The organism is Bradyrhizobium sp. SZCCHNR1093, assembly GCF_032381175.1.
In the GTDB taxonomy this organism is placed as follows: domain Bacteria; phylum Pseudomonadota; class Alphaproteobacteria; order Rhizobiales; family Xanthobacteraceae; genus Bradyrhizobium.
Genome location: NZ_JAUHJJ010000005.1, coordinates 169,959 through 226,906 on the forward strand (window position 1 = coordinate 169,959; position 56,948 = coordinate 226,906).

General features: G+C 66.6%; 50 protein-coding genes (2 of these 50 cut by a window edge). 9 read left to right on the forward strand and 41 right to left on the reverse strand.

Annotated features, from left to right (window positions below; translation table 11 throughout):
- The 20 genes from mmsA to QX070_RS18770 all read right to left on the reverse strand — a co-directional run.
- A protein-coding gene (mmsA, locus tag QX070_RS18675) for a multiple monosaccharide ABC transporter ATP-binding protein (protein WP_315738459.1) crosses the window boundary here: on the reverse strand, positions 1-1,212 show its 5' portion. Its footprint begins 339 nt before the window's first position; only the first 1,212 of its 1,551 coding nucleotides appear in the window; the start codon lies at positions 1,210-1,212; its stop codon lies off the left edge, out of view.
- A gap of 80 nt (positions 1,213-1,292) precedes the next feature.
- On the reverse strand, positions 1,293-2,363 hold the full coding sequence (gene chvE, locus QX070_RS18680; RefSeq protein WP_315738460.1) for a multiple monosaccharide ABC transporter substrate-binding protein: 1,071 nt from the start codon (positions 2,361-2,363) through the stop codon (positions 1,293-1,295).
- 108 nt (positions 2,364-2,471) lie between these two features.
- The gene (locus tag QX070_RS18685; RefSeq protein ID WP_315738461.1) at positions 2,472-3,356 is read right to left on the reverse strand and encodes an SMP-30/gluconolactonase/LRE family protein; all 885 of its coding nucleotides are present in this window, start codon (positions 3,354-3,356) and stop codon (positions 2,472-2,474) included.
- The gene (locus QX070_RS18690; RefSeq protein ID WP_315738462.1) at positions 3,353-4,435 is read right to left on the reverse strand and encodes an aldose epimerase family protein; all 1,083 of its coding nucleotides are present in this window, start codon (positions 4,433-4,435) and stop codon (positions 3,353-3,355) included. Before QX070_RS18690 ends, QX070_RS18685 begins: the two co-directional genes overlap by 4 nt.
- Before the next feature lie 4 nt (positions 4,436-4,439).
- Positions 4,440-5,366, reverse strand: a complete 927-nt coding sequence (locus QX070_RS18695; RefSeq protein WP_315738463.1) for a Gfo/Idh/MocA family oxidoreductase — start codon at positions 5,364-5,366, stop codon at positions 4,440-4,442.
- Positions 5,367-5,368: 2 nt separating this feature from the next.
- Positions 5,369-6,298 carry a dihydrodipicolinate synthase family protein gene (locus QX070_RS18700; RefSeq protein ID WP_315738464.1) on the reverse strand — a complete coding sequence of 310 codons (930 nt, stop codon included), beginning with the start codon at positions 6,296-6,298 and terminating at the stop codon, positions 5,369-5,371.
- 9 nt (positions 6,299-6,307) lie between these two features.
- Positions 6,308-8,044, reverse strand: a complete 1,737-nt coding sequence (locus QX070_RS18705; protein ID WP_315738465.1) for an IlvD/Edd family dehydratase — start codon at positions 8,042-8,044, stop codon at positions 6,308-6,310.
- Positions 8,041-8,781 carry a FadR/GntR family transcriptional regulator gene (locus QX070_RS18710; RefSeq protein WP_315738466.1) on the reverse strand — a complete coding sequence of 247 codons (741 nt, stop codon included), beginning with the start codon at positions 8,779-8,781 and terminating at the stop codon, positions 8,041-8,043. Before QX070_RS18710 ends, QX070_RS18705 begins: the two co-directional genes overlap by 4 nt.
- A complete protein-coding gene (yjfF, locus tag QX070_RS18715) occupies positions 8,778-9,758 on the reverse strand; it encodes a galactofuranose ABC transporter, permease protein YjfF (protein ID WP_315738467.1) in 981 nt (326 codons plus the stop codon). Before yjfF ends, QX070_RS18710 begins: the two co-directional genes overlap by 4 nt.
- On the reverse strand, positions 9,755-10,747 hold the full coding sequence (locus QX070_RS18720) for an ABC transporter permease (protein ID WP_315738468.1): 993 nt from the start codon (positions 10,745-10,747) through the stop codon (positions 9,755-9,757). The genes yjfF and QX070_RS18720 overlap by 4 nt, the downstream gene beginning before the upstream one ends.
- Positions 10,744-12,294 carry a sugar ABC transporter ATP-binding protein gene (locus QX070_RS18725; protein ID WP_315738469.1) on the reverse strand — a complete coding sequence of 517 codons (1,551 nt, stop codon included), beginning with the start codon at positions 12,292-12,294 and terminating at the stop codon, positions 10,744-10,746. Before QX070_RS18725 ends, QX070_RS18720 begins: the two co-directional genes overlap by 4 nt.
- 113 nt (positions 12,295-12,407) lie before the next feature.
- Positions 12,408-13,373 (reverse strand): galactofuranose ABC transporter, galactofuranose-binding protein YtfQ, encoded by a 966-nt coding sequence (gene ytfQ, locus QX070_RS18730; RefSeq protein WP_315738470.1) that lies wholly within the window; start codon positions 13,371-13,373, stop codon positions 12,408-12,410.
- Between the two features lie 240 nt (positions 13,374-13,613).
- Entirely contained in the window at positions 13,614-14,258 is a 645-nt protein-coding gene (gene eda / locus QX070_RS18735) for a bifunctional 4-hydroxy-2-oxoglutarate aldolase/2-dehydro-3-deoxy-phosphogluconate aldolase (protein WP_315738471.1), read from the reverse strand.
- Positions 14,255-15,151: a sugar kinase gene (locus tag QX070_RS18740; protein ID WP_409998871.1), complete on the reverse strand. Its 897-nt coding sequence runs from the start codon at positions 15,149-15,151 to the stop codon at positions 14,255-14,257. Before QX070_RS18740 ends, eda begins: the two co-directional genes overlap by 4 nt.
- A gap of 47 nt (positions 15,152-15,198) precedes the next feature.
- Complete coding sequence (locus QX070_RS18745) at positions 15,199-16,230, reverse strand: L-idonate 5-dehydrogenase (protein ID WP_315738473.1); 1,032 nt, start codon at positions 16,228-16,230, stop codon at positions 15,199-15,201.
- Positions 16,231-16,265: 35 nt separating this feature from the next.
- Positions 16,266-17,033 carry an SDR family oxidoreductase gene (locus QX070_RS18750; protein ID WP_315738474.1) on the reverse strand — a complete coding sequence of 256 codons (768 nt, stop codon included), beginning with the start codon at positions 17,031-17,033 and terminating at the stop codon, positions 16,266-16,268.
- A gap of 82 nt (positions 17,034-17,115) precedes the next feature.
- Positions 17,116-18,312 (reverse strand): mannonate dehydratase, encoded by a 1,197-nt coding sequence (gene uxuA, locus QX070_RS18755; RefSeq protein WP_315738475.1) that lies wholly within the window; start codon positions 18,310-18,312, stop codon positions 17,116-17,118.
- Positions 18,313-18,339: 27 nt separating this feature from the next.
- Positions 18,340-19,065 carry a GntR family transcriptional regulator gene (locus QX070_RS18760; RefSeq protein WP_315738476.1) on the reverse strand — a complete coding sequence of 242 codons (726 nt, stop codon included), beginning with the start codon at positions 19,063-19,065 and terminating at the stop codon, positions 18,340-18,342.
- 18 nt (positions 19,066-19,083) lie between these two features.
- Entirely contained in the window at positions 19,084-20,946 is a 1,863-nt protein-coding gene (locus QX070_RS18765) for a TRAP transporter large permease subunit (protein WP_315738477.1), read from the reverse strand.
- Positions 20,947-20,993: 47 nt separating this feature from the next.
- On the reverse strand, positions 20,994-22,010 hold the full coding sequence (locus QX070_RS18770; protein WP_315738478.1) for a TRAP transporter substrate-binding protein: 1,017 nt from the start codon (positions 22,008-22,010) through the stop codon (positions 20,994-20,996).
- Between the two features lie 173 nt (positions 22,011-22,183).
- Between QX070_RS18770 and QX070_RS18775 the strand changes: the two genes are divergently transcribed.
- Complete coding sequence (locus QX070_RS18775) at positions 22,184-23,194, forward strand: Zn-dependent oxidoreductase (protein ID WP_315738479.1); 1,011 nt, start codon at positions 22,184-22,186, stop codon at positions 23,192-23,194.
- Positions 23,195-23,216: 22 nt separating this feature from the next.
- Positions 23,217-24,698 (forward strand): mannitol dehydrogenase family protein, encoded by a 1,482-nt coding sequence (locus tag QX070_RS18780; protein WP_315738480.1) that lies wholly within the window; start codon positions 23,217-23,219, stop codon positions 24,696-24,698.
- A gap of 46 nt (positions 24,699-24,744) precedes the next feature.
- Here QX070_RS18780 and QX070_RS18785 read toward each other — a convergent pair whose 3' ends face one another.
- The 6 genes from QX070_RS18785 to QX070_RS18810 all read right to left on the reverse strand — a co-directional run bounded on the left by QX070_RS18785 (position 24,745) and on the right by QX070_RS18810 (position 33,050).
- The gene (locus QX070_RS18785; RefSeq protein WP_315738481.1) at positions 24,745-26,160 is read right to left on the reverse strand and encodes an FAD-binding oxidoreductase; all 1,416 of its coding nucleotides are present in this window, start codon (positions 26,158-26,160) and stop codon (positions 24,745-24,747) included.
- Between the two features lie 119 nt (positions 26,161-26,279).
- A complete protein-coding gene (gene nikE / locus QX070_RS18790; RefSeq protein ID WP_315738482.1) occupies positions 26,280-27,941 on the reverse strand; it encodes an ABC transporter ATP-binding protein in 1,662 nt (553 codons plus the stop codon).
- A 47-nt stretch (positions 27,942-27,988) separates the two neighbouring features.
- Positions 27,989-28,849 carry an ABC transporter permease gene (locus QX070_RS18795; protein WP_315738483.1) on the reverse strand — a complete coding sequence of 287 codons (861 nt, stop codon included), beginning with the start codon at positions 28,847-28,849 and terminating at the stop codon, positions 27,989-27,991.
- Positions 28,850-28,851: 2 nt separating this feature from the next.
- Positions 28,852-29,883, reverse strand: coding sequence for an ABC transporter permease (locus QX070_RS18800; protein ID WP_315738484.1), 1,032 nt, complete (start codon positions 29,881-29,883; stop codon positions 28,852-28,854).
- Positions 29,884-29,901: 18 nt separating this feature from the next.
- Positions 29,902-31,521 carry an ABC transporter substrate-binding protein gene (locus tag QX070_RS18805; protein ID WP_315738485.1) on the reverse strand — a complete coding sequence of 540 codons (1,620 nt, stop codon included), beginning with the start codon at positions 31,519-31,521 and terminating at the stop codon, positions 29,902-29,904.
- 113 nt (positions 31,522-31,634) lie between these two features.
- A complete protein-coding gene (locus QX070_RS18810) occupies positions 31,635-33,050 on the reverse strand; it encodes an NAD(P)/FAD-dependent oxidoreductase (RefSeq protein WP_315738486.1) in 1,416 nt (471 codons plus the stop codon).
- A gap of 210 nt (positions 33,051-33,260) precedes the next feature.
- Here QX070_RS18810 and QX070_RS18815 point away from each other — a divergent pair, with 210 nt between their 5' ends.
- Positions 33,261-34,157, forward strand: coding sequence for a LysR family transcriptional regulator (locus QX070_RS18815; RefSeq protein ID WP_315738487.1), 897 nt, complete (start codon positions 33,261-33,263; stop codon positions 34,155-34,157).
- Position 34,158: 1 nt separating this feature from the next.
- Here QX070_RS18815 and QX070_RS18820 read toward each other — a convergent pair whose 3' ends face one another.
- From QX070_RS18820 to hydA, 3 genes are all read right to left on the reverse strand, one after another.
- A complete protein-coding gene (locus QX070_RS18820) occupies positions 34,159-34,920 on the reverse strand; it encodes an SDR family oxidoreductase (protein ID WP_315738488.1) in 762 nt (253 codons plus the stop codon).
- Position 34,921: 1 nt separating this feature from the next.
- Positions 34,922-35,893, reverse strand: coding sequence for an NAD(P)-dependent oxidoreductase (locus QX070_RS18825; RefSeq protein WP_315738489.1), 972 nt, complete (start codon positions 35,891-35,893; stop codon positions 34,922-34,924).
- 199 nt (positions 35,894-36,092) lie between these two features.
- Positions 36,093-37,562: a dihydropyrimidinase gene (hydA, locus tag QX070_RS18830; RefSeq protein WP_315738490.1), complete on the reverse strand. Its 1,470-nt coding sequence runs from the start codon at positions 37,560-37,562 to the stop codon at positions 36,093-36,095.
- A gap of 128 nt (positions 37,563-37,690) precedes the next feature.
- Here hydA and QX070_RS18835 point away from each other — a divergent pair, with 128 nt between their 5' ends.
- Positions 37,691-38,350 (forward strand): aspartate/glutamate racemase family protein, encoded by a 660-nt coding sequence (locus tag QX070_RS18835; protein ID WP_315738491.1) that lies wholly within the window; start codon positions 37,691-37,693, stop codon positions 38,348-38,350.
- Positions 38,351-38,611: 261 nt separating this feature from the next.
- Here QX070_RS18835 and QX070_RS18840 read toward each other — a convergent pair whose 3' ends face one another.
- Both QX070_RS18840 and QX070_RS18845 read right to left on the reverse strand, forming a co-directional pair.
- Positions 38,612-39,538 carry an N-carbamoyl-D-amino-acid hydrolase gene (locus QX070_RS18840; RefSeq protein ID WP_315738492.1) on the reverse strand — a complete coding sequence of 309 codons (927 nt, stop codon included), beginning with the start codon at positions 39,536-39,538 and terminating at the stop codon, positions 38,612-38,614.
- 27 nt (positions 39,539-39,565) lie between these two features.
- Positions 39,566-40,795 (reverse strand): amidohydrolase family protein, encoded by a 1,230-nt coding sequence (locus QX070_RS18845; RefSeq protein WP_315738493.1) that lies wholly within the window; start codon positions 40,793-40,795, stop codon positions 39,566-39,568.
- A gap of 249 nt (positions 40,796-41,044) precedes the next feature.
- On the opposite strand from QX070_RS18845, the gene QX070_RS18850 reads away from it, so the two are divergent.
- The 3 genes from QX070_RS18850 to upp all read left to right on the forward strand — a co-directional run bounded on the left by QX070_RS18850 (position 41,045) and on the right by upp (position 44,450).
- Positions 41,045-42,301 carry a GTP cyclohydrolase II gene (locus QX070_RS18850; protein ID WP_315738494.1) on the forward strand — a complete coding sequence of 419 codons (1,257 nt, stop codon included), beginning with the start codon at positions 41,045-41,047 and terminating at the stop codon, positions 42,299-42,301.
- 15 nt (positions 42,302-42,316) lie between these two features.
- Positions 42,317-43,546 carry a URC4/urg3 family protein gene (locus QX070_RS18855; RefSeq protein WP_315738495.1) on the forward strand — a complete coding sequence of 410 codons (1,230 nt, stop codon included), beginning with the start codon at positions 42,317-42,319 and terminating at the stop codon, positions 43,544-43,546.
- A gap of 274 nt (positions 43,547-43,820) precedes the next feature.
- On the forward strand, positions 43,821-44,450 hold the full coding sequence (gene upp, locus QX070_RS18860) for a uracil phosphoribosyltransferase (RefSeq protein WP_315738496.1): 630 nt from the start codon (positions 43,821-43,823) through the stop codon (positions 44,448-44,450).
- 6 nt (positions 44,451-44,456) lie between these two features.
- Here the strand turns inward: upp and QX070_RS18865 are convergent, their stop codons facing one another.
- From QX070_RS18865 to QX070_RS18895, 7 genes are read right to left on the reverse strand one after another with little or no spacing between them, the layout of a single operon-like run.
- Entirely contained in the window at positions 44,457-45,830 is a 1,374-nt protein-coding gene (locus QX070_RS18865) for an amidohydrolase family protein (RefSeq protein ID WP_315738497.1), read from the reverse strand.
- Positions 45,827-46,720 carry a polysaccharide deacetylase gene (locus tag QX070_RS18870; protein ID WP_315738498.1) on the reverse strand — a complete coding sequence of 298 codons (894 nt, stop codon included), beginning with the start codon at positions 46,718-46,720 and terminating at the stop codon, positions 45,827-45,829. Before QX070_RS18870 ends, QX070_RS18865 begins: the two co-directional genes overlap by 4 nt.
- Positions 46,707-47,525, reverse strand: a complete 819-nt coding sequence (locus QX070_RS18875; protein WP_315738499.1) for an ABC transporter substrate-binding protein — start codon at positions 47,523-47,525, stop codon at positions 46,707-46,709. Before QX070_RS18875 ends, QX070_RS18870 begins: the two co-directional genes overlap by 14 nt.
- 4 nt (positions 47,526-47,529) lie before the next feature.
- The gene (locus QX070_RS18880; protein WP_315738728.1) at positions 47,530-48,297 is read right to left on the reverse strand and encodes an amino acid ABC transporter ATP-binding protein; all 768 of its coding nucleotides are present in this window, start codon (positions 48,295-48,297) and stop codon (positions 47,530-47,532) included.
- Positions 48,294-49,148, reverse strand: a complete 855-nt coding sequence (locus QX070_RS18885; RefSeq protein ID WP_315738500.1) for an amino acid ABC transporter permease — start codon at positions 49,146-49,148, stop codon at positions 48,294-48,296. The genes QX070_RS18880 and QX070_RS18885 overlap by 4 nt, the downstream gene beginning before the upstream one ends.
- Positions 49,145-49,966 carry an ABC transporter substrate-binding protein gene (locus tag QX070_RS18890; protein ID WP_315738501.1) on the reverse strand — a complete coding sequence of 274 codons (822 nt, stop codon included), beginning with the start codon at positions 49,964-49,966 and terminating at the stop codon, positions 49,145-49,147. The genes QX070_RS18885 and QX070_RS18890 overlap by 4 nt, the downstream gene beginning before the upstream one ends.
- 26 nt (positions 49,967-49,992) lie before the next feature.
- Complete coding sequence (locus QX070_RS18895) at positions 49,993-50,967, reverse strand: N-carbamoyl-D-amino-acid hydrolase (RefSeq protein WP_315738502.1); 975 nt, start codon at positions 50,965-50,967, stop codon at positions 49,993-49,995.
- A gap of 153 nt (positions 50,968-51,120) precedes the next feature.
- Here QX070_RS18895 and QX070_RS18900 point away from each other — a divergent pair, with 153 nt between their 5' ends.
- Complete coding sequence (locus QX070_RS18900) at positions 51,121-52,059, forward strand: LysR family transcriptional regulator (RefSeq protein WP_315738503.1); 939 nt, start codon at positions 51,121-51,123, stop codon at positions 52,057-52,059.
- A gap of 101 nt (positions 52,060-52,160) precedes the next feature.
- On the opposite strand, the gene QX070_RS18905 is transcribed toward QX070_RS18900, so the two are convergent.
- Together QX070_RS18905 and QX070_RS18910 are read right to left on the reverse strand one after the other, a co-directional pair.
- Positions 52,161-52,949 (reverse strand): creatininase family protein, encoded by a 789-nt coding sequence (locus tag QX070_RS18905; protein ID WP_315738504.1) that lies wholly within the window; start codon positions 52,947-52,949, stop codon positions 52,161-52,163.
- A 296-nt stretch (positions 52,950-53,245) separates the two neighbouring features.
- Entirely contained in the window at positions 53,246-53,488 is a 243-nt protein-coding gene (locus QX070_RS18910) for a hypothetical protein (protein ID WP_315738505.1), read from the reverse strand.
- A gap of 1,224 nt (positions 53,489-54,712) precedes the next feature.
- Between QX070_RS18910 and QX070_RS18915 the strand changes: the two genes are divergently transcribed.
- Complete coding sequence (locus QX070_RS18915) at positions 54,713-55,147, forward strand: DUF2267 domain-containing protein (protein WP_315738506.1); 435 nt, start codon at positions 54,713-54,715, stop codon at positions 55,145-55,147.
- A gap of 60 nt (positions 55,148-55,207) precedes the next feature.
- On the opposite strand, the gene QX070_RS18920 is transcribed toward QX070_RS18915, so the two are convergent.
- Positions 55,208-56,948: the 3' portion of a nitric oxide reductase activation protein NorD gene (locus tag QX070_RS18920; protein WP_315738507.1), read on the reverse strand. Its footprint extends 143 nt past the window's final position; the window shows 1,741 of its 1,884 coding nt (coding positions 144-1,884); its start codon lies beyond the right edge, outside the window; it ends in the stop codon at positions 55,208-55,210.

Below are 56,948 nucleotides of genomic sequence, written 5' to 3' on the forward strand. Positions count from 1 at the left end.
CTCCTGATAGACGTCGGAGCAGCGGATCCGCATCCGGCCGCGGTAGCCGGACGCCGCCTTGAGCTCGGCGATGTCGTCGATCACGCCGTTCGGCGCGACCTGCGCGAGGCTCGCCAGCGTGATGTTCTTGCGCACGTCGTCGGCCAGAATCAGGCCGAGCTGCTTGCGGTCCTCGGTGACATAGGCGAGGCCAGCGTCGATCGCGGCCGGTACGCTGTTGAGAGTGACGTCGTGGCCTTCGAGGCGGGCGCGGCCCGTGATGTTGACGCCCCAGGAGCGGCCGAACAGGCTCATGGCGAATTCGGTGCGCCCCGCGCCCATCAGGCCGGCGATGCCGACGATCTCGCCACGGCGCACCTGGAAATCGACGTTCTTGATTACCTGGCGGTCGGTATGCTGCGGATGGTAGACTGACCAGTTCTCGACCGTGAACACGGGCTCGCCGATCTTCGGCTGCCGCTCAGGGAAGCGGTGCGCCATGTCGCGATTGACCATGCTCTTGATGATCCGGTCCTCCAGGACCGGCTCGGCGCGGCAATCGATGCTGTCGACGCTGCGTCCGTCGCGCAGCACCGTGATGCGATCGGCGACGCGGGCCACCTCGTTCAGCTTGTGCGTGATCAGGATCGACGAGATGCCCTGCTCGCGGAAGGTGACGAGGCGGTCGAGCAGCGCCTGGCTGTCGGCCTCGTTCAGGCTCGCCGTCGGCTCGTCCAGGATCAAGAGCTTGACGCGCTTGGACAGCGCCTTGGCGATCTCGACCAATTGCTGCTTGCCGACGCCGAGATCGGTGATCAGCGTATCCGGCGATTCCTTCAATCCCACCTGAGCCAGCAATTGCTGGGTGCGCCGGTAGACCTCGTCGCGATCGATGACGCCAAAGCGTGACGGCGCATGCGACAGGAAGATGTTCTCGGCGATCGACATCAGCGGAATCAGCGCGAGCTCCTGGTGGATAATGATGATGCCGAGCGCCTCGGAATCGTTGATGTCACGGAAGCGCCGCTCCTCGCCTTCGAAAATGATCTGGCCCTCATAGCGGCCGTAGGGATAGACGCCGCTCAGCACCTTCATCAGGGTCGACTTGCCGGCGCCATTCTCGCCGACGAGGGCGTGGATCTCGCCCGCCGCGACCGTAAAGCTGACGTCGCGGAGCGCCTGCACGCCCACGAAGCTCTTGCTGACGCTGCGCATCTCGAGGATTGCCGTCATCGCGCTGTATCCCGCAACACTTGAAGTCGTTGAGATAAGAGGAGCCGGCGAGCGCATGGCCGCGCTCGCCGGCCATGAGATCACTCGACCTGCGACTTTTTGTAGTAGCCGCCTTCGATCAGGACCTTCTCCCAGTTGCTCTTGTCGACCACGACCGGCTTGAGCAGATAGGCCGGGACGACCTTGACGCCGTTGTTGTAGGTCTTGGTGTCGTTGACCTTGACTTCCTTGCCGCTCAGCGAAGCATCGACCATGTCGGCGGTCACCTTGGCGAGGTCGCGGGTGTCCTTGAAGATGGTCGAGTACTGGTCGCCGCGCAGGATCGCCTTGACCGACGGCACCTCGGCGTCCTGGCCGGAGATGACCGGCATCGGCTGGTTGCCGCTGCCATAGCCGACGCCCTTCAAGGACGAGATGATGCCGATCGAGAGGCCGTCATAGGGCGACAGCACCGCATCGACACGCTTGTTGCCGTAATAGGCGCTGAGCAAGTTGTCCATGCGGGCCTGGGCGGTGGCACCGTCCCAGCGCAGGGTCGCAACCTTGTCCATGCCCTTCTGGCCGGAGGCGACCACGAGCTTGCCGGAGTCGAGATAGGGCTGCAGCACCGACATGGCGCCATTGTAGAAGAAGTAGGCGTTGTTGTCGTCCGGCGAGCCGCCGAACAGCTCGATGTTGAACGGCCCCTTGCCGTCCTTCAGCCCGAGCTTGTCCACGATCGACTGCGCCTGCAGCACGCCGACCTGGAAGTTGTCGAAGGTCGCGTAGTAGTCGAGGTTCGGCGTGTCGCGGATCAGGCGGTCATAGGCGATCACGGTGATGCCCTTGGCCTTGGCCTGCTTCAGCACGTCCGACAGCGTGGTGCCGTCGATCGCGGCGATCACCAGCACCTTGGCGCCCTTGGTCACCATGTTCTCGATCTGCGAGAGCTGGTTCGGAATATCGTCCTCGGCATATTGCAGGTCGGTGGTGTAGCCGCGCTCCTTCAGCACCTTCACGATGTTGTTGCCGTCGTCGATCCAGCGCGCCGAGGATTTGGTCGGCATCGCGATGCCGACGGTCCCCTTGCTCTGGGCCAGTGCGGCGCTGGACAGCGCGATCGCGCCGAGGCCGGCCAGGGCGGCGGCCATGATGGTCTTCATTCTCGACATGTCTTCACTCCCTTTGGATTTTCGAATTTGGACAAGAGATACCCGATTGCGTATCTTGATACCAGTTAGCTGTTAGGCTGAACGACGCTTGACTGATTGTTCCTCCTCTCAGATCGACAGCTTGACGTCGGGCTCGGCGCGACCGTGAGCGCCGACGTCAAGAAGGAAAGTCTGGCCATGGCCGGGGTCGGCCGCCTTGGCCGGCTCGTCCATGTCCTGCCAGGCCGACGTGACCAGCAAGCGCGACAGATCGGGACCGACGAAGGCCGGGCAGCTCGCCTGGCTGGCTGGCACCGCGATGCAGCGCAGATGCTCGCCCTGCGGGCTGTAGACGTCGACGCAACCACCGCCCCAGCGGGCGTTCCAGATCCGCCCCTCCGCGTCGGCGACGGCGCCATCGAGGCCGCCGGGACCGGCATGGCGCAGCAGCACCTCCGGCGCGCCGCGCGGCAGGCCCGTCTCCGGGTCGAGCGCGACACGGTAGAGGACGTTCTCATCCGTATCGGCGAAATAGCCGATCGCGCCATCCGGCGAGAAGCAGATCGCGTTGGGAATGGTGACGTTGGGGAACAACCGGATGATCTCGCCGCGATGCAGCGCATAGATCGAGCCCAGGCCGCATTCGGCGTTGCGGCCCATGGTGCCGATCCAGAACGTGCCGGAGGGATGGACCCGCGAATCGTTCGACCGCGTCGCCTGATTGTCGGCTTCGAGCGGCAGATGCAGCGACAGCGCGCCGTCGGCGACGCTGCGGATGTAGAGTCCGTCCTCGGCCACGATCAGCTGCCTGTCGGCATCGATGCGGCCGAGCGCGCTCGCCATCCTGCCGAGCCCGTGGCGGCGGACTTCGCCGCTGCCGATCTTGGCCTCGAACAGCAGGCCCTCCCGAATGTCGAACCACCAGGCGGTGTCGGTGTGGGGATCGTAGGTCGGCCCCTCGCCGAGATGGCAGCGCTCGTCGCAGAGGATCGTGGTCGGCACCTGCTCGATCATCTGGGCGCTCCCGCGGTTGAGAAGCGATACACGGTCTCGTGCTCATAGACGTCGTCGGGCCCAAGGCGCGCGCTTGGAAAATCCGGACGGTTCGGACTGTCAGGCCAGACCTGCGGCTCCAGGCAGAGCGCGTCGGATTGACGATAGACACGCCCCTTGCCGCTCACGGTCCCGTCAAGATAGTTGCCTGAATAGACCTGCAAGCCAGGCTGATCGGTGAGCAACTCCATGATCCGCCCGGAGCGCGGCGACTCGAGCCGGGCCGCGAAACGCACGCCAGAGCCGTCGCGCAGACAGAAATTATGATCATAGCCGCGGCCACATTTGATCTGCGCATCGTCGGCACGGATGCGCGCACCAATGGGATGCGCGTCGCGGAAATCGAAAGGCGTCCCCACGACGGAATGCGGCGGCCCCGCCAGCGGGATCGCAGTCTCGTCGATCGCGAGATAGTGGTCGGCTTCGACTGTCAAACGATGATCGAGAATGCCGGTGCCGGCGGCCAGGCCGTCGAGATTGAAGAAGCTGTGGTTGGTCAGGTTGACGATCGTCGTCCGGGTCGTCCGGGCGCTGAAGCTGACGGCCAACTCCGTCGGTCCCGTCAGCTGATAGGTGACACGGACGTCGAGCCGCCCCGGATAGTTGGCCTCGCCGTCGGGACTGACATAGAGCATCGTGACCGAGGGCTGGGCGCCGTCTTCGGTGGCGACGATCTGCCAGAGCTTGCGGTCGAAGCCGTCGGGGCCGCCATGCAATGCATGCGCACCATTATTGGCGTCGAGGCGCAGGTCCTGACCGTCGAGCGAAAAGCGCGCCTTGGCAATACGGTTGGCGTAGCGTCCGACCGTTGCACCGAAAAATTTCCGGAGCTTGAGGTAGCTCAGCAGGTCGTCGTGGCCGAGCACGACGTCGTCGACGCGGCCCTGCGCATCCGGCACCAGCAGCGCCTGCAGCGCCGCGCCGTAAGTGATGATCCGCGCCTCGAAACCGTGAGCGCCACGCAAGGTGACGCGCTCGACCTCGCGGCCGTCCGGCAGCGTGCCGAAGACATCCCGGGTGATCCGTGCCTGCTCCGCCATGGCGTCAGTCCTCGAACGGCTCGACGACGTGGCGGCGACCGAGCAGGAAAGCGTCAGCCACCAGCCGCAGCGGCGTCAGATCGACGTCGCTCGCACCGGTCCTTGTGAGTTCGACGAAGCGACGGTAGAGGCCGGGATACTCCCGCTCCCTTTCGTCGACCATCGGCTGGTCGTCCGCGGTCATCCGCGCGCCGCCCAGCGACAGCTTCAACTGGCCTGCGTCGGTCTCGATCCGGATGTCCCAGCTCTGCGGCCCGGTCTGGCGGAAGTCGAACTCGGCCGCGATCGGCAGGTCGCTCGCCGTCGACAGTGACAGGTTGGCCGCGATCGGAGCCTGGCGGTTGGACGGGAACGACAGTTCCGCCTCGGTCACGAACACCGGCTCTGGCAGAATGCGGGTCAGGATCGACAGCGCGTTGATTCCGGGATCGAACACCCCTAACCCGCCCGGCTCCCAGATCCAGCCCTGCCCCGGATGCCAGACGCGCACGTCCTCCTTCCAGTCAATCCGCACGCTGCGAATCTGGCGGGAAGACAGCCACGCGCGCGCCGGCTCGACGGCGGGCGCGTAACGTGAATGCCAGGTCGCGAACAGCGTGCGCCGCTTCGCGGCGGCAAGCGCGACCAGCGGATCGAGCTCGCTGACGGCGGCGCCCGGCGGCTTCTCCAGCATCACATGCTTGCCGGCTTCCAGCGCGGCGAGCGCCTGCGCACGGCGCACCTGCGGCGGGGTGCACAGCGCGACCGCGTCGATCTCGGGTCCGTCGCGCAGCAGCTCCTCGATCGTGCCGAAATGCGGCAGGCCGGGCAGCGAGGCATTGCGACTCGCCACTGCCGTCAACGTCACGCCCTCGGTGGCGGCGATCGCCGGCACGTGCTGATCCCTGGCGATCTTGCCGAAGCCCACGATGGCGACACGAAGCTCGCGCATCTCTAGCGTCCCCAGCGCAGCACGACTGGGTCGAGCCGGCGCGCGATCTCGATCAGTCCCTTCTGGGTCGCCGGATGAATTGGCGGCTGCGGGCTGCGCAAGGTGTCGTGGCGGATCACGCCGCCCGCCTTCATCAGTATCTTGCAGGTGGCAAGCCCGCACTGCCGGTTCTCGTAGTTGATCAGCGGCAGCCAGCGCTCATAGGCCGCCGCCGCGGCCTCGCGGTCGCCCGCGAAATACGGATCGATGATCTTACGAATGCCGTCGGGATAGCCGCCGCCGGTCATCGCGCCGGTGGCGCCCGCGTCGAGATCGGCCATCAGGGTGATTGCCTCCTCGCCGTCCCACGGACCTTCGATCGCCGTGCCGCCTGCCTCGATCAGCGCGCGCAACTTGTCGGCCGCGCGCGGCACCTCGATCTTGAAATAAGCGAGGTTCTCGATCTCCTTGGCCATGCGCGCCAAGAACGGCACCGATAGCGGCGTGCCGGCGACCGGCGCGTCCTGCACCATGATCGGGATCGAGATCGCGTCCGACACGCCGCGATAGAACTCGTAGATCGAGCTATCAGGCACGCGGAAGGTGGCGCCGTGATAGGGCGGCATCACCATGACCATGGCCGCGCCCTTCTCCTGCGCGCGGCGCGAGCGCTCGGCGCAGACAAAGGTCGAGAAATGCGTCGTGGTGACGATGATCGGCACGCGGCCGGCGACATGATCCAGCACCGTGGTCATCACCAGATCGCGCTCGTCATCGGTCAGCACGAACTGCTCGGAGAAATTGGCGAGGATGCAGATGCCGTGCGAGCCGGCATCGATCATGAAGTCGATCGCGCGCTTCTGGCCCTCGAGATCGAGGCGGCCGTCAGCGTCGAAGATGGTCGGCGCGACCGGGAAGACGCCCTTGTAGAGCTTTTTGGCGGAAGCGGTCATGCGGCACCTCTAGTGATTGTCGCGCGGCACCGGCGAGCCGCTGCGGCCAACGAGAAAATCGAAATCAACGCCGCGATCCGCCTGCAGCACGTGATCGATGTAGAGCTTCTGATAGCCGCGAGCCGCATGCGGCTTCGGCGGCGTCCATGCGGCGCGGCGCGTCGCCAGCTCCTCGTCGCTGACATGCAGATGCAGCGCGCGGGCGGCGACGTCGAGCGTGATCATGTCGCCATTCTTCACCAGCGCCAGCGGTCCACCGACGGTGGCCTCCGGCGCGACGTGCAGGACGACGGTGCCGTAAGCGGTGCCCGACATGCGCGCATCCGAGATGCGGATCATGTCGCGCACGCCCTGGCGCAGGAGCTTCGCCGGGAGCGGCATGTTGCCGACCTCGGCCATGCCCGGATAGCCCTTCGGTCCACAGTTCTTCAGCACCATGATGCAGGACGCATCGATGTCGAGATTGTCGTCGTCGACGGCGTCATGCATCTCCTCGACACTCTCGAACACGACCGCGCGTCCCGTATGGTTCATCAGCTCCGGCGAGGCCGCCGACGGCTTGATGACGGCGCCGTTGGGCGCGAGATTGCCGGTGAGGATCGCGATGCCGGCTTCCGTCTTGAACGGCGAGTCGAACGGGGTGATGACGTCGGCGTTCCAGTTCGGCGCGGCGGCGACGTTGTCCCATAGCGTCTTGCCGTTGACGGTGCGGGCGTCCTTGTGCAGCAGGCCGCGCTCGCCGAGCGCGCGCAACACGGCCGGCAGGCCGCCGGCGTAGTAGAAGTCCTCCATCAGGAAGCGGCCCGACGGCATCAGGTCGACCAGGCAATGCACGTCGCGGCAGAGCCGATCGAAATCATCGAGCGTCAGCTCGACGCCGACACGGCCAGCAATGGCGAGCAGATGCACCACGGCGTTGGTCGAGCCGCCGATCGCGGCCAGCGTGCGGATCGCATTCTCGAACGCCTGCCGCGTGAGGATGTCGGACGGCTTGAGATCCTCAGCAACCATCTCGACGATGCGGCGGCCGGCCATGCGCGCCAGCAGGTTGCGGCGCGCGTCCGCAGCAGGGATCGCTGCATTTTCCGGCAAGCCGATGCCGAGCGCTTCCACCATCGACGCCATGGTCGAGGCCGTGCCCATGGTCATGCAGCTGCCGGCGGAGCGGTTCATGCCGGCCTCGGCCTCGTGGAATTCCTTCAGCGTGATCTCGCCGGCACGCAGTTGCTCGCTCATCGAGATGATGTTGGTGCCGGAGCCGATGATCTGGCCACGATAGACGCCGCGCAGTTGTGGCCCGCCTGAAACACCGATCGCAGGCAGGTTGGCCGAGGCGGCGCCCATCAAGAGCGCCGGCGTGGTCTTGTCGCAGCCCATCAGCAGCACGACGCCGTCGAGCGGGTGCGCGCGGATCGCCTCCTCGACATCCATCGAGGCGAGGTTGCGGAACAGCATCGCGGTGGGACGCATCGTCACCTCGCCGAGCGAGGAGACGGGGAATTCGAGCGGATAGCCGCCGGCGTCGAGCACGCCCTGCCGGACATGCTCGGCGATGACGCGGAAATGCGCGTTGCAGGGCGTCAGCTCCGACCAGGTGTTGCAGATGCCGATGACCGGACGGCCCTCGAACCGGTCCTGCGGCGTGCCGCTGTTCTTCAGGAATGAGCGATAATAGAAGCCCATCTTGTCCTGGCGGCCGAACCACGCCTGGCTCCGCAGCGTCTTCTTCTCGTTGTCGTTGCTCATTCCCGGTCCGTTCGTGCAGCCGACTGGGCATGGCGCCGCCGGCCGTTGTAGATGACTTCGATCATCGCCTCGGAGGCGCCCTCGGCGTCTCGAGCGGCGATCGCGTCGATGATGCGCTGGTGCCAGACCAGCACGGTGTCGCGATCGGCAGTCTCGATCGGGGCGCTCAGGACGAACGAGGCGCGCAAGGCGGCTTCGATGACGGCGCCGATCGAGCGCATGAAGGGATTGCCGGAGGCATTGGCGATCGCGATGTGCAAAGCGAGGTCGGCTTCGGCGAAGGCGACCGAGGTCGACGGCTCGCGCTCCATCTGCGCCATCGCCTTGCTCATCGCGGCAAGATCGTCCTCGCTGCGGCGTTCGGCAGCGAGCGCCGCAGCGCGCGGCTCGATCGCCAGCCGGATCTCGGCAAGGTCGGCGAGGAAGCGCTTGTCTATGCCGGCATCCAGATGCCAGGCGAGCACGTCGGGATCGAACATGTTCCAGTCCGAGCGTCCGCGCACCACGGTGCCGACGCGCGCCTTGGTCGACAGCAGCCCTTTTGCAACGAGCGTCTTCACGCTTTCGCGCAGCACCGGACGCGACACGCCGAACGTCGCCGTCAGTTCGGCATCGCCGGGAAGGCGCGCTCCCTCGGCCAAACGGCCGGAGATGATGTCGATGCCGATGCTGCGGGCGACCTCGGCATGGTTGGAATGCGCGCGCCGTGTCGGAATCGAGACGAGTTGCGAGCTCATGTCCTCGCCCCCGCCGGTTTGACGGACGAGCGGCGCGCCAGCGCCATCAGACCTTGCTGCAGCGCAATGAAAACGAACAACAGAACCCCCGTGGCGATCTTGGTCCACCAGCTCGACAGCGTGCCGTCGAAGTTGATGTAGGTCTGGATCATGCCCTGGATCAGGACGCCAAGGAAGGTGCCGATGACGGAGCCCTGCCCGCCCGTCAACAATGTTCCGCCGATCACCACCGCGGCGATGGTGTCGAGCTCGACACCGACCGCAGAAAGCGAATAGCCGGCCGCGGTGTAGAACGAGAAGACGATGCCGGCGAGGCCGGCAAGCACGCTCGACAGCATATAGATGCGGATCGTCATCGGTCCGACCGGAATGCCCATCAGGGCCGTCGCGGCGCGGCTGCCGCCGAGCGCATAGACGTTCGCGCCGAAACGGGTGAGGTGCAGCAGCAGCGCGCTCAAGACCAGGATGACCAGCATGGCGATCGCAATCGCGGTGAGTCGTCCGCCGCCTGGCAGCCGGATCGCGAAATCGGACACGGCGCTGTAAATCGGCGCGGTGATCGGAATCGACTCGGTCGACAGCAGGAAGCTGACGCCGCGTGCCAGGAACATGCCCGCGAGGGTCACGATGAAAGGCGGCAGGTCGAAGACGTGGATGACGGCGCCCATCGCGGCGCCGAACAGCGCGCACAGCACGAGCACCATTGCGAACGCGGCAAAGGGCGGGATGCCCCAGCGCTCGATCGCGAGCGCCACGAACACCGTGGTGAAGCCGATCACCGAGCCGACCGACAGATCGATGCCGCCGGAGATGATGACGAAGGTCATCCCCGCCGCAACGATGCCGAGGAAGGCGTTGTCGGTGAGCAGATTGGCGACGACGCGGGTGGAGGCGATGTTCGGGAATTGCAACGCGCACAACGCGAAGCCGGCGACCAGCACAAAGGCCGTGATCGCAACCGAGGTCGATGCTCTCATGGCTTCATCCTCCGCCAGCGCGCGGTGAAGCGCGAGAGATCGCCGAGCCGCGGCGACTGCGCCAGCAGCACGGCGAGCACGACGACGGCCTTGACCAGCAGGTTGAGCTCCGGCGGATAGCCCGACAGCAGGATGCCGGTGTTCATGGCCTGGATGATCAGCGCGCCGGCGACCGCCAGCACCAGGCTGAATCGCCCGCCGAACAGCGAGGTGCCGCCGATGACCACGGCGAGGATCGCATCGAGCTCGAGCCACAGCCCGGCATTGTTGGCGTCGGCGCCCATGATATCGGCGGCCGCAATGACGCCCGCGAGCGCGGCGCACAGTCCGCACCAGACATAGACCGACAGGATCATGGCGCGGGTGCCGACGCCGGAGAGCTCGCTCGCGCGTGCATTGCCCCCGGTCGCCTCGATCAGGAGCCCGAGCGCGGTGCCGCGCACGACCGCCCCCGTCACCAGCAGCATGCCGACCGCGATCACGATCGGCGTCGGCAGGTCGAGCACGGCGCCGTTGCCCATCCACACCAGGTCAGGCGACGTGAACGTGACGATGCGCCCCTCGGTGATGAGCTGCGCGATGCCGCGCCCGGCAACCATGAGGATGAGCGTGGCGACGATCGGCTGGATGCGCAGGACGGCGACGAGGATGCCGTTCCACAGCCCGCAGACGAGGCCGACGGCGAGCGCCGAGCCGATCACGACCGGCAGCGGCTGCGTATCGGCGAGGCTCGCCGCGGTGGCGCCCGCGATCGCCATCACGGCGCCGACCGAAAGGTCGATGCCGCCGGTCGCGATCACCAGCACCATGCCGAGCGACAGCAGCGCCACCGGCGTGCCGCGGTTGAGCACGTCGATCACGCTGCCGAACAGCCGGCCATCCTGCAGATGCAGGTTGAAGAACTGCGGCGACACTGCGCGATCGATGATGAAGATCACGATCAGTGCCAGGGCTTGCGCGAGACCACGGCGCGGAATCCGGAGCGTCATGATGCAGCCTCGTGCGCCGGCTCGCCATCGGCGGCGATTGCCGCGAGGATGCTGGAGACTTCGACGGCCTCCCCTTTCAGCTCCTCGACATGGGCGCGATCGCGCAGCACCACGACACGGTTGGAATAGGTGACGATCTCGTCGAGCTCGGAGGAGATCACGAGCAGCGCCAGGCCCTGCTCGCAGAGCTCGCGCACCAGGCGGATGATCTCGGCATGGGCGCCGACGTCGATGCCGCGGGTCGGCTCGTCGAGCACGAGAAGCCTCGGCGAGGTCGCAAGCCAGCGCGCAAGCAATGCCTTCTGCTGATTGCCGCCGGACAGCAGCCCGATCGGCCGTTCCGGATCGGGCGGCCTGATGTCGAGCATGCGAATGTAGCGCATCGCGATCTCATCCTGCTCGCGCCGCGACAGCGGCCGGTGCAGGCCGCGCCGGGCCTGCAGCGCCAGGATGATGTTCTCGCGCACGGTCAGATCGGCGACGATGCCCTCAGTCTTGCGCTCCTCCGGGCAATAGCCGAAGCCGAGCCCGGCGGCGTCGCGCGGCGAATTCAGCCGCACGGTCTCGCCGTTGACGGTGGCCGCGCCGCTGTCGGCACGCTCGGCGCCGAACACCAGTCGCGCCGTCTCGGTGCGGCCGGAGCCGAGCAGGCCGGCAAGCCCAACCACCTCACCGCGGCGCAGCTCGAGATCGAACGGAGCGAGATAACCCTGCTTACCATAGCCCTTGAAGCTGACACAGACCTCGCGGGCAGTCTCGGGCTGGCTGGCGGCGCGCTCGCCGGTGGTCTCGGCGAGCTCGCGGCCCAGCATCATGCGGATGAGGTCGAGCCGCGGCAGACCGGCCATCTCGCGCGAGCCGATCAGCCGGCCGTTGCGCAGCACCGTGACGCGGTCGCAGATCTCATAGACCTGATCGAGGAAGTGGCTGACGAAGATGATGCCGATGCCATCAGCCGCGAGCTTTCGCATCACCTTGAACAGGATTTCGACCTCGTGGCGGTCGAGGCTTGCCGTGGGCTCGTCGAGAATGAGGACGCGCGCCGACAGATCGACGGCGCGCGCGATCGCCGTGATATGCTGGACCGCGACCGAGTAGCTCGAAAGCGGTGCGCCGACGTCGATGTCCAACCCATAATCCAGCAGCAGCGCATGCGCGCGCCGCCGCATCTCGGCCTCGCGCACGACGCCGAACCGAGTCGGCTGCCGGCCAAGATAGAGGTTCTGCGCCACCGAGAGGTTCGGCAGCAGATTCACTTCCTGATAGACGGTCGCGATGCCGGCATCGACGGCGTCCTTGGCCGAGCGCGGCGCGATCTCGCGGTCCGCCAGCCGCACGGTGCCGGCGTCCCGCGCGAACACCCCGGTGACCACCTTGATCAGGGTCGACTTGCCGGCGCCGTTCTCGCCCAGCAGCGCGTGAATCTCGCCCTCACCCAGCGTGAAGTCGACATCATCAAGCGCTTTCAGCGCACCGAAGCTCTTGGCCAGGCCGCGGATTTCCAGCAGGGCTGGACGCATCGCCGGCGGAGCTGAACTATCAGACATGACGAACTACTTGGCGATCACCAGGAAGGTTGACGTCCGCACGATGTGCGGACGCCAGCGACTTGTCGTCCGTCGTCCCGGCGAGCGCCGGGACGACGGCTCAACAGCCAGGCTCAGTAGCCGAGGCCCTTCTTGCTGTCGTAGATCTTCTGCGGCTCGTCAGCGGCCGTGTAGAGCTTCGATTCCGTCTGGATCCACTTCGGCGGCGTGGCGCCCTTTTCCTTGTAGGCAACGATGGCGTCGAAGGCCGGTCCGGCCATGTTCGGCGTCAGCTCGACGGTCGCATTGGCTTCGCCTGCGGCGATCGCCTTGAAGATATCCGGCACGGCGTCGATCGAGACGGTCAGGATATCCTTGCCCGGCTTGAGCCCGGCTTCCTTCATCGCCTGGATCGCGCCGACCATCATGTCGTCGTTATGGGCGTAGACCGCACAGATCGACTTGCCGCCGTTCTCGGCCTTGATGAAGCTCTCCATCACCTCCTTGCCCTTGGCACGGGTGAAGTCGCCGGTCTGGCTGCGCACGACCTTCAGGTTGGCATTCTTGGCGACGACCGCGTCAAAACCCTTCTTGCGGTTGGTGGCGACGCTGGCGCCGACCGTGCCCTGCAGCTCGACGACGTTGCAGGCCTTGCCGCCGACGGTCTTGGCGAGCCACTCGCCGGCGACCTCGCCTTCATGCACGCTGTCGGAGGTGACGGCGGTCAGATAGAGGTCCTTGCCCGACGGATCGATGTCACGGTCGAGCAGCACCACCGGAATCTTGGCTTCCTTGGCTTCCTTCAGCACGGCATCCCAGCCCGAGGCCACGACCGGCGCGAGGAAGATCGCATTCACCCCCTGCGCGATGAAGGAGCGGATCGCCTTGATCTGGTTTTCCTGCTTCTGCTGCGCGTCGGCGATCTTCAGGTTGATCTTGCGCTTGGCGGCTTCCGACTTGGAGACGGAGGTCTCGGCGGCGCGCCAGCCGGACTCGGATCCGATCTGCGAGAAGCCGACGGTCAGTTCGGCAGCGCTGGCGGACGTGGCAAGCAACAAGGCGGCCGTCGCAGAGGCCACAAAGAGGGCTTTCAGGGTCATCAGGCGTTCTCTCCCAAAATGATCTGTTTTGGATGCGCCACCGCTTCGAGCGGTGTCGTCGCACCTTTTCAGCCGGCCTCAACGGCCGACGTGCCCGGTTATTCCACGGAACCTCAGGGCTGACTAGTCATATTATTTGACTGTAATACTTTTTGAAAAGGATGTGCGAGCCCGCGCGCGCACACTGCCCAAGAGCGACAGCATACACCAATGAAATCTTAAGTTGTCAGCAGCGTTCGGCTACCGCAGCTTGGTCGCCTCGCGGGCGCGCAGCTCGATCGCGGCCCAGGCGCCGGCCCTGATGTCCGCCGCTGGCGCGACCCAGGAGCCGCCGATTGCGACGACCTTCTTGTGCGCGAGCCATTGCGCAGCATTGCCGGCATTGATGCCGCCGGTCGGGCAGAAGCGCACGCTCGGGAATGGCCCCGCCAGCGCATCGAGCGCGGCAAGTCCGCCGGCCGGCACCGCGGGAAAGAACTTCACCAGCTCATAGCCGCGCGTCACGCAGGCGATGAGATCCGACGCGGTCTGGACGCCCGGCGCGAACGGCAGCTCGCCGGCTTTCGCCGCATCCAGCAGCTCGATCGACAGCCCCGGACTGATCGCAAACGCCGCGCCAAGCCTGGCCGCGCGCTCGTAGTCCGCTGGTGTCAGCACCGTGCCAATTCCGACCACGGCATCCGGCACCTCGCCAATGATGGCCCGCGCAGCATCGAGACCGGCTTGCGTGCGCAAGGTGATCTCGATCACGCGCAGACCACCGCTCACAAGGGCGCGCGCCAGCGACACGGCGTGCGCCGCATCGTCAATGGTGATCACGGGGATCACCGGCGCCAGCGCGAGCACCGCATCGAGCTTCGCGCGCTTGTCCAGAGTGCTCATCACGCCTCGCTCATCGCCAGAATGTCCCGCGGCATCGCGGTTGCCGGAATCACGGCCCCCGGCGCCATGATCACGGCCCCCGCCAGCCGGTGGCCCGCCAACGCCGCCTTCCGTGGCGGCGCGCCCTTGATGCGCGCGGCGAGATAACCCGCATTGAAGGAATCGCCGGCCGCCGTGGTGTCGATCGGCTTGAGCACCGCGGGCGGCGCAATGTCGACCAGCACGCCATCGGCATGGATCAGACAGCCGCGCGCGCCGCGCTTGACGACGACTTCGCCCACGCCGGCGTCCTTGAAGCGGCGCAGGCTGACCGACGCATCGGAATCGCCGAACAGCATCTGCTCGTCCTCCAGCGTCGGCAGCGCGACGTCGACCAGCGGCAGGATCGCGCGGAATGCGCGTTGCGCCACCTCGCGGCTGGCCCAGCCGCGCGGCCGATAGTTGCCGTCGAAGGCGACCCGCGCGCCGCGCTTGCGCGCCACCGTCAAGAGCTCGCGCAGCTTGGCCTTGCCGGTCTCGCCATAGAGCGAGAGGCTGATGCCGGAGAGATAGATCCAGTCGAAGCGGGAGAGCCTGTCGAGCATGTCGCGGTCGGCGCGATCGAACAGCTCGCGCGCCGGCGCGCGGTCGCGCCAATAGAGGAAGCTGCGCTCGCCCTTGGCATCGCGCTCGATCATGTACAGGCCGGGCACGCGGCCCTCGACCTGCAGCACCTCCGAGGTGTCGATGCCCTCGCCCTGCCAGGCCGTCAGCATCGCAGCGCTCAAGGGATCATCGCCGAGCGCCGTGACGTAGGAGGTGGGCACGCCGAGCCGGGCCAGATAGAGCGCCGTGTTGAGCGTGTCACCGCCGAAGCCGCGCCGGAACAGACTGCCGTCCTCCTGCGCGAACTCCACCATGCACTCTCCGATGCAGGCGACTTTCATCGGCGTCGATCCATCCATCAAAACGTCAAATGAACCTTCATCGACCGGCTTCGATCGCTGGCGAGCTCGAAGGCGGCAACCGCCTGCTCGAATGGCAGCGCGGCCGAGATCAATGGCTTGACGTCGAGCAGCCCCTCGCCCATCAGCCGCACCGCCAGCTCGAATTCGCGGTCGAACCGGAACGTGCCGCGCAATTGCAGCTCCTTCGTGACCAGCGTGTTGACCGGCAGGGTCATCTCGCCGCCGAGCCCGAGCTGGACGATGATGCCGCCGGGCCTGATCACATCCAGTGCGGCCCGCAGCGCGGCCTGGTTGCCGGACGCCTCGAACAGCACGTCGAACGTGCCCTTGCCGGCGCGCCACGGATCGAGCGCGGACGGCCCCGCGCCGACATTGAAGGCGTGGCTGGCCCCGAGGGCGCGCGCGACCACCAGCGGCGCATCGGCGACGTCAGTGGCCACGATCTCGGCGGCGCCGCCGTAACGCGCAACCAGGATCGACAGTGCACCGATCGGGCCGCAGCCGGTCACCAGCACCCGCTTGCCGAGCAGCGAGCCAGCCTGATGCGCCGCATGCAGACACACCGACAGCGGCTCGGCCATCGCCGCTTCACCGAGCGACAGCGACGGCGCGATCGGAACAGCCTGCGCGGCATCGACGGTGACGAACTCGCGGAAGCCGCCCTGCACGTGGGGATCGCGCATCGCGCTGCCCATGAAGCGCATGTCCAGGCACTGGTTGCGCAGCCCCTCGCGGCAATAGACACATCTGCCGCACGGCAGGCTCGGATTGACCGCGACGCGCGCGCCTTCGGCAAGGCCGCTGACGCCGCTGCCCACCGCGGCAACGATGCCGGCGATCTCATGGCCCAGGGCCATCGGCTGCTTGATCCTGACGGTGCCGAAGCCGCCATGATGATAGTAGTGCAGGTCCGAGCCGCAGATGCCGCCGGCTTCGATCTTGACCCGGACCTCACCTGCTCCGGGCGCCGGATCGGGATAGCTGTCGATGCGCAGATCCTTGGGCGCATGAATCACGACGGCTCGCATCGGCTGTTCTCCCTGGCTCGTTGTCCCGGCCGATCCTACATCGACGCCAGCATGCCGCCATCGACATAGATGGTCTGGCCGTTGACGTAGGTGGAGGCCTCGGAGGCCAGGAAGATTGCGGTGCCGACCAGCTCATCCGGACGGCCCCAGCGCTTCGCCGGGACGCGCGACATCAGCCAATTGTTGAAGTCGGGATTGCTCATCAACGCCTGGTTCATGTCGGTCAGCATGTAGCCGGGGCCGATGGCGTTGGCCTGGATGCCATGCGCGGCCCATTCGACCGCCATCGCACGGGTCAGGTTGCGGATGCCGCCCTTGGCCGTGGTGTAGGGTCCGATCGTCGGCCGCGCCAGCTCGCTACCGAGCGAGCCGATGTTGATGATCTTGCCGCTCTTGCGCGGGATCATCCGCTTGGCGGCCTCGCGCCCGATCACGAAGGCGCTGGTGAGATTGGTCTCGATGATCCGACGCCACTCGTCGGTCGTGAACTCGACCAGCGGCTTGCGGTGCTGGATGCCGGCATTGTTGACGAGGATGTCGATCGCAATCCCCTCGTCATCGAAGCGCGCGAAGGCGCGGACGACGGCCTCTTCGTCGGTCACGTCGAACGGACAGGCCTCGGCCTGATGGCCCACGTCGCGGAATTCCTCCACGGCTGCCAGCGTGCGCGCCGGGTCGGTGCCGTTGATGACGAGCCGCGCGCCAGCCTTGGCGAAGCCTTCGGCGATGGCGCGGCCGAGGCCACGCGAGGACCCGGTCACCAGCGCGGTCTTGCCGGAGAGATCGAAGAGCGAGGTCGACATCGGTTCAACTCGTGGAAGGCTTCGGGCCGGCATCCTCGGTCACGCGACGCGCCCTGACAAGCGCGTTATCCTGCCCTGCCGATCAAACCGGGAGACGGTTAATGGCCGCTACCGCGGTCATGACGCCGCGGATCTCGGCAAGACCTTTGAGCCGGCCGACCAGCGGATAGCCTGGATGGGTGCCACGACCGATGTCGTCCGCCAGTTCGTGGCCGTGGTCGGGCCGGAACGGAATCCGCCAGTCCGGCTCACCCTCGGCCTTGCGGCGAGCCTGCTCCTTCAGCAAGGTCGTCACGACCGCAACCATGTCCACGTCGCCGCGCAGATGCTCCGCCTCCATGAACGAGCCGTCGAGCATTTTGGTGACGTTGCGCAGATGCACGAAGCGGATGTGCGGAGCGAAGCGCTCGGCGAGCGCCGGCACGTTGTTCTGTCCGCCGGCGCCGAGCGCGCCGGTGCAGAACGTGATGCCATTGGCCTTGGACGGGGCGGCGTCGACGATGAACTGCAGATCATCGGCTGACGACACCACGCGCGGCAGGCCGAACAGGTCCCGCGGCGGATCGTCCGGATGGACGCACAGGCTGACGCCGCACTCCTCCGCCGTGGGTACCACCTCGCGCAGGAAGCGCGCGTAGTTGGCGCGCAGCTCGGCATGGCCAATGCCGCGATATTTCTCCAGCATGCGGCGCAGGCCGGGCACGTCATAGCGATCATAGGCTCCGGGCAACCCGGCCATGATGGTCGCGAGCAGACGGTCCTTGTCGGATTCCGATGCCTGCGCCACCCACGCGCGGGCACGGTCGAGCACGTCGGAGGAGAACTCGGCCTCAGCGTCCGGCCGCTGCAGGATATAGCAGTCGAACGCCGCCAGGCGATCCTGATCGAAGCGCAGCGCGGTGGCGCCGCCCGGCAGGCGGAAGGCGAGCTCGGTGCGGGTCCAGTCCAGCACGGCCATGAAATTGTAGCAGACGGTGGTGACGCCGCAGGCCGCGAGGTTGCGCAGCGACTGCCGGTAATTGTCGAACAGGTCAGTGAGGTCGTCCTCGCCGAGCTTGATCGCCTCCGACACGGGTAGGCTCTCGACCACGCTCCAGCGCAGCCGCAGCGATGAATCACCCTCGATCATGCCGATGCGCTTGACGATCTCATCCGTGCTCCACGCCACGCCATAGGGAATGTGGTGCAGCGCGGTCACGATGCCGGTCGCGCCGGTCTGGCGGACCTGCGGCAAAGTGATGGGATCATCCGGTCCGAACCAGCGCCACGTCTGTTCCATGTCGTCCACCTTCCAAAACGCGCGCGGTCAGCGCCGCCGCCGCGTCCTTGTGCGCGGCTCGGCCTGCGCCAACTCTTCCTGCCGTGCGAAAATGCCGTCAGCGCGGCGGAACACCTCGCGCAAATGACGGCGCATCGCTGCCACCGCCTGGGCCTCGTTGCAGGCCGCGAGCCCGTCCAGGATCTCCTGATGCTGCGCGATCAGGAGCGGAATGTGGCCGGCATCCTCGATCAAGGTCAGATGCCGGACGCGGTCGAAATGGATCTTGGTCTGGCGGATCACCTGCCAGACATGCGGATGCCGGCTGGTGCGGGCGATGGTCTGGTGGAACGCCTCGTCATGGGCGTAGAACTCCGCGGGAGTCGCGGCCGCCTTCTGCTTGTCGATCAGTTCGTTCAATTCACGCAGCGACGTCGCATCGATGTAGCGCACGGCCTCGGCGACCAGCGCGCATTCGAGATGCTCGCGGATGAACTGGGCTTCTCCGAACGCCTCGCGCGACACCGGCGCGACGACGCTGCCGCTCTGCGGATAGATTCGAACCAGATCGACATCGGCGAGCTTGATCAGCGCCTCGCGCACCGGCGTGCGGCTGACGCCGAGCCGCTCGCACAGATCGAGCTCGGCCATCGGCGTCCCCGGCGGCAGCGCGCCGGAGACGATGTCCTCGAGCAGCCGCTCATAAACCTGGTCGGCGAGCCGCCGCCCGGCCTTGCCGTCCATTCGCGTCAGCGGTGTCAGATCGTCATCCATAACGGCAGTCTATCCGATTCACAGGAAGCCGATCGAGATCCATGGCAGGAACACGATCAGCAGCAGCGCAACCACGAGCGCGGCGAGATGCGGCCAGACATGGCGGATGACCTCGTCGGGCGAGGCGCGGCCGATGGCGCAGGCGAGATAGAAGCCGACGCCGAACGGCGGCGTGAACAGGCCGAGCCCCATCGCGAACACCGCGATGATGGCGTAGTGCACCTCGTGCACGCCCATCATCCGCGCGATCGGGAACAGCAGCGGCCCGAACAGCACCACGGCCGGCACGCCTTCCAGCACGCTGCCGAGCACGACGAAGGCGAGGGCCGAGATCAAGAGGAAGCCCCAGCGGCCGCCGGGTACGGCGACCATGAGATCGACGAGCTGTTGCGAGAAGCCGGACTGGGTCAGCGCCCAGGCCATGCCGGTGGCCGCACCCACCACCAGCAGGATCGCGCCGGACAGCGAGGCGCTATCGACCAGGATCGGATAGACCCGCTTCCAGTCGAACTGGCGATAGATGAAGATGCCGACCAGCACCGTGTAGATGACGCCGATGGCAGCGACCTCCGTCGCGGTGGCGACGCCCTCGACCACCGCCGAGCGGATCACGATCGGCAGGCCGAGGCCGGGGATCGAGATCGCGAACAGCTTCAGCCGCGTCTTGGCATCGAAGCGCTGCGCGCCGCTCATGTCCTCCTTGCGGGTCTGCATGAAGACCACGACGGAGAGCGCGATCAGGCCGACCACCGCCGGCAGCAGCCCGCCGGTGAACAGCGCGGCGATCGATACGCCCGTGACGGATCCTACCGTGATCAGCACGATCGAGGGCGGAATGGTCTCCGACATCACGGCCGAGGCCGACAGCAGCGACACCAGATCGCCCTCCCGGCTGCCGCGCTGCTTCATCTCCGGAAACAGCGCCGGCGCGACCGCCGCCATGTCGGCCGCCTTGGCGCCGGAGATGCCCGAGACCAGGTACATCGCGCCGAGCAGCACATATTGCAGGCCACCGCGGAGATGGCCGATCAGCGACACGAGAAACAGGATCATCGCCCGCGCCAGCCCGGCGATCTCGATCAGCGCTCCCAGCAGCACGAACATCGGCACCGCCAACAGCACCATGTGCGACATGCCCTCGCTGACCCGGCCGGGTACGATCGAGACGGGCACCGTGGTGCTGAAATGCAAGTAGGCGACGGTCGCGAGCAGGAAGGCGAAAGCGATCGGCGCGCCGATCACCATCGCAGCCGCGACGAGGACGAAGAAGAAGATCACGAGATTGTAGTTGCCGAGATCCTCCAGCACGGGCGCGGCGGCATAGAGCACGCCTGCCCCCGCCAGCACCAGCGCCAATGCGCCGACGATCTGAGGCAAGCTCGCCTGCTCGATCAGCCGGTCGACGGCGGTCAGCAGCATCAGCAGCACACCGACCAGCATCGCGGCCTCGCGAAAACCTTCGCTGATCTCGAGCACCGGCATCCGGCTGATCATATGGCTTTCGAGATGATGCCAGGACGGCATCACCAGCGCGACCAGCACGGTGCAGACCAGCATCAGCCCAAGCGCATCGGTGCGTGCCCGCCATGCCGGCGAGAGGTTGCGCACAAAGGCGGTGAGCCGCATGTGCTCGGCGCGGCGCAGCGCGACGACGGCACCGAGCATCGCCAGCCACACGAACAGCACGGTCGCGAGTTCGTCGGACCAGATCAAGGGCGCATTGAAGACGTAGCGCGCGGCCGTCGCAGCACCGAGCAGTACCAGCTCGGCAACGACGAGAGCAGCGGCCAGCGCCTCGACCGTGCGGCCGAGCAGCTGATCGAAACGCGCGAACGCGCCATGCGACGGCACAGGAGTCGTCGCTGTCATGTCAACGGCCATTGCATCCTCCCCGCAGATTGCTTGCGCGTCCGCGCGCGATGCCAGCCTCAGAGCTGGCCGACCGACTTCTCGAGCAGGCCCCAGGCCTCGGCGCCGAACTTGGTCTTCCACTCGGTGTAGAAGCCGGCGGTGCGCAACGCGTCACGGAACGGCTTGGTGTCGACCTTGTTGAACGCGACGCCTCCCGCCTGCATTTCGGCTTGCGCCTTTTCGTTGAAGCTCTGGATGTCCTGCCGCTCCTTCACGGCGGCCTCCGACAGCGCCGCGGTGATGGCGTCGCGCACGTCGGCGGGCAGACCGTTCCAGCGCGTCGCATTGGCGAAGATGTGGTGACCGTCCCAGATATGGCCGGACAGCGCGATGTATTTCTGCACCTCGTAGAGCTTGGCGCTCTGGATCAGCGCCAGCGGATTCTCCTGGCCGTCGACGATGTGCGTCTGCAGCGCCGCATAAAGCTCGCCGAAATTGATCGGCGTCGGCGCAGCACCGAGCGTCTTGAACAGCGTCACCCACAGCGGATTGCCGGGCACGCGGATCTTGAAGCCCTTGAGATCGTCGGGCGAGGCGATCGGCTTGGCGCCGGAGGTGATGTTGCGATAGCCATTGTCGAGGCATTTCGGGAGCACGTGCAGGCCGACCTTGGCGAACTCGCCGCGCACATGATTGCCGAGATCGCCATCCATCGCCGACCACACCTGGTCGTAGCTCTCGAACGCGAAGGCTATGGCATTGATGCCGCCGATCGGCACCACGGTCTGGTTCACGCCGGACGTCGACATGAAGTCGAGCGCGCCGCTGCGCACCTGCGAGAACATGTCGGGCTCGCTGCCGAGCTGGCTGTTCGGATAGACCTGCAGGTCGACCAGACCACTGGTCTGCTTCTTGATGACCTCCGACGCCTCGATGATTCTGATGACGCCGGGATGGGTGGCGGGAAACGCCGTGCCGTAACGCAGGCGATACTTGGCCGATTGTGCCTGGGCTGGCCCGAACGCCAGGGCAGACGCCCCCGCGAGTGCGGTGCCGACGAAGCAGCGACGGGACATGGATGTGGGCAAAGACATTGGCAAACCTCCCCTGCCGGCCCGCTTGGGGGCCTTGTGTATGTCATTCCTATAACGTCAGCCTATAATGGATACCAAATCTGCTTTCAATAGATAACTTGTATCCAAGTATCGAGGTTGGTATATGACGGCGGCTCACTTTCGAGATGAGCACTGAGGGGATGGAGGAACGCGTGAAGAGCCTCGTGGTGGAGCGGCCCGGCCGCCTGTCGATTGAAACCCGCGCCATCCCCGAGCCCGCCGCCGGCGAGATCCGAATCAAGGTCGAGCGCGCCGGCATCTGCGGCTCCGACATCCACATCCTTCACGGCAGCAACCCGTTTGCGCGCTATCCGCGCGTCATCGGCCATGAATTCTTCGGCCGCATCGACAAGCTCGGCGACGGTGTCGACGCACGGCTCGGCGCTCGCGTCGTGGTCGATCCGGTCGTCGCCTGCGGCCACTGCTATCCCTGCTCGGTCGGCCGTCCCAATGTCTGCGCTGAACTCGCCGTGCTCGGCGTCCACCGCGACGGCGGCTTTTCCGAATATGCCTGCGTGCCGGCTGCGAACGCGCATCTGCTGCCGGACAGCGTCGACGACGACAAGGCGCCGCTGGTCGAGCCGTTCTCGATCGCCGCCAACATCACCGACCACACAAGCGTGTTTGCCTCCGATGTCGCGCTGGTCTATGGCGCCGGGCCGATTGGGCTGACCGTGATCCAGGTGCTCAAGCGCGTCTATGGCGTCAAGGAACTGATCGTCACCGACCGCATCGACCAACGCCTCGACGCGGCGCGGCACAATGGCGCCGATCGCGTCATCAACACCGCGCAGACCGCCCTGCCCGCAGCGCTCGCGGACGCCGGCCTGAAGCCGACGCTGATCATCGATGCCGCCTGCCATCCCGCCATTCTCGCTGACGCGATCGAGATCGCCTCGCCCGCCGCGCGGATCGGCCTGCTCGGCTTCTCGGCCGAGCCGTCCACGATCGTGCAGCAGAAGGTCACGGCGAAGGAGCTTTCGATCCACGCCTCGCGGCTGAACAGCGGCAAGTTCGCCAAGGTGATCGACTGGTTCGCCAGCGGCACCTTGCAGCCGGAGCGCCTCATCACCCACCGCTTCAGGCTCGACGCCTACGCCACCGCGTTCGAGACGTTCGAGCACAACCAGACTGAATGCTGCAAAGTGCAGCTGATCTTCTGATGCAAACCATCTGATCCAAAACATGGACCGCCTCGGCACCGCCACGCTCCACCGCCTGCCCGCCGGCATCGTCAGGCCGGACTACGACCGTACGACGGTCGCGACCGGGATCGTCCATCTCGGACTGGGCGCGTTCCATCGCGGCCACCAGGCCGTCTACACCGACGCGCTGCTCAAGGACGATCCGCGCTGGGGCATCCTCGGCGTCTCCTTACGCTCACCCGACACCCGCGATGCGCTCGAACCGCAAGGCGGCCTCTACAGCGTGACGGCCAGCGATGGCGCCGGCCATGCGCGGCGCGTCATCGGCGCGCTCACCGGCGTTGCGGTCGCGCCGGAAGATCCTGCGGGCCTGATCGCACGGCTGGCCGATCCCGCGGTGCGTATCGTCTCGACGACGGTGACCGAGAAGGGCTACAGCCACGATCCGGCCACCGGCGCGCTGCGCGCCGATGACCCCGACATCCGTCATGACGCTCTCAATCTCACGCATCCGCGAAGCACGCTCGGCTTCATCGTCGGCGGCCTGCGGCTGCGGCGGCAGCGGGGCCTGCCGCCCTACACCGTGCTCGCCTGCGACAACCTTCCCGCCAATGGCCACACCTTGCGCGGCCTCGCGATCGCCTTTGCCGAGCTCGTCGACCGTGATCTCGCCCGGTGGATCGCGGACAATGTCCGCTTTCCCTCGACCATGGTCGACCGCATCGTGCCGGCCACCACCGACGCCGACCGCAGTGATGTCAGCGCCGCGCTCGGCCTCGACGACGCTTGGCCTGTCGTCACCGAGCCGTTCAGCCAATGGGTCATCGAGGATGATTTCGGCGGTGGCCGTCCGGCATGGGACGTCAGCGGCGCGCAGTTCGTCCACGACGTCGCCCCGTTCGAGCTGATGAAGCTCCGGCTGCTCAACGGCGCACACTCCACGATCGCCTATCTCGGCTATCTCATGGGATGCGAGACAGTCGCCGCGGCGATGGCCGAGCCTGATCTTGCCGGTCTCGTCGAGGACATGATGCGCGACGAGGTCACGCCGACCCTGCCCGCGCTCGGTGGCTTCGACGTGGCGGCCTATCGCGCCGCGCTGCTCAACCGCTTCCGCAATCCGGCGCTCAAGCATCGCACGGCGCAGATCGCGATGGACGGCTCGCAGAAGCTGCCGCAGCGCCTGCTCGGCACGATCCGTGACCGGCTGGCGCGCGGCGTGCCGATCACCCGGCTCGCGCTCGCCGTTGCGGGATGGATGCGCTACGTCAGCGGCACTGACGAGCACGGCCAGCCGATCGCGCTGCGCGACCCGCTTGCGATACGGCTGCGTGCGCTGGCGGATGACGCCGGCCCGGTCGCGAGCCGGCTCGCGCCGGCGTTGTTGTCGGTTACGTCAGTCTTCGGCCACGGGTTGCCGAACGATCCTCGTTTCGCGCGTGCGGTTGAGACGGCACTCGGTAGCCTCTTCCTGAATGGAACCCGTGCGACTGTCGCGCGGATCCGGCAAGACGTAGGCTGACGTCACGTCGGCTCTGGCCGGACGAACGGGCGACATCAGCATCGAACTAAACGTTCGGCAACAGCTTGCCCGGATTCATCAGCCCGTGCGGATCGAGCGTAGCCTTGAGCTGTCGCATCAGTTCCAGCTCGAGCGGCGGCTTGCACAGCGGCATCTCGGCGATACGGAGCTGGCCGATGCCGTGCTCGGCGCTGATCGAGCCCCTGCGGCGGGTGATCTCGTCGTGGACGATACGGGTGATCCACGCACCGTGCTCGTAGAACTGCGCCTCGCTCATATCGAGCGGACGCATCAGGTTGTAGTGCAGGTTGCCGTCGCCGAGATGGCCGAACACCATGGGCCGGACGCCCGGCAGCGCCGCACGGACTGCTGCATCCATCACATCAACGAAATCGGCGATCTCGGCGACGGGGACGGCGATGTCGTGCTTGACCGCCTTGCCCTCGCGCACCAGCGCCTCCGACACGCTTTCGCGCACGCGCCAGAAAGCCTTCGCCTGCGTGCCGTCCTGAGCAACCACGGCATCTGAGGCGATCCCGTTCGCCATCGCCTCGGCCAGCGCAGTTTCGAGCCGCACGGTCAGCGCGCTCTCGTCACCAATGTCGCTCAGTTCGATCAGCACTGCCGCGCCGGGAAGCGCCGCGAATGGCAGCCGCGTGTCCGGCATCTGGCGCAGGATCATCTCCAGCGTCGCCGCGGTCAGGAACTCGAACGCGGTGAGCCGGTCGCCGCAATGCGCACGCGACAGCCGCAGCAGCGCGAGTGCGGCGGCTGCATCGGCCACGGCGACGAAGGCGGTCGCACGCGCGGTCGGCTGCGGAAACAGCTTGAGCACGGCGCCGGTGATGATACCGAGCGTTCCTTCCGAACCGATGAACAAATCGCGCAGCGCGTAGCCGGTGTTGTCCTTGCGCAAGGAGCGCAGGCCGTCCCAGATCCGGCCGTCCGGGAGCACCACCTCGAGGCCGAGCGTCAGCTCGCGCATCACGCCATAACGCAGCACGGCGACGCCGCCGGCATTGGCCGCGAGATTGCCGCCGACGGTGCAACTGCCCTCGGAGCCCAGGCTGAGCGGAAACAGCAAGCCGGCCGCGCGCGCGGCGTCCTGCACCTTGGCCAGTACGACGCCGGCATCGACCACGATGGTCTGGCCGATGGCATCGACCGCGCGGATACGGTTCATCCGCGCCAGCGACAGCACGACCGCCCTTCCGCCCGCATCCGGCGTCGCACCGCCGGACAGGCTGGTGTGGCCGCCCTGCGGCACCACGGCGGAGCGCGCCTCGGCGCAGGCCACCATGACGGCCGCAACCTCCGCGGTCGAGCCGGGGCGCACCACCGCAATCGCCGCGCCGTGATACTTGCCGAGCCAGTCACGCAGATAAGGCGCCTGATCGTCGGCTGCGACGAGAACATGGGCGTCGCCAACGGCGCTCCGCAGCCTTTCGATCAGCTCCGTCATGATCAGCGCTTTGACCCTTTGATGGCTTGAGAGGCCGATGCCCGCAAACTAACAGGCCAGCCGATCGCGATCCCAATACCAAGTTGTCCGGCGTCCATAATCGATTGTTATGGGTGCGTTCAGGCCGGCGCCAGCGCCACTGGCGGCGCGATGTGCGGCACGGCTTCGACCAGCTCGCGGGTGTAGTCGGTCTGCGGGTTGGCGAACAGCGCCCGGCTCTCGCCCTGCTCGACGATCAGGCCGGTGCGCAGCACGATGGTGCGGTCGCACATCATGCGCACGACGTTGAGATCGTGGCTGACGAACAGGAAGGCGAGATTGTCCTCGCGCCGAAGACGGTTCAGGAGCTGCAGCACCACGGCCTGCACGGAGACGTCGAGCGCCGCGGTCGGCTCGTCCAGCACCAGGAGCCGCGGCCGGCAGGCAATGGCCCGCGCGATGCCGACGCGCGCCTTCTGGCCGCCGGAAAGCTGGTGCGGAAAGCGCGACAACAGCTCGCGCGGCAGCCCGACGCGGTCTGCGCATTCCTCCACGCGCTGGCGCAGCTTGTCGCCGTTGCGCATGTTCATCAGCCGAAACAACGGATGAGCGACGCAGTCGAACGCGGTATAGCGCGGATTGAGGCTGTCGTTCGGATCCTGGAAGACGATCTGAATGTCCTTGCGCAGCTCGCTCGCGTGGAAGTCGCGTGCCGGGATCTGGCCGATCGGCCGCCCGTCGAACAGGATCTCGCCCTCGCTGGGATCGATCAGGCGGCAGATCATGCGCGAGGTCGTGCTCTTGCCCGAGCCGCTCTCGCCGACCAGGCCGACGCTCTCGCCGCCGCGCATCGTCATCGAGAAGTCGGCCACCCCAACGGTGCCGTCGTCGAAGCGCTTGACGATGTTCTTGACGTCGAGCAGCAGCGGCGTGCCGTGCGGCGGAGGCGGCAGCTCGCTTATCTCGACCAACGGAATCCTCTCGCCATCGGGCACCAGATCCTCGACGCGCGAGGTCGCCGTCGGCGATGCCGCGACCAGACGCTTGGTGTAGGGGTGCTGCGGGCGATAGAACAGCGTCAGCGGCTCGGCCTGCTCGACCAGCCTGCCCTGCTCCATCACCACGACGCGCGCGCAGTAGCGCGCGGCCAGCCCGAGATCATGCGTGATCAGGATCGTCGCCATGCCGCGGTCGGCGGCGATATGAGCGAGCAGATCCATCACCACCTTCTGTGTGGTGACGTCGAGGCCGGTGGTCGGCTCGTCGGCGATCAGGAGCTGCGGACTGCAGGAGATCGCGATCGCGATCATCACGCGCTGGCACATGCCGCCGGACAGCTCATGCGGATAGGCGCCCATGCGCCGCTCGGGATCGCGGATCTGCACAGCCTTGAGCAAGCTCAGAGCCTCGGCCTGCGCCTCCTGCCGCGACAGACGGCGATGGGCGAGGATCGCATCCGCAATCTGCTGGCCGACGGTGCGGATCGGGTTGAGCGCGGCGCGCGGGTTCTGGAAGATCATCGCCATGGCTGCGCCATGCAGGCTGCGCAGATCGGCGCCGCCGGCGCGGGTGATGTCCTGGCCCTTGAAGCGGATGCAGCCGTCGGTGATGCGGCCGGCCTTGTCGAGCAGATGGGTGATGGCAAAGCCGGTCACCGATTTGCCGGAGCCGCTCTCGCCGACAAGGCCCAGCATCTCGCCGGGCTGCAGCGACAGCGACACGCCGCGCACCGCCTCGACGAGGCCGCGACGAGTCGAGAAGGTCACCTTGAGGTTCTCGACCTCGAGCAGCGGCGCCGTCACGTGCGCATCCTCGGATGCGCCCGGCTCTGCTTGGTTCTGACGAGACATCACGTGCGCATCCGGGGATCCAGGATGTCGCGCAGGCCGTCGCCGAGCAGATTGAAGCACAGCACCGCGCTCATCAGCGCAAGTCCGGGAAACGCCACCAGCCACCAGCGCCCCGTGGAGATGAAGCGTGCGCCCTCGGCGACCATGATGCCCCATTCCGGCGTCGGCGGCTTGACGCCGAGGCCGATGAAGGAGAGGCCCGCGGCATTGAGAATGGCCCAGCCGAGATTGAGCGATATCTGCACCGCCATCGCCGGCAGCACGTTCGGCAGCAGGAAGCGCAGCACCACGGCGATGTGGCTCTCGCCGCAGGCCCGCGCGGCCTCGACCCAGCCGAGATTACGGCGGATGTTCACTTCGGCGCGGGCGAAGCGGATGTAGAACGGCAGATTGATGATCGCGGTCGCGATCACGATGTTCTCGACGCGGTTGCCGAGCGCGGCCACCATCGCCATCGCCAGCACGAACAGCGGGAACGCCATCAGCACGTCGACGAAACGGCCGACCGCCTTGTCGAGCCGGCCGCCGGCATAGCCGCACAGCGCACCGACGACCGACCCGAGCGCGAAGGACACGGCGACCGCCGTCACCGCGATGGTGAGATCGAGCCGGCTTGCGACGATCAGGCGGCTTAGCACGTCGCGGCCGAGCTGGTCGGTGCCGAACCAGTGCGCGGCGCTCGGCGGCTGCAGCGCGGCGGAGACCTCGGACGCGACCGGATCGTAAGGCGCGAGCCACGGCGCAAAGATCGCGATCAGTGCCAGCAGCAGCGCGCCGCCGGCTGCGACGGCGGTGACCGGATTGCCGCGTAGCACGAACGCGGTATGGCGCAGGGTCGACGCGGTCTCGATCGTGCTCATGCTCACGCCACCGTCGCCCTGGGATCGGCGATGCCATAGAGCAGATCGACCAGCAGATTGACGATCACGAAGATCGTCGCCATCAGCAGCACGAAGCCCTGCACCGGCGCGTAGTCCGACACCAGCAGCGCATCGAGCGCGTAGGAGGCGACGCCCGGCCAGGAGAACACCTTCTCCACCAGCACGTTGGCGCCGAGCATGGTCGAGAATACGATGCCTGCGATGGTGATCACCGGAAGGATCGCGTTGCGCAGCGCATAGGTGACGACGATGCGCCACCACGACAGCCCGACCGAGCGCGCGGTGCGCACGAAGTCGCTGCCGAGCGACACCAGCATCGAGGCGCGGGTGATCCGCGCCAGCGGCGCGATCACGAACAGCGCCATGGTCAGCGCCGGCAGCATCAATTGCCGCGCCGCCGCCCACCAGCCCTCGAGATCGCCGGCGAGCAGGAAGTCGATGATCAGGAAGCCGGTCCGCTGCGGCGGCAGAGTCGCGAAGATGTCGATGCGGCCCGTGGGGTCCGGCGCGAAGCCGAGCAGATAATAGAACACGTAGATCAGCAGCAGACCGGAGACGAAGGTCGGCACGCAGACGCCGAGCGAGCAGAACAGCCGCACGCCATGATCGACCAGCGAGCCGGGCCTGAGCGCCGCGAGCACGCCAAGCGGCACCGCCGAGACCAGCGCGATCAGCAACGCGGTCAACGTCAGCTCCAGCGAGGCCGGCAGCCGCTCCTTGAGGTCCTTGGCAACGGCCTGCCCGGTCATCATCGAGCGGCCGAGATTGCCGCGGCCGACGTCGTACAGATAGATCGCGAGCTGGTTCGGCAGCGGCTTGTCGAGCCCGAGCTGCCGGCGGATCACCTCGATCTCCTCCTGGCCGGCATTGGGACCGGAGGCAAAGAACACGGCCGGGTCCCCCGGCAGCACGCGCATCAAGAGAAAGGTGAACACCAAGACGCCGAACAGCGCCGGCAGCGACGAGACGAAGCGTCGTCCCGCCCGAGCCAAGGTTGCGCCGATCGTGCCCATGGTTATCTGCCGTCCCCGTTACTTGCGGCTCAGGTTACGATAATCGACCTGCCGCGTGAACTGGTAGACATAGCCATCCACCGTCGGCTGCATTACCGCGTCCTGCGCTGCCTGCCAGATCGGGATCTGGAACATCTGGTCGAAATGGACGGCGTTGAGCGCCTTGCCCTGCTCCTCATATTTCGCCTTGTCGGCCTCGAAGCGCGCCTCCTGCGCGATCTTCTCCAGCTCGGCATTGTCAGTCGAGGAATAATTCCAGCGCTGCTTGCCGGTGTAGAAGTTGCGATAGAAGTAGTCGGTCGAGGGCAGCCAGGCGACGATGCCTTCGGTGAAGAACGGCAGCTTCTTCTCGTTGATCGCGGTCGACATCTGCGCATCCGGCAGCTTCTGGATGTCCACCTTGATGCCGATCTTGGCGAGCGATTCCTTGACCAGCGCGGCCATCGGCTCGGCGGTCGCCGCCTGGCCGACATTGAAGCTGAAGGTGGTGGAGAAGCCGTCCGCCATGCCGGCGTCCTTCAGATAGGCCTTGGCCTTTTCCAGATCGAGCTTGATCGGCTGCGGGATCGGATAGCCGCCGCTCGGCGGCTTGCCGTCAGCCCACGTCGCGCCGTAGAGCGGCGCGCCGCGGCCGAACAAGGCCGCCTTGAACATGTCGTCATAGGGCAGCGCAGAGGCGATGGCGCGACGCACATTGACGTTGTCGAACGGCGGAATGGTGTTGTTCATCGAGATGAAGGTCACCGCGTTGTATTGCGGCGTCGAGATCACCTTCAGCTTGCCCTTGCTTTCCAGCGACTGCACGTCGCTCGCCTGCAGATCGATGACCAGATCGGCATCACCGCGCTCGACGAGGTTGGCGCGCGTCGCCGGCTCTGGCACCGACTGGATGATCAGGCGCTTGAACGCCGCCGGCTTGTCCGGCGTGCCGCGGTTCCAGGCCTCGTTGCGCTTGGCGATCACTTGCTCGCCGGGCTTGAAGGTCTCGACGATGTAGGCGCCGCTACCGGCCGCGTTCTCTTTGGTCCAGTTCAGCGCCCACGGATCTTCAGCGGTCACATGCGCCTTGGCTAGCTTGGAGTTGATGATGATCGGATAGACGGTGGCCAGATTCGGCAGCGCCAGCTTGTCCGGCTTCGGCAAGGTCACTTCGAACGTCAGGGGATCAATGACCTTGAACTGATCGGCCGACGTCAGCGAGCCCGTCAGCAGTTGCGCCTTGCCGAGGATCGGCGCGCTGACACAGCGGTCGAGCGACCATTTGACGTCCTCGGCCGTCACCGGCGAGCCGTCCTGGAACTTGGCGTCGGGGCGCAGCTTGAAGGTGATCTTCAAACCGTCAGCGCTGACCTGATAGGATTCAGCGAGCTCGCCGGTGATCGTGTCGAGATCGAACACCCACTTACCATTGAGCTGCTTGCGACCGAACGACACCAGCCGGTCGTAGCTCGACATCGACAGCGCGAAGGCCTCGCGCGTCGAGCCCGGAATGTTCGGATCAAGCGTGTTGACGGTGGCACCGGTGACATAGCGCAGAGTCTCCGCGCGGCTCTGCGCATGCGCCGATGGCGCAGCCAGCATCACCGCGAGCAAGGCGGTCGCAGCGAACAACGAACGTTTGGACATCTCGAAACTCATCGCCCTTGTTCCCTCATTGGTCTCAAAATCCGGGACTGAAATACCCTGCCAGCGGTCACCGGCGACGCAAGCGCATCAGATGGAAGCGCATCAGATGGAAGCGCAGCAGCAATTCACGTGCCACGGCGCACCTCGGCCTGCTTCACATCGTAGGCCTGGAAGTTGGCCCAATGCTTGTCGATGTCGGCCTTGAACAGCCCGCGCGTCAGCCCATGCACGAGCTTCGGCACCGCTGTGGTCATTGCATTGATGGAAGAACCCGACGCGCCGAAGCTCATCGTCGAGGCAATGGCGAAAACATGGACGTCGCAGATCCACGGCGTTGCGCCAGCCACACGCTCGCACAGCGCATAGTCGTCGGCGAGATAGGGAAAGGCGCCAAGCCGGTCGTTGCGCTCGCTGGCATCGGGCGTGTAGCGATCGCACCAGCGCGCGATGTTGGCGGCAAAGCGCTGCAGCTCCGGACGCTTTGCGAAGTCCATCGAGATGCCCGTCGCGCTGATCACGAAGTCGACCGCGACGTCGCCTTGCGGCGTCTGCAGCACGACTCCGTCGGACGATTCGCGCGCGGCCACGATCGGCGCGCCCTCGTGTAGATGGAACGCGGCATGACGAGCGCACCGATCGTAGGTGTGCTGCGGAAAGCCCTCGCGCAATTCGAGGACCGCGCGCATGAAACGCCAGCGCCAGGCGTCGTCGAGTTCGGAGAAATGCCGCAGGAAACCGCGGAACGTCAACCAGCGATAGGGTTGGATCAGTTGGATTTCCGCGCGGCGGCATAGCAGATCGACGCGCGCCGCACCGGCTTCGAGTGCAGCCGCCGCATTGTCGAACGCCGAGGCACCGGCGCCGATCACGGCGACCCCGCGGCCGCGCAAGCTGTCGAAATCGATCTCGGCGCCGGAATGGGCGCCGCGCGTTGCGGGCAGATCGCGCAGCGGCTCCGGAATGCTCCAGTCGCCCATCCCCTCCTGCCCGGTCGCCAGCACGATCTTGCGCGCGTAGATCGTCGCCTCACCATCCTTGCTGCGCACGGTCGCCTGCAGCAGTCCATCAGCGGCCGGCGCGATATCGACGACCTCGCAGCCGTTGCGCACGGGAAGGTCGAGCACCTCGCGATACCAGGCGAGATAGTCTGCCCAATATTCGCGCGGAATCAGGTCAAGATTGCGCCAGCTCTCGCCGCCGAACTTCGCCTCGTGCCACGCCTGATAGGTCAGACAGGGTATGTCGAGATCCGGTCCGGTGAAATCTTTCGGGCTGCGCAGGGTCGGCATGCGCGCATAGCTGAGCCACGGTCCTTCGCGGCCAGCTTCGGCCTTGTCGAGCACGAGAATATTGCTGACGCGTGAGCGCAGCAGGGCGAAGGCGGTGGCAAGACCGGATTGGCCGCCGCCGACGATCAACACATCGCGCGCAGGTCGGCCATCGGGACCGATGATAGGCGTCAGCCATGGCATGCTGGGATGCGCGATCCTGGCAAGATCGCTGCGGACCTGGGCCGTCAGCGCGGCGAGACCGGCGCTCATGCCGGCCACCGGATGAAACACGCGCAATCGCGATCGACACGCTCGCTGTCGCTCACGCTCTCTCCATCAGTCATGTCACCCGGCGAGCGAAACTTAGCAAAGCGAGCCTGGAGCCGACCATACCGATTTGTCCGCCGCCCATAACAGCTTGTTATGGGACGGCAGCGGCAGCTAGAATCGACAGCCATCCGCAGCGAGACAAGAGGTCGCATGCCGCTCAATCTGCGCCAGATCGAGGTGTTCCGCGCCATCATGATGACAGGCTCGATCAGCGGCGCTGCGCGGCTGCTGTCCGTGTCGCAGCCCGCGATCAGCCGGCTGCTGGCCTATACCGAGGATGGCCTCAAGCTCAAGCTGTTCGAGCGCATCAGCGGCCGGGTGCAGCCGACGCCGGAGGCCAGGCGGCTGTTCGCCGAGGTCGAGCAGGTCCATCGCGGCGTCGCGCGCATCAACGATCTCGCCGACGAGTTGCGCGCGGGCGGCACCGGGACGATCCGCGTGGTGGCGAGCCCGAGCGCGGGACACAGCATGGTGCCGGAGGCGCTGGCGCGGCTGCGCGGCCGCTTTCCCGACCTGCGTGTCGAGTTCGAGTCGCTGACCCTGCTGGAGATCGTCAGCCGCGTCGGCACAGCCCGCGCCGATCTCGGCATCACCGTGCTGCCGGTCGACGAGCCGACAGTCGCGGTCGAGACGATCGCGGAGGGCGCGCTGCACGTGATCATGCCGGCCGATCATGCCCTGGCGAAGCTGCGCAGCATCAGGCCGAAGGACATGCTGCCCTATCCGCTGGTCGGCTTCGGCCGGCAGACGCCTTATGGCCACATCGTCACATCGGCCCTCGCCGGCGGCCCGGAGCCGACCACGATCGTGCGCTACACGCCCGACGCCTGCGCCATGGCCCGCGCCGGCGCGGGCCTTGCCGTGGTCGACGAATTCGTGCTGCGCGGCCGCGCCTGGCCCGACCTCGCGGCACGGCCACTCGCACCGAAGATTCCGATGCGCGCGTATCTCCTGACGCCACGCTTCGAGCCACTGTCTCGCAACGCGGCCGCGCTTGCGGACATTTTGCGCGGGCGCGATCGGAAATCCGGCACTGCGAGGCGTTGAGCTACGCCGCCAGCCAGCCGCCATCGACCGGCAGCACGATGCCGGTCGTGAACGACGCCTCGTCGCTGGCGAGGAACAGCGCGGCGGCCGCGACCTCGTCTGCCGCGCCAAAGCGCTTCATGGCGTGGCGCTGGCGCGAGGCCTCGCGCACCGGCTCGGGATCGGCGTGGCGCGCAAAGCTCCGGCGCAGCAGCGGCGTGTCGATCGCGCCCGGCGCCAGCGCATTGACGCGGATGCCATCGGCGGCGAAGTCGACCGCCATGGTGCGGGTCAGGCTGATGATCGCGCCCTTGGCGGCGATATAGGCGCTGTTGCCTTTGCCGCCGGCGACCGCAAGCTGCGACGCCACGGTGATGATCGATCCGGCCTTCTGCTTCTGCATGATCGGCACCGCGACCTTGGCCCACAGCCAGGTGCCGCCGACATTGGCGCGGAACACCGCGTCCCAATCCATAGGATCGGTCGTGACCACGGTGCCGCCGCAGGAGAAGCCGGCCGCGGTCATCAGCACATCCAGCCGGCCGCGCGCGGCTGCCACGCTCTCGACCGTCGCCTTTGCAAAATCCGCTTCGCCGACATCGCCGACATACACGCGGCCCTGGCCTCCGGCCTTGGCCAGGAGCAACAGGGTTTCCTCCGCGCCTGCCGCGTCGCGGTCGACCAGCGCAACATAAGCGCCCTCGCGCGCGAACATGACGGCGCTGGCGCGGCCGATGCCGGAGCCGCCGCCGGTGATGACCGCGACCTTCGCCTTGAGCCTCATCTCAATCTCTCCCGTGCTGATCGAACCAGCGGCCGAAATGCTCCGCCGACGCCGCGCAGTCGAAGCGCGCGCGCCAGCCGAACTCCTCGGCCAGTCGCGTCGTCGACAGCCGGCCGCGGTTCGGAGCAAACACCGGCACCGTCGGCGCCTCGCCCTGCTCCGCGAGCCGGCAGACGAAACCGGAGCGGCCTTGCGCGAAGGCGCGGCCCCAGGCCTCGGCGGTAAACATGGCTGTGCTGGAGATGTTGTAGAGCCTGTGCTGCGGCCTCTCGGCTTCCAGCAACCGGCAGACGGCGTCGGCGACGTCGACCGCATAGACCCAGTCCTTGTCGCCCGGCTCGTTCAGCAGCGCCGGCGCATTGCGCGCGCAACAGGCCGCGATCAGCGCCTGCGGCGATGGCGTGTCGCGCACGCCGCCGGCGCGCTCGAAAGGGCCGAAGACCGCCGACAGGCGCACGCTGATCACGTCGGTTTGCCACAGATCCGACAGCCGCGCGGCGACGCGCTCGGAGGCGAACTTGGTGATCGCATAGAGCGATACCGGCTCGCACGGCATGGTCTCCTCCAGCACGGCAAAGCGCTGACCGCTGTCGCCATAGGACGCCGCCGAGGACAGGTTGATGACGCGGCGGATGCCGCTGCCGCGCGCCGCCTGCAGGATCGGCACCTGCGCAAGCAGATTGACCGCGAGGATGCGCTCCGGGTCAGCCGCATCGCGCTCGGGCCCGGCAGTGATCGCGGCGCCGAGCACGACGGCATCGCAGCCGCTGGCGACGGCGGCCGCGACGGCGCTCGCATCGGTGACGTCGCCCTGCACCAGGTGCAGACGCTCGCGATACGGCGCGAGGGCGCGCTGCGCTGCCGCCGGCAAACCTGCTGCGTCAAAGATCGTCGCGGCATGGCCGCGCTCCAGCAGGCCTTGCGCAATGTTGAGCCCGACGAAGCCGGCGCCGCCGAAGATCAGGACATGCATCAAAGAGTTCCTCGCGTGGACAGCGATCGACGAAGGGCGTTCAGCTCTCTCCCCACGTCATGGCCTAGCGCCGTCCCGGCCATCCACGTCCGGCGGCATCCCGGGAAGCACGTGGATGCCCGGGGCGAGCCCGGGGCATGACGGCGAAGAGCGGAGCGACCGCGTCGACATGATCAGCTACTCCAACAGCTCTTCGCGCCTAGAGCAGCTTCGCCCCAAAATTCTGCTCCGGGTCCATATCCGCGACCAGGCGCCCCGTCGGCTTCGCAGCCTCGCCACCGCTGCGGGCGAGGAACTGGCCGGAGCCGGGCTGGGCCGACAGTCTGCCGCCGTCAACGATGACGCGGCCGCGCGACAGCACGCTCACCGGCCATCCATGCACGCTGCGCCCCGCAAATGGCGTGTAGCCGGCGAGGTCGTGCATGGCGCCATCGCTGATCGTGACGTGCTTGTCCGGATCCCACAGCGCGATATCGGCATCGGCGCCGATCGCGATCGCGCCCTTTCTCGGATGCAGATTGTAGATCCTGGCCGGCGCCGTCGCTGTCAGCTCGACGAACTTGTTGAGGCCCAGCCGCCCCTTCGACACCATCGCGTCGAACAAGAGCGGCAGCCGCAGCTCCAGGCCCGGCAGGCCGTTGGCGATCTGCTTGAAGTTGGGGTTGGGGCCGGCGCGCAGCTTGCCGGTCTCGTCGAACCGATACGGCGCGTGATCGGAAGAGATCGTCTGCAGGTCGCCGAGCGACAGCGCCTGCCACAGCGCCTCCTGATCGGGCGCGCGGCGCGGGGGCGGACTGCACATCCACTTCGCACCCTCGATGCCGGGCTTGTCGAGATCATCAGCCGTCATGAACAGATATTGCGGGCACGTCTCAGCAAACACCTTCAGCCCCTGCCCGCGCGCATCCCGGATCACCTTGGCGCCTTCCGCGGTCGAGACGTGGAAGATCATGATCGGCTGATCGACGAGGGCGGCCATGCCGATCAGCCGGTTGAACGCTTCGGCCTCGGAGAAGCGGGCGTGGCTGATGGCGTGATATTTCGGCGCGGTGTAGCCGCGCGACAGCAGCCGCTTCACCATCCAGGAGATGATGCCATGGTTCTCGGCGTGCGCGCACAGCATGGCGCCGCCTTCGCGCGCGGCGACGAGAATGTCGAGCAGCGGCTCGTCGTCGATCTTGAGCCGGTCGTACGTCATGAAGATCTTGATCGAGCCGTGGCCCTGGCGGATCAGCGCCGGCAGATCGCGCTCCAGCGTCTCCCTGGTCGGATCGGCGACGATCATGTGGAACGCGTAGTCGATCACGGCCCCCTTGCGCGCCAGCGCGTGATAGTCCTCGACCACCTGCGGCAACTGCATGCCGACATGCTGGGCCGCGAAGGAGATCACGGACGTGGTGCCACCGAAGGCGGCCGACGTGGTGGCGCTCTCGAACGTGTCGGCATTGACGATCCCTGCCGCCGAGAGCTGCTCGATATGGCAATGGCTGTCGACGCCGCCGGGCAGCACATACTTGCCGCGCGCATCGATCTCGCGCTTGGCCGGGCCGAGCCCGCGGCCGATCGCCGCGATGGTTTCGCCTGATATCGCGACGTCGGCCTCGAACGTGTCGGTGGTGGTGGCGACGCGCCCTCCCCGGATGATCAGGTCATAGGCCGGCTCGGTCATCGCGATCTCCTAGTTCTGCCAGATGGAACGCCGTGGACGCGAGACGACCGCATCGGCCCCATTGCGTCAGCCATGGCATAGTGGTTGCCTGTCACGCGCCGTCAACACTGAAGAAGCAGGTAGCTCCCATGTCCCGCCCGCGCATCACCGTGATCAATCCGAACTCCAACCAGGTGGTCACCGACGGTCTCACCGCTGCGCTGCAGCCGCTGATGTTTGCGGAGGGACCGGAGATCATCTGCGAGACTTTGAAGGAAGGTCCCTACGGCATCGAGAGCCAGAAGGACGCCGACAGCGTCACCTTGCCGCTGCGGCGCTTCGTCGAGAGCGACAATGCATCGAGCGCCTTCGTGATTGCCTGCTACAGCGACCCCGGCCTGCATGTCTGCCGCGAAGCGACGACACGCCCGGTGCTCGGCATCGCCGAATGCGGCGTGCTGACTGCGCTCACTCGCGCCGACACGTTCGGGGTGCTCGCGATCGCGCAGCGCTCGATCCGTCGCCACCTCCGCTATCTCCGCCAGATGGGACTGATGGACCGGCTCGCCGCGGAGCGGCCGCTCGACATGACCGTGGCCGAGACGGCGTCGGGCGAAGGCACCCTGGCGAAGATGATCGCCGTCGGCCGGGCCCTGAAGGACGAGGACGGTGCCGCCGCGATCGTCATGGGCTGCGCCGGCATGGCGCGGCACCGGAAGAATCTGGAGGATGCGCTGGGCATTCCCGTGATCGATCCGACCCAGGCCGCGGTGACCATGGCGCTGGGCGCGGTGGCGTTTGCGCGGTGAGTGGAGTGTTCAGTATTCCTCGGGGGGGGGGACGCAACGCTCGGGTCTGCCCGACTGGCTGCGTCGCCCTCCGCTGTCGTCCCCGCCTTAAGCCGGGACCCATAACCACCGGCCACCATGTGGCAGGCAACTGCCAATTCCGCTCATCGATAGCTTCCGCGGTATGGGTCACGGCGTTCGCCGGGACGACGCCGTTTCGGTAGCGCCGCTCGTGCCTGACAACGCGCGCGCCAGCAGCCTAGTCCGTCCCAATCTGCCGCCTCACTCCGGCGGCACCGCGCCCGTGCGGCTGGTGATCAGTCCGTAATGCTCGATCCGGCGATGCCGCGCGAAGTCGAAGATCGTCTGCTTGCCGAACCGCGTCGCATCGAGATCGCATGGCGCCACCAGCACCTCGTCGCCCTCGGTCTTGGCCTCGGCGACGATCTCGCCATCTGGATTGACGATCAGGCTGCCGCCGATCAGCGGATGGCCGTCCTCGACGCCGGCCTTGGCCACCGCCACCACCCAGCACGAGTTCTGATAGGCGCCGGCCTGCGCTGACAGGCGATTGTGGAACAGCCGCTGCTGCAGTCCTTCCGCGCTCTTCAACGAGTTCACCGACGGCGTGTTGTAGCCGATCAGCACCATCTCGACATCCTGCAGCCCCATCACGCGATAGGTCTCCGGCCAGCGGCGGTCGTTACAGATCGCCATGCCGATGATGCCGCCGAGATTGCGCCACACCGGAAAGCCGAGATCGCCCGGCTCGAAATAGCGCTTCTCCAGATGCTGGTGGCTGCGCGCGGGCTCGAACTCCTCGTGGCCGGGCAGATGCACCTTGCGGTACTTGCCGACGATGGTGCTGCTGCGATCCGTGAGGATGGCGGTGTTGTAGTGGTGCCCATCCGGCGTCAGCTCGGCATAGCCGAGATACATCGCCATACCATGCTGCGCAGCGCGATCGAACAGCGGCTGCACGGCGGCGTTCGGCATCATCAGCTCGAACCAGCTATCGACCTCCACCTGATTCTCCATGTACCAGCGCGGAAAGAACGTCGTCAGCGCCAGCTCTGGATAGACGATGAGATCGGCCCCCCGGCGCTTGGCCTCGTCCAGCAGTGCGATCATGCGCGCCACCACCGCCTCGCGGCTGTCGGCGCGCTGAATCGGCCCCATCTGGGCGGCGGCAACGTTGATCACGCGCATGGTTGGTCTCCTATTCTAACTCTGGCGTCACCCCGGCCGATACAGCACGGGCCGCGTCCGCGAGAACGATGGGCGGCCGCGCTTGAGGCCCCATAGCGGCTGCGCCAGGGTCGCCACCGTCTCGGTCGGCGTCGACGCATCGATGCAGACCAGATCGGCCGGCGCGCCGACCCTGATGCCATAGTCGGCGAGACGCATCAGCTTCGCCGCATCATGCGTCACCATGTCGAGGCAGCCGGCCAGATGATCGGGACGCGAGACGTGACAGACATTGGCATAGAGATTGGCCATGCGGATCAGCGAGCCGTCGCCATAGGGCGTGAACGGGTTGAGCACGTTGTTGGTCGAAAGCGAGCAGGTCACGCCCGCAGCGCGTAGCGGCTCCAGGGGGACCACGCCGCGTGGGATAGCATGATCCTGCCGGCGACCCATCAGATGCAGGTCGGTCGAGGGCAGCACGGTGACGGCGACCCCGGCATTGGCCAATTGCGCAGCGATGGCTTTGAAGCGCTGCGGCGGCAGCAGCGACAGCTGCGTGACGTGACCGACGGCGACGCGGCCGCCCCAGCCATATTCCTCGGTCTTGCGGCAGACATATTCGATCTGCATGTGATCGAGCGTCTCGGCGAGATCGAGATGCATGTCGATGTCGACGTCGTGCTCGCGCGCGATCGCGAAGATGCGGTCGATCTGCGCCGGCGGGTCGGTGTCGAAATACGGGGCGGCGCCGATGGTTCGCGCGCCGCGGCGCAGGCCTTCGATCAGCAGCTCCTCGGTGCCGGGATAATTGGTGAGACCTTCCTGCGGAAATACGCAGATCTCGAGATCGAGCGCCCAGGCATAGTCCTTTGCGAGCCGCCGGATCGCCTCGAAACCGATGAAGCCGATGCCGGGATCGAGCTCGACATGGGTGCGCATGCGCATCGTGCCATGGCTGACGCAGCGCTCCACCGTCTGCTTCGCTCGCGCGTAGACATCATCAGCGGTGAAGTTGCGCTTCGCGGCCGCGGTCTCGCGCACCGCCTCGGCGACTGTCCCGTCGCGGATGGTGCAGCGGTCGAGGATGCAAGTCTTGTCGAGATGGATGTGCGTCTCGATGAAGCCGGGAACGACGAGGCAATTCTCCGCGTCGCGCTCCGCGCCGTCGGCTGGCAGCGACGGCGCGATCGCAGCGATGACACCATCGGAAATTCCGATATCGGCGCGGCGCAGTTCGCCCTGCTGCGCCAGCACCGCGTTGCGAATGATCAGGTCCATGCTGCCGCCAGGGATTCCATACGCGCGCCAAGCTGGCGGCCCGGCCGCGAAAAGGCAAGCACCATGCCAAGGCCCGTCCGCCGCAACGCGCGGCCAGCGGTCGACACCATTCGTTTACAAATAGACGGCCGCCGGGAACCACTTGTTTGCCGGGGAAAAACTGCTATATTGATGCATGGAAAACGTGAACTCGTTCTGCTCAGGCCCGTCGTCAAGGCGGGCCGTTGCCGTTTTGGGGGTAGCTGTCCGATGACTCGCTCCAACCGTACGGATCACATTCGCCTGACCTCGCACCCGGTGCCAGGCGCCAAGCACAATTTCCCGCTCCACTGGGGCGCCGAGAGCGCGCGCGAGCGCGGCCCGATCATCGGCACGGTGTCGCGTCCGCAGGACCGCAACGTGATCGGCAGCCATGGCGGCTCCTACACGGTCTACCGCGCGCTCGCGGTATCATCTGGTGCGCTCGATCCGATCCGCCGTCCGGATCTCACCAACACCCATCCCGCCGCTACCATCGGCCCGTTCGCGCAGTGGCGCGATCCGGCGAAGATCGTCGCGCTCGATCCCTGGGGCCATCTGGTCGCCGAGAATTTCGGCGGCGAGATCGCGGAAGGAATCGATATCCGGCCGACGATCGCCGTGACCAAGGCGCGCATCGAGCTGCCGGAGTTGCATGCGGCGCTCGCGGCCAAGCGCCTCGTTCATGACGGCGACGTCGTGCATGCCAATGGCAGCGTCTCCGTGGTGAAGATCGCGATCGACCCGGTGTGGTACCTGCCCGGCGTGGCCGCGCGCTTCGGCACCAGCGAGACCAATCTGCGCCGCGGCCTGTTCGAGCAGACCGGCGGCATGTATCCGGAGCTGGTGACCCGACCCGACCTGCAGGTGTTCCTGCCGCCGATCGGCGGCACCACGGTCTATCTGTTCGGCGACGTCGACAAGCTCAATGACAGCCGGACGAAGATCACATGTCGCGTGCATGACGAGTGCAACGGCTCCGACGTGTTCGGCTCCGACATCTGCACCTGCCGCCCCTATCTGATCCATGGCATCGAGGAATGTGTCGCGGCCGGGCAGAACGGCGGCCTCGGCATCATCGTCTACAACCGCAAGGAGGGCCGCGCCCTCGGCGAGGTGACGAAGTTCCTGGTCTACAATGCGCGCAAGCGCCAGGAGGACGGCGACGCCGCCGCCGCCTATTTCGAGCGCACCGAATGCGTCGCCGGCGTGCAGGATGCGCGCTTCCAGCAGTTGATGCCCGACGTCATCCACTGGCTCGGCATCAAACGCATCGACCGCTTCATCTCGATGAGCGACATGAAGCATGACGCGCTGGTGGGCCAAGGCGTCGATATCGTCGAGCGCGTGCCGATCCCGGACGAGCTGATTCCGGCGGATGCCCATGTCGAGATCGCGGCGAAGAAGGCGGCCGGCTATTTCTCGCTGGAGCCGCAGAAGCCCGAGGCGCTCGGCGACACCGTCGGCCGGCCGCTCGAGAAATACTGAGCGAAGCCTGAGATCATGGACGACGTCTCCTATCTCCTCTCGGCCCGCGCAGTGCGCGAGCGCGCGCATCAGATGCTGGCGCTCGGCCTTGCCGACAAGCTGCCGCATTTTCGGGTCGAGATCGGCAAGCTCGATGCGATCGCCGACCTCGTGCTGGACGTCACCAGCAAGGCCTATCCCGATGGCGAGGTGCCGTTCCACTCGCGCTGGCGGCATTTCGTGGTCGGCGGTGTCGATCGCTGGGCCGCGATTGCCGACAAAGTGAATTGGCCGAATGCGGCTTCACGGGCGCGCGCCGAGTTCGATCTCGCCATCACCAGCGTGCTGCTCGACGCGGGCGCCGGCGCGGCGTGGCGTTACCATGATGTCATAGGCGACACGCGTATCGGCCGCTCCGAGGGACTGGCGCTGGCCAGCCTCGACATGTTCGCAAGCGGCGCGTTTTCGGCCGACGCGAGCGATCCGCTGCGGGCCGATGCAGCGAAGCTGAAGCAGCTCACCGTCGGCGATCTCGAACGCGGCTTTCAGGTCGGTGCCGACAATCCACTGGTCGGGCTCGAAGGCCGGGTCGAATTGCTGCGAAGGCTGGGCGCCGTCGTCAATCCCCATTCCGATCGGAGCATCTTCCCAAATCGTGATACGCCAAGACCTGGCGGCTTGTTCGATGACCTCGCCGCGCGTGCTGAGGACGGCCGCATTCAGGCGGACGCGATCCTGCAATCGGTGTTGCGTCAGTTCGGCCGGATCTGGCCCTCGCGCATCCTGCTGAACGGCACCAGTCTCGGGGACTGCTGGCGTCATCCGTCACTGCCGACTGACGATGGCCTCAGCAACCTCGTCCCGCTGCACAAGCTGTCGCAATGGCTGAGCTATTCGCTGATCGAACCGCTGCAGCGCGCGGGCCTGGTGGTCGAGAACATCGACGGCCTCACTGGCCTTGCCGAGTACCGCAATGGCGGTCTGTTCGTCGATGGCGGCGTGCTGCTGCTGCGCGACCCTGCCGATGCCGCGCGCGCCCATGCAGTCGACTCGCCGCTGGTGGTGGAATGGCGCGCGTTGACCGTCGCCCTGCTCGACCGTCTGGCCTTGCTGATCCGTCAGCGCACCGGCCAGACCGCGGAGCAGCTGCCGCTGGCGCGAATCCTCGAAGGCGGCAGCTGGGGCGCCGGCCGCAAGCTCGCCTTCGCTCGCCGCCCGGACGGCTCGCCGCCGCTGACCATCATCAGCGACGGCACGGTGTTTTAAGGGGGGTTTGAGGCTAAACTCATCGATCTTGCGCCTCCGTCATTGCGAGCGAAGCGACTTGTCCGCCATAGCCCGAAGGGCGACGGCGGAAGCAATCCAGGGCCAGGAAGGAAGTCTGGATTGCTTCGTCGTTCCGCTCCTCGCAATGACGAAACTGATCAGTAGCGCGTAGGGTGGGCAAAGCGCAGCGTGCCCACCATTCCAAGCTGAGCTAATATCAGGTGGGCACGGCGCTTCGCGCCTTCGCCCACCCTACGCTTCGGAGATGAAAGCCATGGAAGGCGTCACGGTCGTCGATCATCCCCTGGTGCAGCACAAGCTGACCTTGATCCGCGACAAGTCGATCTCGACCAAGTCGTTTCGCGAGCTGCTCAAGGAGATCGGCATGCTCCTGTGCTACGAGGTCACGCGCGACCTGCCGCTCACGGAGGTCGAAATCGAGACGCCCCTGGCGCGGATGCAGTCGGCCAAGATCGCCGGCAAGAAGCTGGTGTTCGTGCCCGTGCTGCGCGCCGGCGTCACCTTCGTCGACGGCATGCTCGACCTGGTGCCGACCGCGCGCGTTGCCCATATCGGCCTCTACCGCGAGCCGCAGACCTTCACCGCCGTCGAGTACTTCTTCAAGGCGCCGTCCGACCTGCAGGAGCGCCTGGCCGTCGTGGTGACGCCGGTGCTGGCGACCGGCAACAGCGCCGTCGCCGCGGTCGACCGGCTCAAGGAGCGCGGCGCCAAGGACATCCGCATGGTCTGCATGATCGCCGCCCCCGAAGGCGTCGAACGCGTGCGCGGCCTGCATCCTGATGTTGCGCTGTGGACCGCCGCGATCGACGAGGGCCTCGACGACGACGCCTTCATCGTGCCGGGTCTGGGCGATGCCGGCGACCGCGCCTACGGCACGAGGTAGCAGCGGTCAGCCGGCGAACGCGGCCTGCGCCTCCGGCAGCGCCCAGATCCTCTCGATCGCAGCAGTACCTGCGGCCATGATGGCCGCCTCGTTGCCGTGGAGATAGCGACCGTCGTGGATCAGCAGCCGGCCGTCGACCATCACCTGGCCGATGTTGGCGCGGTTGGCGAGGGCGATCAGGCCGCGGCGGGGATCGTGCAGCGGCTGGAGATGCGGATGGGTCATGTCGACGACGGTGAGATCGGCGGTCGCACCCTGTGCTATTGCGCCCAGATCAGGCCGCTTGATCATCGCGGCGGCGGTCGCCGTGACCGCGTCGATCAGTTCCGGCGCGCTCGCGGTCTCGGCGCTTCCCAGCGCGATCTTCGAGATCATCGACGCCGCGTTGAGCTCGCCGAGCAGGTCCATGTTGTAGCCGTCGGTGCCGACCGCCGTGCGTACGCCATGCGCGGCGAAGCGGCCGAAGGCGGCGGTGACGCCGGCGCGTGCGAACACGCGCGGGCAGTTCAGCACGCCGGCACCACGCGTCGCCATCAGCGCAAGGTCCGCATCGGTTGAGGCGTGGCAATGCGCGGCCAGCAGATCTGGACCAAGCAGGCCGAGCCAATCGAGATACTCGGCCGGGGTGCGGCCGTCATAGCGCTGCGCGATGGTCGCGACCTCGCCTGCGCTCTGCGCCATGTGCGTCGTGATGGGAATGTCGAGCTCGCGCGCCCGGCTCGCAGCCGCGCGCAACAGATCCGGTCCGCACGTATCGGTCGCGTGCGGGCTCATCGCGAGACGAATGCGGCCGTCGCCCTGGCCGTGCCAGCGCTGATACAGCGCATTCCAGATCGCCATGTCGGCTTCGCCGTCATTGCCCGCGTAAGTCACGACGCCGGAGGCATCCGCCTTGGCATCTGATGTCGAGAACAGATAGGGCGCCCCGTAGAAGCGCAGGCCCATCTCGAGAGCCGCATCGAACAGCTCCGGGATCGTGTTGCGGAACGGCTCCATGACCGTGGTGGCGCCGCCCTTCAGGAGCTGCAGCACCCCCATGCGGCCGATCGCCAGCCGCTCCTCCACCGAAAGGATCTCGGCCCCGCGCTTGGACAGCGGCAGCAGCACCGTGTAGACGATGCTCTTGTTGTTGCGCCGGCCGTTGCCGTCCTCGGTGAGCGTGCGTGCGATCGCCTCGCTGAAGATGTGGTTGTGCAGGTTCAACAGGCCCGGCAGCACGAAGCGGCCCGGACGATCGAACACCTCGTCCGCCGCCGGCCGATCGCGCGTCACGGCCGCGATGCGCCTGCCCTCGACCAGCACCCAGTGATCACGCAGCACATCCTGGACGCCGTCCTTGCGCGTCAACACGTAGCTGCCGAAGATCGCGGTCGTGCTCATGCGTCCTTCGCTTCCGTCGCCTCATGACGCTGATAGTTCGCCGCGATCTCGGCCCCGGTCGTGATCCACACGTCCCGGCACGACCTCGCGTAGGTCAGGAACTCGCGCAACAGGCGGAAACGCATCGGCCGTCCCGAGACCTGCGGATGCAGCACGGTCGTCACCATCGCGCCCCAGTCGCGGACTTCGTCCAGCTCGTCCTTCCACATCGACAGCACATGCTCTTTCGGAAAGATCGAGCGCGGCGAGAACCGCGCCGACAGGCCGTGCATCCAGTCGTCATAGCTCGCGGTCACCGGGATCTCGATCGTGCCGGGCTTGCCGTCCGCGAGGCGATGGCGATACGGCCTGACGTCGTCGCGGAACGACGAGGTGTAGATGATGCCCTGCCGCACCAGCGCTGTCAGCAGCTCCTCGCAGAACTCGCCGAACGGCGCGCGGTAGCCGATCGGACGGACGCCGAGCCGGCGCTGGATCGCCTCGAAGCCGCGCTCGATTTCCTCGATGATGAAGGGATCGCCGGGATCGGGCAACAGATGGTGATAGCCGTGATGGCCGATCTCGTGCCCGGCCTTCAGCACGGCTTCCGCCATCGCCGGATGCGCGTCGACCGACCAGCCCGTGATGAAGAACGTCGCCTTGAGATCGAGCTCGGCGAGCAGCTCGAGCAGCTTCGGCGTGCCGACGCGCGCCTCATAGCCGCCAAAGCTCATCGTCACCAGACGCGCGGCATGCGCCGGATCCTTCGAGGTCCAGGCGCTCTCGGCGTCGATATCGAACGACAGGAACATGGCCGCGCGATACGGCGCAGGCCATGGATAGTCCGGCGCCGGCGGCGCGGTGTTGGCGGGAATGAGCGGAATGCCTGCGAGCGCCTTACTGTCCAGCATTGATCAGCACCTTCTCGATTCCATTGTCGCTGAGCTTCCACTTGGCCAGCAGCGCCTTGTAGCTGCCGTCGGCGATCAGGCCCTCCAGCGCGTCGCGCAAGGCCTCGCGCAGCTCCTCCGCCTTCACCGGCGTCGCCAGCCCCGTATACTGGTAGGCGATCGGCGCGCCGACCGGCACATAGGTGTTCGGCTCGAGATCCATGATGTAGGGCAAGGTCTCGTTGCCCTGCACGGCGGCGTCAATGCGGCCCTGCTTGAGCTGTGTCCGCGCATCGGCCGAGCCTTCCGTGCCGACGAACTGAATCGGGCTCGCGCCGCAGTTCTTCTCGCTCCAGGCAGCGATGTCCTTGGGGAACATCGTTCGCCTGGAGGCGCCGACCTTCTTGCCGCACAGCGCCGTCGGCTCCTTGAACTCGTTGGCGCGCGAAGCCTGGACGAAGAAGCGCGGACCACTGCGCAGATAGTCGAGGAAGGTCGCGGTGTCCTGCCGGCTCTTGTAGTCGGTCATGCCGGTCAGGATGATGTCGAAGCGTTGCGTGGCGAGGCCCGGCATCAACTGGTCGAAGCTGGTCTCCTGCCACACCGCCTTGACGCCGAGCTTCTTGGCCAAGGCCTCGCCGAGCTCGACATCGAAACCGGTCAGGGTCGCGGTGGCCGGATCCTTGAACTCCATCGGCGGATAGTTCGGCACCACCGCGACGCGCAGGCCGCTCTGCTTGATCTCGGCCGGCAGCTCTGCGGCGAGAGCCGCGCCCGCCACGGCCGCGCTCATGAACCCAGCCAACATGATCGACTTCAAACCCATCACCTCACCCCACTTCAGCTGCCAGGAATGCCTTTGTTCTCGCCTCGCGCGGCGCGCGCAGCACCTCACGGGCCGGGCCGCTCTCCACGATCACACCCTGATCCATGTAGACCACCCGGTCGGCGACCTCCCGCGCGAAGCCGAGCTCATGCGTCACCACCAGCATGGTCATGCCCGATGTCGCGAGTTCCTTCATCACGCTGAGCACCTCGCCGACCAGCTCGGGATCGAGCGCCGAGGTCGGCTCATCGAACAGCACCAGCCGCGGCTTCATGGCGAGCGCGCGCGCAATGGCGACGCGCTGCTGCTGGCCGCCCGACAATTGCGATGGATAGGAGCCCGCCTTGTCGGCGAGGCCCACCCGCCGCAGCAGCGCCATGGCCTCGTCCTTTGCTTCGGCCGATCCACGCTTCTGCACCTGCACCGGCCCCTCGATGACGTTCTCCAGCGCCGTCATGTGCGGAAACAAATTGAAGCGCTGGAACACCATGCCGCAGGCGAGGCGCTGCCGCGCGATCTCGCGCTCCGACAGCCGATGCAGCCGGCCATCCTGCTCGCGGAAACCGAGCAGCGCGCCGTCGAGCCAGATGCCGCCGCTGTCGGCCGTGGTCAGCTGGTTGACGCAACGGAGCAAGGTGGTCTTGCCGGAGCCGGATTGCCCGATCATGCAGACCACCTCGCCCTCGAACACATCGAGCGAGACTTGTTTGAGCGCCTGGAATTCGCCGAAGCGCTTGCTGACCTGACGGATGGCGACGAGCGGCGTCATCAGCGTCCCCGCGCGATGCCGCGGGCAAAACGGCGTTCGAGCAGCATCTGCAGCGGCGTCAGGACCGAGACCACGAGCAGATACCAGAGGCCGGCGACGATCAGGAGCTCGATGACGCGCGAATTGGCGTAGTAGATATTCTCGGCCGAGTGCAGCACCTCCGGATACTGGATCACGCTGGCGAGCGAGGTCGCCTTGACCAGGCCGATGAACTCGTTGCCGAGCGGCGGGATCACCACCCGCATCGCCTGCGGCAGGATGATCCGGCGCAGCGCCTGCAGCCGTCCCATGCCGATCGCCTGCGCCGCCTCGTATTGGCCGATGTCGACCGACAGCAGCCCGGCCCGCATCACCTCCGAGGTGTAGGCGCCCTGGTTGATGCCGAGCCCGAGCAGCGCAGCCAGGAACGGCGTCATCACGTCGACGGCGCGCGCGCTCCACAGGCCGGGAATGCCGATGGTCGGAAACACCAGCGCGAGGTTGAACCACAGCAGCAGCTGCAGGATCAGCGGCGTGCCACGAAACAGCCAAGTGTAGCCGGCGGCGACCGACCGCAGCACCGGATTGGGCGACAGCCGCATGATCGCGACGACCACGCCGAGCGCGATGCCCAGCGCCATCGCCGCGACCGCCATGACCATGGTGTTGACGATGCCGCGCAGGATCACCGGCGCGGTCAGGAAACGTTCGACGTAAGACCATTCGATCTGGCCCCTGGCGAAGGCGCGGCCGATCGCCAGCAGGATCACGACAATGACGGTAGCCGTAAGCCAGCGGCCCCAATGCGCCTTGCGCGCGATCCTGTGCGCCGACAGGTCGGGAAAGCCATCGGCCAGCACATCGGCGCGGCTCATTGCGGCGCCGCGTTGAGCATCGGCTCGCGCACCGCATTGGCGCCGAGACCCCATTTGTCGAGAATGACCTTGTAGCTGCCGTCGGCGATCATCGCCTTGAGCTGCTCGGTCACGACTTCGCGAAGCCCCGCATCGTCCTTGCGGAACATGATGCCCTGGTAGCCCAAGGCGATGGGCTCGCCGACGATGCGATACTTGCCGGCCTCCTGCGACTGCGCATAGGGCAAGGTTTCGCTGCCCTGCACGGCGGCCTCGATGCGGCCCTGCTTCAGCTGGTTGCGGACATCGATCGAGTTCTCCCCCGGCACATATTGCGCCGCCGGCTTGCCGGCCGCCTCGCAGACCGCCTTGCTCCATTTCTCGATCTCCTGCGGGAAGCTGGTCGAGCGCGTGGTGCCGATCTTCCTGCCGCACAGATCGGTCGCGACCTTGGCATCGCTCTCCGCCAGCACGAAGAATTGCGGGCCTGTGACCAGATAGTCGACGAAGTCGGCGGTCTCGCGGCGCGAGGTGCGATCGGAGATGCCGGAGATGATGAAGTCGGCGCGCCTGGTCTGCAGCGATGGGATCAGCTCGGCGAACGGCGTCTCGCTCCAGACGATCTTGACGCCAAGCCGCTTCGCCAGCTCGTTGGCCAGGTCGATGTCGAGTCCCTTCAGCTCGGTGGTGGCGGGGTCGTGATATTCCATCGGCGCGTAGGTCGAGTTGACCGTGAGCTTGAGCACGCCAGCCTGCTTGATCTCGGCGGGCAGCTCCGCGGCCCCCGCCGGAGCAAGCGAGGCGAGGATGACGAAACCTGCGAACGACGAACGGCGCATCCTGCGACACTCCCCCATGTGAATGGCTAATCGACCGCGACCGGCTCGACCACGCCGGCGCGCTCGGTGATGACCTTGTACTGATCCGGCCGGCGATGCGCCGCGAAGTTGAACATCTTGTCCTTGCCCTGGCGGCACAGATCGAGGTCGATGTCGGCGACGATGACCTCATCGGCGAGCGTCGTCGCCTTCGCCACGATGCAGCCATTGGGATCGACGATGCAGGAGCCGCCGATCAGCCCGCTGCCGTCCTCGTCGCCCGCCTTTGCGACCGCGATCGCCCAGGTCGCATTCATGTAGGCGTTGGCCTGCGCCACCAACGTCGAATGGAAGGTGCGCAGCGAGGCATCCTCGGTGTTGCCGCCATTCGGATCATAGGCCGCGGAATTGTAGCCGACGCAGACCAGCTCCACGCCCTGCAGCCCGAGCACGCGCCACGATTCCGGCCAGCGCCGGTCGTTGCAGATCATCATCCCCATGATCGCGCCGCCCCATTCGCTGCCGGCGCGCACCGCTGGAAAGCCGAGATCGCCGTAGCCGAAATAGCGCTTCTCCAACTGCTGATACCTGGCGCCCGGCCGCGGCTCGACCGAGCCCGGCAGATGCACCTTGCGATATTTGCTGATGATCTCGCCGTCGGGATCGACCAGGATGGAGCTGTTGAATCGGCGTCCGTCCGGCGTCAGCTCGGCATAGCCGACATAGAAGCCGACACCCAGCGCTCGCGCCCGGTCGAACAGCGCGGCGACGGCCGGGTTTGGCATCGACCGCTCGAAATGGTCGTCGAGCGCCTCGTCTTCGAGGATCCATCGCGGAAAGAACGTCGTGAAGGCGAGCTCGGGGAAAACCACCAGCTTCGCGCCCTGGCTGGCGGCCTGATCCAGCAGCGCAATCATGCGGGACAGCGTGTGCGTCCGGCTGTCGGCGCGCTGGGTCGGTCCCATCTGGGCGGCGGCGGCGCGGAAGATACGGCTCAATAGTGCCTCCGATCTGTGCGCCATGCCGAACGATCAGGCGGAACGCCGCCTGGATGCGCGCACTGGAAGAAGGGATCATTTGGCGAAAGCGGCGCGGGATTTGCAACCTGCCCACACGGCCGCGCGCTATGATATTTTGGCCAAGACCATCACCGGGGCTTATAGGGCGACCATGTCATGAACCTGCGCCAGCTGGAGATCCTGCGGGCCGTCATCCGCCATCACACCACCGTCGCCGCCGCCGAAGAGCTGGCGCTGTCGCAGCCCGCGATCAGCAACGCGCTCAAGGCGATGGAGGCCCAGGCCGGCTTCACCCTGTTCGAGCGCGTCAACAACCGACTGTTTCCGACGCCGGAGGCAATGACGCTCTATGAGGAAAGCGATCCGATCTTCACCTTGCATGCCCGGCTGGAAAACCGCGTGCGTGACCTGCGCGAGCAGAAGACGGGTCATCTGTCGATCGTCGCCACGCCGCCGCTCGCCTACAGCATCATCCCGCCGACCTTGTCAGGCTTCCTGCGGCGCCGGCCGCAGACGCGAATGTTCTTCGACGTGCGCCGCTACGAGGGCATCATCGAGGGCGTGCTCGGCAATGTCGCCGAGCTCGGTTTCGCGCTCGGACTGTCCGACCATCCCGGGATCGCCCATGAGGTCGTGCACACCGGCGAAATGGTCTGCGTGATGCCGGCCCGGCATCCGCTTGCGGACCACGACGTGATTTCAGCGCGGGATCTCGCCGGGTTCCCGCTGATCGGCCTCGAACGCGGCACCCGCCTCGGCGAAGCCGTGCGCGAGAGCTTCCGGCAAGTCGATGCGGACTTCCAGCCGACCGTCGAAGTGCGTTACTGCAACACGGCCTGCGTGCTGGCTTCGACCGGCGTCGGTGTCGCCGTGGTCGATCCGTTCTCGCCGCGTCAGGGCGGGCATGATCTCGTGGTACGGCCGTTCACGCCCTGCACCACGGTGTCGGCCTATGTGCTGTGGTCCGAGGCAAGGCCGCTGTCGAATCTGGCGAAGACGTTTCGAAACGAGGTGCGCAACGCGAGCCGGAGTCTCGCCGGTTGCGTCGACGCGATCGGGGCTCCGAGTCTCGCCGCTTCCGCGGAACGCGGCTGAGCTTGCCGTCCATGATTAAACCGGTGGACGTATCGTTTGCGGCCCATCATCCGAAACGCCTGCCTGCGGCGGGCTTCCCGGGATGATGCTCTGCGTCGCTGTCATCTTGCGGCTGGCGGCGGAGTTGTTGCAGTCGACCATGGCTCGCCCGCCCGCAGTCGCGCCGCCAGCGCCGCCGCGCAGCCGGCGAGCAGCTTCTCGCCCTTTGCAGCAGATGCCTTGCGCGCGTCGCCTGCGACGCCGGAGGCCGTGATGTCGGCGAACGATCTGAACATTTTCAGCGACGGCACCAGCGAGCCCATGATGTCGAAGCTCGGCCCAAAGGCCGCGTCGAGCCTCGCCGCATCGACGAGGCTGGGATGAACCGCCATCATCATCGAGGTCTCGGCTTCGCAGGCATGCATCACGCCCTCCTGATCCTCGAGGACCTCGGCCATCATCTCCCGCCCTTCCATGAAATAGGTCGTCGTCGCGATCGGCGCATTGAGCTCGCGCGTCAATTCGCCGGTGAGAGTGGCCAGCGCCTGGATGTTGCCGCCGTGGCCGTTGACGATCACGATGCGGCGGAAGCCGGCATTCAGGATCGAGCGACACAGGTCCCTGAGCACGGCGTGGTAGGTGGCGAGACCGAGGGTGAAGGTGCCGCCGAACGGAACGTGATGGTCGGCAAGCCCGCACCAGACGGTCGGCGCGACCACGATGGGATAGTCTGGAGCCAGCTCCAGCGCGGTGCGACGGCAGACCTCGCTGCACAGGAAGTCGTCAACGCCCGTCGGCAGATGCGGGCCGTGCTGCTCGGTCGAGGCCACCGGCAACAACACGATCGCGTCGCGCGCCGCGAGCGCGCGAAGCGCTGCGGCGGAAAGTCTGTTCCAGGCGGTTTCTGTCATGATGGCTGCTCGCATGGTCGGAGATGAGGAAGATTGGCTCATACCACCCGACACCGCAACGGCGCATCTTGCGCGCAGGCCGCGACAGCCGTCTCCGTGCACCCCAGCCACGACGCGGCTGCACGATACAGCGCCCTCTCCCACAACGGGCGAGGGCGCAGCAGCGGGCACCGACCCTCGGCTAGATCAGGAGCACGCTTTCCATACACTCAAACATCGACAACGACTGCGATGACCTCAACAAGGTGCAACGGCCTTGCGTCCTCACGACACCAGGACCCGCACGGCAGGCCGACTCACGCCCGCGCCAACTCGATGTCGTGGGTCTGCTTCGTCTCCGCGTCGTACACCCTGATCTGCAACATCGGAAACCGGCGCTTCAGGTCATGCGCGCCGTTGTGCGCGCCCTCTTTTGTCTTGAACTCGGTCTTGATCTGACCATCGACCACGACGGCATAGCCGGTCAGCGGAAGGTCTTTGCCGGATTTGTCTTGAGCAGGCTTGTTGTGAACAGACTTCTCTTGGGCAGACTTGAGCATTGCGAGCCGACGTCGATTCGTGAGTTGAAGGGGTGTCGAGACGCGATCTCTCCGCCTCGGACGACTCCGATGTAAGGTGAGTCTGTCGCGACGAGCAAGCGAAGACGTGTTCTTCACAAGCAGGACGATTACGGTTCAACCTGACGGCGCAGCGCCGGCCCGCGATGATCTCGGGATGTTCACTGCGAACGAGTCGCGCGAGTTCCAGATTTGCGAGCTTTCCGGACGCTCGGAGTCATGCTCGCCACCGCGAACGACGAGCGCTGTGGTCGCATGTCTCTCAGTGCCCGCAGCGCTCACCTCGCGCCGCCTCGAAGGCATAAGCCCGATTCCAGCGTGAGATGCGCGCTCCAACTGAGCGAGGTCACGCAAAATCCCGGCGCATCGAATGAATGACTCGGCATGACCGCCATGCGCGAATTGCCCGTCGTGCCAGTCTGCCGCAGATAAACCGCTTGCACCGTCGGGCAAATCGGGACGACATTTCGCGCATCCCGCCTCATGAAGAGGGGCGTGTCGCGAACGTCACGAGACGTGGAGTGCGGGATGCGATGGACGCGACGTGTCGCAGCGGGTGTCATGCCTGCGGACGAACGGCACGGCGCGGACGGCGAAATCGCATGGTCCTGGCGCCGCGACGCTGGCGTCAAGCTCGCGACGAGGTTTCAGCCTCACGCGGGTGACGGTGGCAAGACAGCCCGTTCACCGGGGAGATTGCGTATAAGCCGTAACACCGTCGCGCAGGGAAGGCCGGGATGCCTCGGCCGAACCTGTGGTTCCTGCCCCGTGCATTCTTTCCGCACGGGGGCCATGGGGGCGGCGAGCTCCCGGCCTTCCCTGCGCCCTCTCACTTGAAGAGGGTGACGTCATGCAAGCCTCGGGCGTAACCTGCGCCGCGAGATCGCGATGTGCTGTCCTGCTGTTTGTCAGTGTGAACCCCGATCCCCGTGAGATCACGGATGCCGCGCCCGCCGCCCGGTATCCCTGTCGGCGGCTCGGCGCAGATGAGCGGGAACCGTCAACAGCGGCCCGGCGGGGTTGACCCTCCATTTACCTCACGATCGGCCACAACACTCGCGTTGATGCAGATCAACATCCTCGCTGAGAACGCGCCGCCTACTCACAAGGCGTCCTAGCGAATCAGTCGTCGCTGTTGCCTCGTTCGGCGTCCCGCGAACGGTCCTTGTGCAGCATTCATCTTGTGCAGCATTCATGGAGAATCACATGAGCGAGATCGGCGTGACGGCTCTGGATCACACCGTCCAGGAAACCAACATCTGGCTGAAGGCCATCGAGCAGCGCCTCGCGCTCTCGAGCCGACAGCAGGCCTACAACGCGCTGCGCGCGGTGCTGCATGTGCTGCGCGACCGCCTGCCGATGGCGACCGCCGTGAACTTCGGCGCGCAGCTGCCGCTGCTCATTCGCGGCATCTACTACGAAGGCTGGCATCACGCGGCGACGCCGACCAAGGACCGCCATCTCGAATATTTCGTCGATGACATCTTCCGTCAGTTGCCGCCACAATTTCCGGTCGATCCGCTCAGGGCCGCACGCGGCATTTTCGAGATTCTCTGGGAGAAGCTCGACCCCGGCGAGTTCGACAAGCTGATGGGTCATTTGCCGGTGCCGTTGCGGAATCTGCGCGAGCCGGCGACCTGAAGGGGGGGCAAGCTCCTGAAAGGTGAGAAACAGCTCGCAACTCGCAACCAGCGTCCGACCTCAATGGGCAATCTGCCGATAAAGCGCGGGCAGTGCTGCAGGCAGTCGCCTGATGTTGCCGACGATGCCGTAGCCGCCGCGGCCGAACAGGGTGGGAAAATACGACTGCGCTGACGCATCGATGGTCACGCCGAACACCGCGACGCCGCCGCGCCGCGCCTCCAGCACCGCCTTGCGCGTGTCCTCGATCGCGAAACGTCCCTCATAGTGATCGACGTCGTTCGGCTTGCCGTCGGTCAGCACCAGCAGCAGACGCTTGCGCTCGGGTCGCTCGGCGAGCTCGCCGGCGGCGTGACGCACCGCCGTGCCGATGCGCGTGTAGTAGCCGGGCCTGAGCGCACCGATACGGCGCTCGACCCGCCCGCTCATCGGCTCGCCGAATGCCTTCACGGTCTCCAGGCGGACCCATGAGTTGCGCCGCGAGGTGAAGGTGAGAATGCTGTGGCTGTCGCCGCAGGCCGACAGCCCATGCGCCAGCACCAGCAGCGCCTCCTTCTCGACGTCGAGCACGCACACGCCGTCGATCCACGCATCGGTGGACAGGGAGACGTCCACCAGCAGGGTCACCGCGAGATCATGCGCGAGCGGGCGCATCGCCAGATGCACGCGATCAAGTCCGCCATGGCCGGCATTGAGATCGCTGCGCGCGCGCACCAGCGCGTCGATGTCGAGGTCGTGGCCGTCGGCCTGCGCGCGCATCACCTCATGACGCGGCCGCAAGGTCTCGAACCTGCGCCGTACGCTGCGGATGCGCCGACGCATCGCATCGTCCGGAGCCCACGCCTCGCCCGCCTCGGCGGCGTCGCCGGTCACGACGCGGCAATGGTCCGGCAGATAGGCGTCGCTGCGATAATTCCATTCGGGATACAGCCGGCCGCTGTCGAGCCGGGCCGTGTCCACCGCCTCGGGCGGCAGGTCGAGATCGAATTTCAGCTTGCTCGCCGGACGCCCCTTGCGCCTGGCGATCGCGAGCTCATCGAGATCGTCGGCGGCCTTGCGGGCATCGTCATCGTCGGTATCGTCGGAAGGGCGATCGACATTGACCATCTCCGCCATCGCCAGGATCTTCTCGAAGCGGTTGAGAATGAATGGATGGCGCTTGGCCGTGTCGTCGCGCTCGCGCCGCGCGAAGCGCTTGCGGGTGTCGGGTGCCCCCTCCTGCTCCGCGGGCGTCTGCGTCTCGTCGTCCTCGCGCGCCGCGGCAACGGCATCGCGGCTCCAGCAATCGCCCCATAGCGGACACGGCAGCATCGGCCGATAGCCGGGCGGGGCGGCCTCCGGCAACGCGCCCTTGGGCGGCGCGCCGACGCCGAGCAGCGCCATGACGATATGCTCGACCTGCTGCTCGAGCCGAGGCAGCGGCCGCCGCGGCCGCGCCGCAGCCAGCGCTTCGGCGAGTTGCGCATGCGTACGCGCCAGTCCCGGAAAGCGCGCCAGCACCAGCGAGGTCGTCTCACAGGCCCGGCGCAGCGCCAGCAGATCATGCCGCAGCGGATCGCGCTCCGCGATCGGCTCGACCGCCATGGTCGCGAACCACGCCGCGAGCCAGTGATAGAGCTGCGCATTGAGCGCGCGATCGGGCAGCAAAGCGATGGTCTCCGGCAGGAACACGGTGGCGCCGTCGCGCCCGGCCTGATCGAGGCATTCGTCGCCGAGGCCAATGCGCTGGCGCCAGCCGAGCCGATGGCCCGACTTGCGCGCCCTGGCTCCGGCGACCTGCACGCCGCTCTCGCCGCCCAGC

What these genes read in the sequence shown, in the direction of transcription:
- QX070_RS18810 (WP_315738486.1), bottom strand. Translation starts at nt 33,050, where the DNA reads ATGAGCGCCGGTCTCGCCGCGCTGACGGCCCAGGTCCGCAGCGATCTT.
- QX070_RS18815 (WP_315738487.1), top strand. Translation starts at nt 33,261, where the DNA reads ATGCCGCTCAATCTGCGCCAGATCGAGGTGTTCCGCGCCATCATGATG.
- QX070_RS18795 (WP_315738483.1), bottom strand. Translation starts at nt 28,849, where the DNA reads ATGAGCACGATCGAGACCGCGTCGACCCTGCGCCATACCGCGTTCGTG.
- chvE (WP_315738460.1), bottom strand. Translation starts at nt 2,363, where the DNA reads ATGTCGAGAATGAAGACCATCATGGCCGCCGCCCTGGCCGGCCTCGGC.
- QX070_RS18870 (WP_315738498.1), bottom strand. Translation starts at nt 46,720, where the DNA reads ATGCTGGACAGTAAGGCGCTCGCAGGCATTCCGCTCATTCCCGCCAAC.
- QX070_RS18850 (WP_315738494.1), top strand. Translation starts at nt 41,045, where the DNA reads ATGACTCGCTCCAACCGTACGGATCACATTCGCCTGACCTCGCACCCG.
- QX070_RS18745 (WP_315738473.1), bottom strand. Translation starts at nt 16,230, where the DNA reads ATGCGAGCCGTCGTGATTCATGCGCCCAAGGATCTGCGCATCGACAGC.
- QX070_RS18785 (WP_315738481.1), bottom strand. Translation starts at nt 26,160, where the DNA reads ATGACGGAGCTGATCGAAAGGCTGCGGAGCGCCGTTGGCGACGCCCAT.
- QX070_RS18885 (WP_315738500.1), bottom strand. Translation starts at nt 49,148, where the DNA reads ATGAGCCGCGCCGATGTGCTGGCCGATGGCTTTCCCGACCTGTCGGCG.
- yjfF (WP_315738467.1), bottom strand. Translation starts at nt 9,758, where the DNA reads ATGAGAGCATCGACCTCGGTTGCGATCACGGCCTTTGTGCTGGTCGCC.
- QX070_RS18750 (WP_315738474.1), bottom strand. Translation starts at nt 17,033, where the DNA reads ATGTCGACCTCGCTCTTCGATCTCTCCGGCAAGACCGCGCTGGTGACC.
- QX070_RS18895 (WP_315738502.1), bottom strand. Translation starts at nt 50,967, where the DNA reads ATGGCGCACAGATCGGAGGCACTATTGAGCCGTATCTTCCGCGCCGCC.
- QX070_RS18720 (WP_315738468.1), bottom strand. Translation starts at nt 10,747, where the DNA reads ATGACGCTCCGGATTCCGCGCCGTGGTCTCGCGCAAGCCCTGGCACTG.
- QX070_RS18780 (WP_315738480.1), top strand. Translation starts at nt 23,217, where the DNA reads ATGGACCGCCTCGGCACCGCCACGCTCCACCGCCTGCCCGCCGGCATC.
- QX070_RS18865 (WP_315738497.1), bottom strand. Translation starts at nt 45,830, where the DNA reads ATGAGCACGACCGCGATCTTCGGCAGCTACGTGTTGACGCGCAAGGAC.
- QX070_RS18765 (WP_315738477.1), bottom strand. Translation starts at nt 20,946, where the DNA reads ATGGCCGTTGACATGACAGCGACGACTCCTGTGCCGTCGCATGGCGCG.
- hydA (WP_315738490.1), bottom strand. Translation starts at nt 37,562, where the DNA reads ATGACCGAGCCGGCCTATGACCTGATCATCCGGGGAGGGCGCGTCGCC.
- QX070_RS18725 (WP_315738469.1), bottom strand. Translation starts at nt 12,294, where the DNA reads ATGTCTGATAGTTCAGCTCCGCCGGCGATGCGTCCAGCCCTGCTGGAA.
- QX070_RS18890 (WP_315738501.1), bottom strand. Translation starts at nt 49,966, where the DNA reads ATGCGCCGTTCGTCGTTCGCAGGTTTCGTCATCCTCGCCTCGCTTGCT.
- QX070_RS18685 (WP_315738461.1), bottom strand. Translation starts at nt 3,356, where the DNA reads ATGATCGAGCAGGTGCCGACCACGATCCTCTGCGACGAGCGCTGCCAT.
- QX070_RS18820 (WP_315738488.1), bottom strand. Translation starts at nt 34,920, where the DNA reads ATGAGGCTCAAGGCGAAGGTCGCGGTCATCACCGGCGGCGGCTCCGGC.
- QX070_RS18905 (WP_315738504.1), bottom strand. Translation starts at nt 52,949, where the DNA reads ATGACAGAAACCGCCTGGAACAGACTTTCCGCCGCAGCGCTTCGCGCG.
- QX070_RS18700 (WP_315738464.1), bottom strand. Translation starts at nt 6,298, where the DNA reads ATGACCGCTTCCGCCAAAAAGCTCTACAAGGGCGTCTTCCCGGTCGCG.
- QX070_RS18770 (WP_315738478.1), bottom strand. Translation starts at nt 22,010, where the DNA reads ATGTCTTTGCCCACATCCATGTCCCGTCGCTGCTTCGTCGGCACCGCA.
- QX070_RS18875 (WP_315738499.1), bottom strand. Translation starts at nt 47,525, where the DNA reads ATGGGTTTGAAGTCGATCATGTTGGCTGGGTTCATGAGCGCGGCCGTG.
- QX070_RS18825 (WP_315738489.1), bottom strand. Translation starts at nt 35,893, where the DNA reads ATGCATGTCCTGATCTTCGGCGGCGCCGGCTTCGTCGGGCTCAACATT.
- QX070_RS18845 (WP_315738493.1), bottom strand. Translation starts at nt 40,795, where the DNA reads ATGGACCTGATCATTCGCAACGCGGTGCTGGCGCAGCAGGGCGAACTG.
- QX070_RS18710 (WP_315738466.1), bottom strand. Translation starts at nt 8,781, where the DNA reads ATGAGCTCGCAACTCGTCTCGATTCCGACACGGCGCGCGCATTCCAAC.
- QX070_RS18690 (WP_315738462.1), bottom strand. Translation starts at nt 4,435, where the DNA reads ATGGCGGAGCAGGCACGGATCACCCGGGATGTCTTCGGCACGCTGCCG.
- QX070_RS18705 (WP_315738465.1), bottom strand. Translation starts at nt 8,044, where the DNA reads ATGAGCAACGACAACGAGAAGAAGACGCTGCGGAGCCAGGCGTGGTTC.
- uxuA (WP_315738475.1), bottom strand. Translation starts at nt 18,312, where the DNA reads ATGGAACAGACGTGGCGCTGGTTCGGACCGGATGATCCCATCACTTTG.
- QX070_RS18805 (WP_315738485.1), bottom strand. Translation starts at nt 31,521, where the DNA reads ATGAGTTTCGAGATGTCCAAACGTTCGTTGTTCGCTGCGACCGCCTTG.
- QX070_RS18760 (WP_315738476.1), bottom strand. Translation starts at nt 19,065, where the DNA reads ATGGATGACGATCTGACACCGCTGACGCGAATGGACGGCAAGGCCGGG.
- QX070_RS18695 (WP_315738463.1), bottom strand. Translation starts at nt 5,366, where the DNA reads ATGCGCGAGCTTCGTGTCGCCATCGTGGGCTTCGGCAAGATCGCCAGG.
- QX070_RS18800 (WP_315738484.1), bottom strand. Translation starts at nt 29,883, where the DNA reads ATGGGCACGATCGGCGCAACCTTGGCTCGGGCGGGACGACGCTTCGTC.
- upp (WP_315738496.1), top strand. Translation starts at nt 43,821, where the DNA reads ATGGAAGGCGTCACGGTCGTCGATCATCCCCTGGTGCAGCACAAGCTG.
- QX070_RS18835 (WP_315738491.1), top strand. Translation starts at nt 37,691, where the DNA reads ATGTCCCGCCCGCGCATCACCGTGATCAATCCGAACTCCAACCAGGTG.
- ytfQ (WP_315738470.1), bottom strand. Translation starts at nt 13,373, where the DNA reads ATGACCCTGAAAGCCCTCTTTGTGGCCTCTGCGACGGCCGCCTTGTTG.
- QX070_RS18910 (WP_315738505.1), bottom strand. Translation starts at nt 53,488, where the DNA reads ATGCTCAAGTCTGCCCAAGAGAAGTCTGTTCACAACAAGCCTGCTCAA.
- QX070_RS18840 (WP_315738492.1), bottom strand. Translation starts at nt 39,538, where the DNA reads ATGCGCGTGATCAACGTTGCCGCCGCCCAGATGGGGCCGATTCAGCGC.
- QX070_RS18855 (WP_315738495.1), top strand. Translation starts at nt 42,317, where the DNA reads ATGGACGACGTCTCCTATCTCCTCTCGGCCCGCGCAGTGCGCGAGCGC.
- QX070_RS18900 (WP_315738503.1), top strand. Translation starts at nt 51,121, where the DNA reads ATGAACCTGCGCCAGCTGGAGATCCTGCGGGCCGTCATCCGCCATCAC.
- QX070_RS18915 (WP_315738506.1), top strand. Translation starts at nt 54,713, where the DNA reads ATGAGCGAGATCGGCGTGACGGCTCTGGATCACACCGTCCAGGAAACC.